The organism is Mycoplasma sp. 1890 (assembly GCF_053851615.1).
Genome location: NZ_JBSQAZ010000003.1, coordinates 1 through 52,534, shown reverse-complemented (window position 1 = coordinate 52,534; position 52,534 = coordinate 1). Strand labels below are relative to the sequence as shown.

Below are 52,534 nucleotides of genomic sequence, written 5' to 3'. Positions count from 1 at the left end.
TAAAAATAACCCTCCTTACTGGTTTTTATTTGTCCAGTAAAGAGGGTACATATCAAAAATGGTCTATTTTTTTAAATATGTTAATAAATATTCTTAATTTAAAATGGTAAACATTCATTATTAAATAATTAGAAATCAAATCAATCAATCATGAATATCGTATTTTATTATAGATATTCATTTTTTAATTTTTTATTTACTATTTAAAAACACTATTTTATTAATATAATTCTATATTATGAAACATAATAATATTATTATTAAAAATGCAAGAGAAAATAATTTAAAAAATGTTAATCTTGAAATACCAAGAAATAAATTTGTCGTTTTCACCGGGCTTTCAGGGTCTGGAAAGAGTTCGCTAGCATTCAACACCATCTATGAAGAGGGGAGAAGAAGGTATGTTGATAGCTTATCAAATTATGCTAAACAATTTTTAGGTGGAACAAAAAAACCTGATGTGGATAGTATTGAAGGATTGAGCCCTGCCATTTCTATTGAACAAAAAACGGTCCACAATAATCCTCGTAGTATTGTTGGCACAGTAACGGAAATTTATGATTTTTTGAGATTGTTATACGCAAGAATAGCAAAACCTTATTGTCCAAATCATAAAATTGAAATTACAGCGCAAAAAAGCCGAGATATTATTAATTATGTTTTGTCGCAAAATGAGGGCTCTAAAATATTTATATTATCTCCAATAATTAATAATCAAAAGGGCTCTTTTGCTACCACGTTAGCAAAACTAAAAAAGGACGGTTTTCTCAGAATAAAAGCTAATGGTACTATTTTGGAACTAGAAAAAGACCCAATTTTGGATAAGAATAAAAGGTGAAACATCGACTTAATCATTGACCGCTTTAGTTTATCAAATGATAAAGAAACAATGTCACGTGTTGCTGAGGCTGTCGAGATTGCTTTATCTTATTCTAATGGATTGGTGACTATTGAGGTTGTTGGAGGACAAACAAACACATATTCAACAACACATAGCTGTAAATACGGCGATTTTAATATGCCAAAAATTGAACCACGACTTTTTTCATTTAACTCACCAAATGGAATGTGTTATAAATGCAAGGGACTTGGTGTCTTGCAAAAAGCATCATGAGATTTAATATGTCCAGATAAAACAATGTCAATAAATGAAGGTGCAATATTAATTTATAAAAATATCATTAATTCTCGCAATCTTGAGTGGCAGGAATTTGATAGAATGTTAGGCTACTACGGTATTCCAAAAGACGTGCCAATAGGTGATTTATCTAAGGAACATATAAATATTTTAAAATATGGCTCGATGGAGGAAATTTCCTATACTATTATTTCTGAAAATGGAATTAAATATGAACGTAACAAAAGGATTGAAGGTGTTTGTGAAAAAATTGAGCGTAAATACCTTGATACTTCATCAAATGAAATGCGAATGTATTATTCTCGTTATTTGTCTGATACTCAATGTGATGAATGCTACGGAAAAAGATTGAATAAATTTGCCCTTGCTACTAAAATTAATGGTTTGGATATATATGAATTATGCAATATGTCCATTGAAGAACTTAAAGAATTTATTAATAATATAATAATGACTGACCTCGAAAAAGAAATAACTAATCTTATTTTGCAAGAAATAAACCATAGAATAGATTTTCTTATCAATGTTGGATTACAATATTTAACCCTAAATAGAAAAGCAGAAACGCTTTCTGGCGGTGAAGCTCAAAGAATTAGGTTAGCAACACAGATTGGCGCTAATTTAACAGGCGTTTTATATGTTTTGGACGAACCCTCAATTGGTTTGCACCAAAAAGACAATGAAAAATTACTGAATTCATTGCGAAAAATGGTTAATTTAGGTAATTCCTTGATTGTTGTTGAACATGATGAAGATACAATAAGACATGCTGATTTTATAGTTGATATTGGTCCAAAAGCCGGTGAACACGGTGGAGAAATTGTTGCTAGTGGCAATATTCAAAAAATAATGAGTACAAATGAGAGCATTACTGGCCAATATCTTGCAAAAAAACTTGAAATTAAGGTGCCAAAATCAAGGCGTTCTGGTAATGGTAAAGTATTAACATTAAAAAAAGCTACTGCTAATAATCTAAAAAATATAACGCTAAAATTTCCGTTAGGTAAATTTATTGCAATTACTGGTGTTTCTGGGTCTGGTAAATCTTCCTTAATTAATCAAGAATTGGTTAAGGAATTGGAAAATGCGTTGAATAGAAAGACTTATTATAGCCTTGTTAAAAACGAAAAAATTAATGGATTTTTAGAAGTCGATAAGTTAATTAAAATTGATCAAAGTGCCATTGGGAGAACACCAAGATCTAATCCTGCTACATATACTGGTGTATTTGATGATATTAGAGAAATATTTGCTAATTTAGAAGAATCAAAAATTAGAGGATTTACTAAATCAAGATTTTCATTTAATATACCTGGAGGTAGATGCGATAAATGTGAGGGTGATGGAGTTATTAAAATTGAAATGCATTTTTTACCCGATGTATATGTGACATGTGATCACTGTGATGGTCAAAGATATAATTATGAAACTCTTGAAGTAAAATATCATGGAAAGTCAATAAATGATGTGCTAAATATGACTATCGAAAAAGCATATACATTCTTTATTCAAAAATCTAAAATTAGAGATCAATTGCAAACCTTAATTGATGTGGGTTTAGGATACATAAAACTTGGACAAAATGCAACAACATTATCTGGTGGCGAAGCACAACGAGTTAAATTAGCAACTTATTTGCAAAAGAAACCTACTGGTAAATCGTTATATATTTTAGATGAACCAACAACTGGCCTTCATTCTTATGACGTACAAAATTTATTGAATGTTTTGAATAGAATTGTCGATAATGGCGATACAGTTATAGTTATTGAGCATAACCTCGATGTAATTAAGAGTGCCGACTATATTATTGATTTAGGTCCTGATGGAGGTAAGTATGGAGGCAATATCGTTGCAACCGGAACACCTGAACAAGTTGCTGATGTTAGCTACTCATATACTGGTCAGTATTTAAGTAAGATATTAAAATCATCATAAAAATTTATTAAATTAAAATATAATTTTATATAAATTATATATAAGTAATTCTTTATTATTTTTTATTATGAAGGGAGAAAGTATGAAGGATTATGCAGGCGTTAGTCTTCAAGTTGGCCCTTTTCACGTATATTCTTTAACTTTAATGTTAGGTATGATATGTGCAATATTGACAGTTGCTTATTTCTGAAGAAGAGAAAAATATTCCTTTGAACAATTAGCAATTCTGATTTTTATTGCTTTGCCTACCGCTATTGTTGGTGCGAGATTTATCTTTGTCGTTCAACAACTAATCGAACATAGAGGATGACCAAATGGGCCTTGATATACAATATTTTATGTATGGCAAGGAGGTTTATCTATTCATGGTGGGGTTATTACTGCTACAATTTGTTGTGTATTATACATTGTATTTTCAAAAAATCCAAAGAGGATAAATTTAAGAAAAGCATTTTCTATTATTTTACCTGCCGTTTTCATTGGTCAAGCTATCGGTCGTTGAGGAAACTTTGCTAATCATGAAGTTTATGGACAAATTATGTCTGAAACATCGTTTGCATTTAAGATATTACCTAAGTTGATTAGAGACCATATGTTTATTAATGGACACTATCGTCTTCCATTATTCCTATATGAATCAATTGCTAACTTATTTGCTTATATCTTGCTTGTTTGAATTTTAAACAATTACAACTGATTAAGACCTGGAACCACTGGGGCATTATATATTATTTTTTATGGAATTCTACGTTTTGGAATGGAACCATTACGTCAAGATAATTATGGTATCTATAAGGTAATTTCAGCTTTATATATGGTCGTTGGTACGGTTTTATTAATTCTATTTGAATTTGTAATTAAGCTAAACTTTAATGTTTATAAGGTGTATAAATATAAGAAAGAATGAACTCATAAAATATTCTACTTTATTGTTTATGAACCTAAAAATGACAACAAAGGTCTATTAAGAAGAGATCTATTAAGTCGTAAAGAAGCAGAGGATCAAAAAATAACGTTAGCCTAAAAAACTAATGTTTATTTTTTTAAAAAAGGAGAAAAATGAAAAAAGTATTTGATGTTTTAATTATTGGTGCAGGTCCAGCTGGTTTAACAGCAGCTTTATATTTATCTAGAAATGAGTATAATGTAGCTTTTATTGAATCATCTGTTCCCGGCGGTAAAATCGCTCAACAATCTAAGATTGAAAACTATCCTGGTTTTGATTTTATAAGTGGTTTTGAATTAGCAACAAGTATGTTAAATCAAGCAAGAAAAAATGGAGCCAAATATATTTATGGAAAAGTTGTAGAAATTAGGAACATTAGCGATAATGAAAAATTAGTTATTTTAGAAAACGGCGATGAGTATTATGCACAAGTTGTTGTTATTGCTAGTGGAATGACTAATTTAGTACCAATATCAATTGAAAATATTGAGAAGTTTAGGGGACGTGGAGTTTCTTATTGTGCTGTATGTGATGGCGCCTTATATAAAAATGAACCATGTGCAATTATTGGTGGTGGAAACTCAGCATTTGAAGAATCGACTTTTTTAGCAGCAACCGCATCAGAGGTGCACATTTTTGTAAGAGACATAGTTAGAGCTGAAGCAAAAATTATTAACGATGCAAAAAAGCATGCAAATATTTATATTCATTATAACTCTGAAATATTAAAACTTCAAGGTGAAGATAAATTAGAAAGTATTATTGTCAAAATTGATGGAAATATTCAAGAAATGAATATTAAGGCAGTTTTTCCTTATATTGGTTTTAAGGCTGCGACATCGTTTATTTCTAACAAAGAAATGTTAGATGAGCGTGGTTTTATAATAGTTGATAAAAATATGGAGACACAATTCAAAAATATCTTTGCTGTCGGTGATGTTGTAGCTAAGGATATTAGACAAATTACAACTGCAACTAATGACGGCACTATTGCGGCAAGAGTTATTTCCTCACGTATTATCAAATAATAAGTATGTCAAAGAAAACAATTTTTAAAATTATTCCTACGATTTTTTCGCCACTTAGCGTGGCTTTTTGTAATTCTTGTCAAGTCAGCGAAGATGATAATGTTAATTTAATGGTTCCGTTTGTAGAAACCCATGAAAAAAAAGCATTTGCCGCTATTGTAGAGTTAGTTAATAAATTCAATGATACTCTTGATTCAAAATATGCTAATCACAAAATTAGAATTCGCAACTCATTTGACAAAAAAAACATTAATAATAAAGTTATTTTAGAGCTAAATATCAAAGATAGTAGAACACCTTCCTTAATTCTTTCCTACCCTTCTATTGTTTCGGCTATTCATTATAATAACCGATTAGTTGAACTAACCGATATTGCAAAAAAGAGCAATATTGAGAAAAAGATTTTAGATTATAATAATCGTCTTGGTTTTGATAATCAAAATGAAATTTTTAGCCTACCTGTTGGCATCAGTTCAGAGATGCTTATTGTCAATAAGAGATTATTAATTAATTATTTTTATTCAATTTATGACAAAATCAAAGAATCACCAGAACCTTTTTTAGCTAGATTTAAAAATTTTAAAATTATTAATACAATAAGAAGTTTTATACCAACTAGTGCAGATAAAAAAAATGAGGAATTAATTAATTATTTAAGTAATAAAATACTTTGCTATGATGATATGTTTAATGAGTTTGTTGATCTTATAAAAAAAATGGAAATTAATGAGGATAATACAAGTATTTTATTTGTTAAACATATCGAAAATTATATTTTTGAGACCTTATTTAAAAAAGCTGAATCTGACTTTAATAATTATTTTCTTAAATACAATCAAGATTTTAAAATAGATTATGCCAATATTTTTAAAATAAATAGGAATGAGTATGAGGAATTTAGAGAAACTCTTATGAGTTTCTATACTGCCCTAAAATCAAAAAAAATTGATATTGATGTTACAAAAAAAATAACTATTGAAGGGCTACAAGACCAACTTTTTACGTTCATAACAACTAGAGCATATAAGTATAATTTAAAATATTTCTTAAATCATCAGGATGATTTTTTGATTTTAGATGTGCCTCATCGTAAAACTAAAGAAGATAAAAAAGGCTCATTTTTTATCCAAGGTTTATTTCTCTCTGCAATAAAATCGGCTGTAGGCGCGAAAAATGAGGTCATAAATCTTTTTTTAGATTGAATGTATAATCAAAATAATAAGCATGAGCAAATTGTTGATGGGAGGCCTCTTTATTTAACGCCAATTGAATATTTGAGCTATCAACTTGATTATATTTTTCCTACAAAAAATTTTAAAAATGAGATAAAAAAACACAACTATTCAAATATTGCGAATGATTTAGTTTTAAAAAATATCTTTGATAATGACCTGATCCCCTTTAGTGATCTCATCGATATAAAAGAATCTAAATTTAGGGAATATATTAAAATATTAGTTGAGAATAACCTTATTGAAAAAATAAGAAGGGATATATCACCAAAACAAGCAATAGATGAATTTCTTGTTAAGCTAGAAGAACTTATAAAATAAAGGATAAAAAATATGAAGCTGAAATTATTTCCTAATTTCTATGAATCTACAAATAATAAAATAAATAGTAATTTCGTTAGTAGAAACAATCACATTATTGCTAAAATTAAGGCAGGATATGATAACTTTAATGAGGTTACTATTAAATTATTAGGATTTGCTATTAAGAATGTTTTATCTAATGTTAGCAAGGATAAAAAATCAATTTTAATTGCAAATGATGGCAGCCATAAATTTTTAGCTTTTTTTGAAAATGAATTAATTGATAAAATCAATGGTGATTATATAGACTCATATGGTTATGAGAAAAATGAACCTGTTAGTAGAGCATTTTGTTCATTTACAAACAGTGTTAGCGAAGCTTTTGTGGTTATCATATATCTTCATAAATATGATAATAATAATTTTGCTATTTCGTTATATGGTAAGAATAATGAACCATTAAATCATAAAATAATTGAATATATTCTAGACGAATATACAAAAGTATCAATAGACTTAGTTAAGGATAGCAATACGCAAATGCGTAATTTAAATTTTAGAAAAATATTAAAGGAATACACTGATTTTCTTTTAAGTAAAAACTTTACTAAAAACGCTAATCATATTCTCAAAATAGGTGTAATTTCTAGCGCACTACAAGATTCATTTGTTAAGAAAATTCTTGGAAAAAATGATATTGCTTATACAGTTTTAAAAGATACATTTAAGCTTGATAAGCCTAATTATTTGAAATTTTCAATTTTTAAACTTGCATTGCTTAAAAATGTGGATTATATTTTTAAATTTTCATTTGACTATGAAAAGGTCTATTTATATAGAAGAAATAATAAACAAAAATATTTTATTCAATATGATTTGGTTGATATCTCTGACCTTGTGATAAATTATTTATCCTTTACTAATAATTACACAAATACAAACAATGACTTTAAAAATCTAAAAAGCATTGCTACATCAAATCTTTGCAAGAAGGAGAATATTACAAACATAGCTAATAAATATAAAATTAATCTTGGTTTTAGTTGAAAATTTGATTCAAAAAATATAGAAAAACCCGATTTTATGTTTTTTAATGAAGATTATCAGGTTTATTTTAGTAATGATAAAAAAATCAAGTATGATGCATTTTTATTTTTTAATATTTTAGTTGATATGTTAAATTATTATCAAACTCAAGAAATGAGATATGATGATATATGTGACCAAAATTTGGACCTATCAAATAAATTGATTATTAGTGAATTTGTTTATGATTGTCATCCATCAAATGTTGTTGACTTTGAGACTAAATTATATATGCAGGATTCAATTGCCCAATTAAAAGTTAGCACAATTGAAGATGTTAGAAAAAATTTTAAGGATAGTGATACAAAGTATGTTGCAAAGTTTAATTTTGAGCAAAGAGAATGAATGGCTATTAAATATGATGCTAAATACGAAAAATTAATTTTTGTGATTCAAGAAAAAAATAATACTAGAGGTAATATTGCAAAAAAAATCAAGAAGTTTATGTATAAATTTACAATTAAATATGATAAACCATTGATTAATTTGGCTGAATAAATATTTCTGCGAAAATAATTAGTTATTGACAATAAAAATAAGGTATAATTGTAAAGCATTGACAACAGCATAAATAATATTATTTAAAAGTTTTTTCTTTGTTTTATAAATTTGATAGTAAGGAAGCTGTTTAACCGAAATCATTAGAGAAAAAAATATAAATTAAGAATTATTTAATTGTCTTTGCATATTGAAAGGAAAAAAATATGTCAAGATTCTTAGGATCAATTTTTAAAAAATCTAGAAGATATGGGACATCGCTTCTAGAAAATAATAAAGAATTCACAAAGGGTAAGAAGAGAATGACTGCGCCTGGTCAACATGGTGCCAAAAGATCAAAACCTTCTGATTACCAATTGCATATGTATGAAAAGCAAAAAGTTAGATTTATGTATGGTTTAAATGAAAGACAATTCAAAAATCTATTTACTGTTGCCGCTAGAAAAGATGGTGTTACAGGTATTAATTTATTGCAACTAGTCGAATCTAGACTAGACAATCTAGTATTTAGAGCAGGATTTGCTCGTACTAGAGCTCAGGCTAGACAATTTGTAAACCATAATCACGTAGTTGTTGATGGACATAAGGCAAACATACCTTCAATGATTATTAAACCAGGTTCTGTAATCGAACTTAAATCTTCATTAGAAAATAATGCAAATGTTAAAGACGCTCTTGAAGTTATGACAACTGCTGCATGATTAACTCGTGATGGGAATAAGTTTACATATACAAGAATGCCAGAAAGAAATGAGTTTGCAAAAGAAATTGATGAATCATTAATTGTTGAATATTACAACAGACGTTAAAATTTGCGCTTCGGCGCATTTTATAATTCATTTTGGGACATTTGTTAATGTTGCAAATAATGTAGTTTATTCGAAGCGTTTTTTTGGATTAATTTAATATAATAAAATGCTTGCAAATATAGTATAATAATAAAGCCATGAGAACGGTAACCTTGTAAATTGGTCAGGATAGAGATATAGCAGCCATATCGAGAAGTGCAGTGTCTTGTGGTTTTTATTTTAAGGAGAAAGAAATGATTTGCACACGTTTATTAAGTCCTATAAAAAATCAAGAAGATTATGATATATTACCAATTCTTGATTTAGGTGATTTTGTTATTTATAAAAAAATTGCAAAATCTCCGTTTTATAATTCTATTGATTATGAATCATACATAAGTAACGAAGAAACTCAATATAATTTCTACTTTGAGGAAAGTTTATATTTCATTTGTTCTTATGAATTGTTTTATAGTCAGTTTAATAAAGATGCTGTTTTTATTAAAAATATCACTGCCAATAAAAAAATTTCTTATTTTAAATTAAAGCAGTTAAAAAAAATTCGTGAAATAATAAACAATGATGGAAAAGGCGGAACATTAATTACGTTTAAATATAAAGAAAATAATTTTTGACCATTTTATGTTTTTTGCGATCAAGAAATTGCTGAGAAAGAATTTAAATATCTATTAGAAACAGTATATAAATGTGACGTTAATGCAAATATTCAGCTTCATGAAAATTATTTTATTAAAATAAAAACCGCAAATGATGCTTTTTTAAACAAAGAATCATCAGTTTATCATTATGTCCATAATATTATTGGGATTAATATTGAAAAAGCCATTTATGACTTGGAATCAATAAATTAAAAAGTCCAAAAGGACTTTTTAATTTATTATTTTTGGTACCTTATTCCTAATTGAGGGTCTGTTTTTAATCAGTTACAATTTTTTTGAAAAAGAAGATTAAATAATTAAAACATCCAAACAACATATTTGGAAGAAAATTTATCCAAATTTGTCATGTTGTTTGGTTGTTTTTGCATAATAAATTTAGATTTGTGCAATTGCTATACTCAAATATCTTACTAAAGGTAAGCCTGAGATTAATTTACACAAAATTTTGTATACTACTGAAAAAATTCTTTTATTTTAACTTAATAAACTCCATAAAAATGGAATATTTATTTTTTTTATACTTAAAGTGGGAAACACGGGAATTGTTCATCTATATATAAATCTTTAAAAATTTTAGTTATTGCCAAATATTGCCCGGTATAAGCAACGAATGATATTTTTTTATCATCTTCTAATAATATACATATTTATTATCACCTTTTCTAATAATTTTGACATTTTTAGGCATTTGAACTCTTTGGCCTTTTAGTATCATTTTTACCTCATTTTTCTTTAGTGTATTTATAACTAAATTATTATATATTTGAGGTCAAAAAAAGTAAAAAATGCTGATTTTTTTAATAAATCAGCATTTTCCCCTTATTTTAGTTATAAAAAATGTTAAAAGTTTAAGTTATTAATTTATGAAAATCATTAATTAATGTTGCAATAAAATATTTTATTCAAAGAACGGTGCATGTCTTTGAGGAAATCCGTCTTTATCTAATAGAACGTCTTTTAGTAGCGTATCCTTATATTTTGTTTTAAACTCATCTCATAGTTTTTTAGCAACTTCTTTTCTTTCATCAATAGTTAGAGCAATTTTATCAATTCATATATATTTGTTTTCTTGACTAATTATATTTTCTGATGCTTCAGCAACCATTGAAACTCAATATTCAACAAAATCAATTTGTGAACTTGATCTTCAGAAATCCTTTGTATTAGTTCTTTTTCCAATCAAGCTAGGATCAATATCAAGAGCTACTATTGCTTTGCTGTTTATATCAGGAGCTTTCTTAAATTTGTCAAATTGCGCATCAAGTCTTGATTTTTCATTTTCATCCAAGAATGGATTTAATTTTAAGTCTTTAATAAATTGTAGATATTCATAATCAAGCTTCTTTAATCTTCTTGCATTAAAGAATATATGTTTTAAATAATCATTTTCTGCTTTTATGGCTTGTTCACGTGTTGTTTCTTGTTTTGCAAATATTGATTTAATATGATTAATATGTTCGCTCGCAACATTTACTGGGAATGGACCGGCTTCAGGCGGACTTTGTGTAGAATGTTTTTCAACTCTTTCAATAAAGAAGAATGTTCAATTCTTAGTTTTGCTATCATCTTCTCAACGTTTAGCAAAATTTTCAACTTCCTGTTTTACTCTTTTATATTCTTCTAATGTATTTGTTTGGTAAAGTATTTTATTTTGCAATTGTGTTCCATTATTAAAGAATTGCTGTTGTGCGCCGGAATTTTGTAGTCCTTTTATTATTTTTATATTCGAAATAATAGAGAATAATGATTTCTTCATTTCGCTATAATCATTAAAGGTTGATTCTCCTGTATAAAGGTTTGTTTCAAAACCACCGTTAGCTCGCTGTAATTTTAAATCATTAAGCTCGGCTTGTTTCTGTCTTTCTATATCTGCCTTAATAGTTTGCAGTTCGCGGTCAGTTGTTGCATCAGAAATTCTTTTGTTAAGCATTGATAACTGTGAGCTGTTCAAACCTCCTCTGCCGGTTTGGCCGTTTTTATTTGGGTGCTTTGATAAATCAAATAACACAAGTTTTGAAACTTCATCTTTTAGTTTATCTTTTTCCTTAATTAAGTTAAGTTGTTGCTTAACCATATCAAGGTCTTTTTCGCTCTCGATATGTTTTAGTTGGTTTATTAAATCTTTTTTGTCTGGTGAATCTTTTTGCTTTTCTATTTCTTTTTGAATATTACCTTTTTTCTTTTCTAATGCTTCACGATGCTTCATAATAGCCTTACCGGTAATATGCTTAATACCACTATTTTGACCATCAATGCTTATAGTACTATCAAGCTCTTTTTTTAATCTTTCTTTTTCATTATTATCTGTTAATTTATCAATAGCGTCAAGCGCCCTCTTAACAGCATCTTTTATCTTCTTATTATTTTCATTTAATCTATTAATTTCATCAATTGATTGTGCTTGATCAATTTGATGTTTTAGAGTTTCTATGGCGTGTGATTTGCTTCCACCAGGATAATTAATTTGATCAATGATTTTCTTTGCATCTTCCTTAGCTTTTTGAAGTTTCTCAGACTTTTGCATAACTTCTTTTTCTTTTTGCTTTTCTGCTTCAGTTTTAATAGCATCAAAGTTTTGGATACTATTTGTTGAGTTATTTAGTCTATCTTGCAGTTTTTTCTTTTCATTTTGATCAGTAATTTGCGAAATAACTTCTTGAGCTAAACGTTTCTTATTTTCATATTCTTGTTTATATAATCTAACATTTTGTAATAATGTTGAAATTTTAGTATGATCAGCCTTAGAAAATTCTGTTAAGAATTCACTTTTCTTTGCTTCTGGTTTAATTTTATCTATTTCTTTTTTTAATGCATCAATATTTGTTTTTAGCATATTTAGAGTCGTTTCTACAGAATTTTTGTTTGAATAATCAATTTTAGATGTTAGAGCCTGCTTAATTTTTTCTTTTGTATTTAGCGAATCAGTTCTTAATTGCGATGTATCTTCTGGATATGCTAATTTATTAATAAATAAGTTGAAGTTTTGTCTTGTAGCATTTGTCACAAGTGACTTAATGTCATCGATGGTTTTAGATAAATTTGTATGATCGCTAGGAACTTGTATGTTATCGATATTACTCTTTATATTATTTTTATTATTTTGAGGAATATTGCTTAAAGTGCCAATCTTGTCTTTTGCAAGACGTTTATAGTTTTGTATTATTTCATTTTTTAAATGATTTTCATTATAAATGTCATTGCCAGTTATTGTTGTAGGAACAGTTTGGTTTAATCTTGTTATTAAATTGTTCTTATCAGCGCCATTATCAAACGAAGAATTAATTACATTTTTGTATGTTTCAATCTTATTAGCTCAACCATCTGGTAGGGCGTTATTAGCTTGATTTATATTTTGTGCTGAATTTAGCTTTTGTTTTATTTTTTGAACTGCTTGTGCATTATTTTCTGAATATTTTAGATTTCCGCCGTTAGCACTTAACTGATTTTTCTTTGTTTGCATATGGCTGCTAAACTTAGTTATCTCAGTTTGTTTTTGATCTAAACTTTGGATATTATTTAATTGTTTAACACTATTTTTTAATGCGGTTTTGGCTTGGGTTGCTTCAGGTGAATCAGGATCTGGATAAGGAATTTTATCAATTAATTTGTTAATTTCTGTTTTCTTATTAGCAATGCTTGTATCACTATCTTGCTTTTCTTTCTTTTGTTTAGCCTTATTTAACTCATCTTCTAAATTTTTAGATATTTCCTCTAATTGTGCTTTTGTTTTTGTAGTTAGATTAGGTTTATTTTCTGAATTGTATGTATTAAGAATATCTTGCAGTTCTTGCTTAATTTTTTTGTATTCATTTTTATTTAAGATTGAATTTATATAATCTTTAATTGCATCTGCTTTTTGTTGAGTTTGCGCTCTTAGTGTTTCTTTTTGGGTATTAATAGCATCAAGAGCTTTTTTGGCAACATCCTCAGCTGCCGTTAATTTTTTATTAGCATCAATAATTTTGGCATCAGTCAGCTTAGTAGTTTTATTAGCTGCTGGTTGTGCTGAACTAATCGCATTTGTAAGTGCAGTTGTTGAACTTTTTAATGCCGGTTCCTTAGCCATCTCGGTTTTTGTAGCATTCGCTTTGGTAAGAGTCGCTTCTAATTTAGCAATTTCAGCATCAGTCTTCTTATTTGCGGCCGCCCTTTGTGTCTCGGCATTTGTTGTTGCTTGCTCTAAGGCATTAGCCTTATCTGAAATGCTTTTAATTGGGTCAGTATTTGCTTTGGATTTATTTGTATTAATTTTTTGTTGCAATTGATTAATTATGGTGACTAAATTTGCATGGTTTGGATCTTGTTTTAATGATTCTAATTTTGCTTGTGCATCCCTGAGTTTTTTGTCATGTTGAGCTTGCGCAGCATGAAGTCTATTATTAAAATCATTTATTGCGCGGTTTGCTTCATTTTTTAAGTTATCAATTACTTGTTTTTGCTGAATATATTTACTTTGATCATTAGTATTAATAATTCTTTCTGCCTCTTTAATAGCTTCATTTAAGCGTTTTTTAAGTGCAACCATTTCAGTGTCATGAGTAATAATGCGCGTTACAACGCCATTTATTTGATTTTTAGCATTTATTAGATTTTGTCTATTTCTTGCTACAATCTGGGTATCTTTTTGAGTTTTATCACTTTTGGCTTTTTCAAGTGCATCATGAAGTTTTGACTTAAGTTGTTCTAAATCGCGTTTTGTTTTAGAATTAATATTTGCTTTATCATTCTTATTATAAGCATTTAAAACTCGTTCTAAATCAGTCATAATTTGATTATAATCACTATTATTGGATAAATTTTGGGTTATATATTGTTGAACATTATTAGCGTTTGTCTGAATTTCACTTATCAATTTTGATTTTTGAACATTGATATTATCAAGTGCAGCTTTTGCAACTTTTTCAGCATCAGCAAGCGCCTTATTAGCTTCTTTTATTTGGGCATCAGTTGCGTTTTTACTTGCGTTTTTAATACCATTAGCTGTATTAATTGCTTGTTGCAAGGTTTGTTTTTGACTATTTAATTCTGGCTCATTATCCATCGCGGTTTTAGTTGCATCAGCATTTTGGATTGTTTTTTCAAACTTAGCAAGTTCGCTATTGGTTTTTTGATTTGCAGTGGTTTTTTCTGTTTCAGCAGTTTGAATAGCATTTTGCAATGTTTTTGTTTTATTGTCTATATTTACAATGCTATCATTATCATTAATGCTTTTATTGTTATCAATAACTGATTGTAATTTTTTAATTACATTAGTCAAGTTTGCAGAGTTCTTGTCTTGATTTAATTGGCTTTTTTTAGCTTCTGCTTCTTTAACTTTATTATTATGTTCAGTTTTTGCGTGTTGTAATTTAGCTTCAAATTGCTTCTTCTTTTGTTCAGCTTCGGTTTTTAAATCTTCTAATTTTTGTTTTTGAGTGACATAATTACTTGCTTGATTACTATCAAGAATTTTTTTTGTTTCTTTTATTGCTTCATCAAGTTTGACTTTAAGTGTTGTCATTTCATTATCATGACTAGTAATTGAATTTGAAATACCTTGCAATGTATCTCTAGTTTGTTCAAGAGCGTGTCTATTTCCTTGTGTAATATCATTATCTTTTTTAATTTTATTCTGTTTTGCTTCGTCTAATGCATTTATTAATTCAGTTAATGTGATTTGAAGTTCATTTTTAGCCTTTGAATTTAACGCATTTTTATCTTTGTATTTATTATGAGTTGCATCTAATTTATCTTTGATTTCTTTGTATTCATTATGTTTTTTTAATGTATTTAAAAAGTTTGAAACATCATCAATTTTTTGTGAAATTTGATTTATTAAAGTTGTTTTTTCACTATTTATATTTTTGAGAGCTTCTTTTGCCACATTATCAGCCTGAGTTAATGTTTGAATTGCACTTTCTATTTGAGTATCGGCTAATTTTTGATTATTATCTTTTGCTTGTTGAGCAACTCTTATAGCTTCACTTAATGTATCCTTAGCACTATTTAGTGCAGATTCATTTGCCATCATATCTTTTGTTTTATTTGCGGCAGTTATTGCATCATTTAATTTATTTAAAGCTGCTTGTGTCTTTTGATCTGCCTGAGTCTTGGCTTGATCTGCATTTTGAATTGCGTGTTGTAGAGAATCTTTTTTGTTGTTAATATCCTTAATTGCATCATTAATATTAGCGTTTTGATTATTGTTAATTTGTTGTTGCAAAGTATTAATTACATCAGTTAGGTTCGCTACATTTGAATCTCTTCTTAGATTATTTAATTTTTCTTGAGCTTCTCTTAATTTTTGGTCATAGTCATCTTTTGCTTGTTTTGCTCTGGCGTCAAATGATGTTTTTTCTTTTTCAGATTTTTCTTTTAAATCATCAAGTTTCTTCTTTTGTTCAACAAATTTATCTGTTTGATCTTGGGAAATTGTACTTTCAGCTTCCTTAATTGCGTCATTTATTTTTTTCTTAAGGTCTAACATTTTTTTATCATTGCTTGTTATTGAATCGACAAATGTCTTTAAATTATCTTTTGCGGTTGTTAATTGTTGTTTATTAAGAGCATTTGTGTCATTATCTTTTTTAGCTTTGTCTACCTTAGCATCGGATAATTTTTTATTTAGATCTTCTAATATTTCATCTAATTCAGCTTTTGTTTTAGAACCAAGATTATTCTTATTATTTTTATTGAAATTATTTAATTCTGTAGTTAATTTATTTTTAATTTCATCATATTGATTTCCATTTAGGTTATTTTTGTAATCCTCAATTTCCTTGGCTTTTTGGTTTATTTGCGTCTTGATTGAGTCTTTTTGGTTATTTATGTTTGTTATAGCTTGTTCTGCTGCTGTTTTTGCTTCTAATAAGGTTTTATTTGCATTTTCTATATCTTTATCAGCTAGTTTTTTAGGTGTGTGATTTTTTATACCCTCAGCTGTTTTTATTGCTTCATTTAATTTATTTTTGGCATCCGATAATAAAGGTTCAGAATTCATTGAAGTTAGCGTAGTTTTCGATGTATCAATTGTATTTTCTAATTTTGCTAAATTTGCTTCAGTTTTCTGATTTGCAACAGCTTTTTCTCTTTCGGCTGTTTTTATTGCTTGGTCTAAATTATCCTTTTTAGTAGTAAATGATGAAATCGGGTCTCTGTCTTGGACATTGTTATTTTGATTTATTGTGTTTTGCAAATTTTGAATTACAGTATTTAGATTTGCTGAGTTAGCATCATTTTGTAATTCAGATACTTTATTATTGGCTTCTTGTAGCTTGTGTCTATATGCTTCTCTTTCGGCATTTAATTTTTTAGTAAAGTCACTTATCTTTTTATCTGCTTCAGTTTTTAAACTTTCGATTTTTGAAATTTGCGATATATATTTATTAAATTCGTTTTTGTTAATTATGCCCTCAGTCTCAGCCACGGTTGTATTAATGTCTTGTTTTAGTTTTGTCATTTCAGGATCACGACTTGTGATGCTATTACCAACGCTTTTAAGGGCTTCTTTTATTTTTGTTAGCTTTTGCTTATTTTGTTCTCTAATTTCTAAGTCTTTTTGTTGTTTTTTATTCTTAATGTCTTGTAGTTGTGAATCTAATTTAGATAGTAAATCAGCAAGTTGTTGTTTTGTTTTATTTGATAAGCTATTTTTTTCATTATTCACATAATCATTTAAGTGTTTTTCTAATTCGCTTTTTATATTTGCAAAATCATTTCCTGCTAAATCGGTATTTATATAATCACGAATTTCTGTTTCTTTTTGATTAATTTGATTTTTAATTTGGTCTTTTTGATCATTTATCTTTTTAATTTCTTGTTTGGCAATATTTTCTGCTTGTAGTAATGTTTTTTTGGCTTCATCGATTTCGTTATTTGCTAATTTTGGAGTTTGATTTTTTGCTGTTTGTGCTATTGCGATTGCTTGCTCTAAGTTAGTTTGGGCACTACTTAATAATGGCTCAGAAGTCATTGAGTCTTTTGTAGCACTAACATCTGTTATTGCTTTTTGTAGTTGTGCTAAATGCTCGCTAGTTTTTTGTACCTCAGCATTTTTTTTGTTTTCTGCAGTTTCTATTGCTTTTTGTAATTGATCTTTTTTATTATTAATTTCTGATAGTGGTAGATTATCATCGATTGTTTGATTATCCGCAATTGCTTGTTGCAGTTCTTGAATGACATCATTTAAGTTAGCAGCATTTTCATCTGCTTGAAGCTGTGAGATTTTATTTCTTACTTCAAGAATTTTTTGTGCATGAGCTTCTTTGGTGTTTTGTAATTCCTTAGCAAATTCTGTTTTTGTGGTTTCTGCTTTTTTACTTAGGTTTTCTAGTTTTTCTTTTTGACTAACGTATTTATCTGATTCTTCATTTGTAATGATTGCTTCTGATTCGCTGATTGCTTGGTTAAGTTCGTCTCTTAAAGCAGTCATTTTTGGATCTTTGCTTGTTATTGAATTTGAAACATTTGCTAATGCTTCTTTTGCTTCTGCTAGAGCTTGCTTATTTTTAGCTCTTATTTCTGCATCTTTTTCGTCCTTCTTTTGTTTAGCAGAATCAAGATGCATATTCATTTGCATTACTAAATCATCTAGTTGCTGTCTAGTTTTTTGCCCTAGAAGATTTTTATCATTTGCCTCATAAGATTTTAAAAAGGTATCTAGATCATTTTTGATAGCTTCGTATTCAGGTTTCATTAAAACATTGTTAATATAATTTTGAATTTCAACTTCTTTTTGAGCAATATTTGTTCTGATACCATCTTTTTGCTTATTTGCTTTATTGATGGCGTCATTTGCTACATCCTCTGCTTGCTTTAGTGTATCTTGAGCTTGTTTTATAGCGTTATTAGTTAACTTTGGATTTTGCATATGTGAAGTTCTAGCAACTTCAATTGCTTTTTCTAACACTGTTTTTTGTGTATCTAAATCTGGTTCTTGCTCCATTGTGTTTTTAATTTGTTCAGCATTTTCGATTTCTTGATTTAGTTTGTCAAGAGCAGCTTGTGTAATAGCATCAGCTTTTTCTTTTTCTGCATTATAAAAACTTGCTAAACCATTAAGTTCAGCTGTTGCAGCATCAATATTTTTTAAAGGACCGTTTTCATCAATAACATCATTTTGACTAATCTTTTCTTTGATTTTAGTAATGATGTCAGCATAGTTAGCGCTATTAGGATCACTTTTTGCTTGTTCTAGAACGCTATTAGCACTTTCTTTAGCCTGGTTAAATCTACTTTTTGCTTCTGTTAATTTTTGTTCAAAATCAATAATTTGTTGTTCTGCGCTTTGCTTTAGATTATCAATAGTTTGTTTTTCTTGAGTATATTTATCCGTTTGTTCTTTTGCGATTATTTCACGTGCTTTTTGGATTTCAACATCTAAGTTGTGCTTTAGTTGCATCATTTCGTCATCATTACTTTTGATGCTATCTTTTATAGCCTCAAGTTGGTTTGTTGATAATGAAAGCTGTTCTTTATTTTGTGTATTTGAAAGCAGTTGTTTTGCATTATCTAGTGCGCTTGTGATATTAGATAATTTTTGTTGTAATTCTTGGATAGTATTGTTATAGCTTGGATAATTATTGTCTTTGACTAATTTTAGCGATTCTAATAATGGGGTTGCTATTTGAGGATATTCATCTTTATTTGCATTAGCAAAATCGGTTATTTCAGCAATCTTGTTATTAATTTTTTCGATTTCTTCATCTTTATTAGAATTAATTTGGATAATTTTTGTTTCCGCTTTTCGATTTTTATCCTTAAAATCTTCAACTAATTGTTTTAATTCATCAATAGCATCCCTATTGGTTGGATCTTGCGTTTTGGTTATTAAATCTTTTAGATCTTGTTTTTCAGGATTATATTCATCGGTTGGCATTTGCGATACAAAGTCATTTGCTTTTTTAACTAATTCATCCAATTTGGTATTTAATTCGCTAAATTTTTTATTGATTTCTTCTTTTTCCTTAGGTATTTTATCAACTATTTTTTTTAGATTAACTTTAACATCATCTAATCTCGCGACACCAAAATCGCTAACATTTGGCTCAATGTTAGTATTATAATCTTCTAAAACTTTGTCTAATTCCTTGATTAATGTCTTATATTTTTCGGAATTTTCATTTTTTAGCCCATCTTGAGCACCAATTAGTTCATTCTTTTTGCTAATAATGTCTTTTTTTAATTCGATAATTTCTTCAATTATTTTCTTGCGTTCATTTTCATCAGCATCACGGAATCTTTTAGCCTCTTTAATTGCTTTATTTAGCTCGTTAAGTTTTTCAAGAACATTGTAACTATTTGAGTTAGCATTGCTATTTGTTTCTTCGGCCGAATTTATTCTTGATTGTAGATCCTTTTTAGAAACATGATAAGTTCCGTTGTCCTTAAATTTTTCTTGTTCTAGTTCAGTGTTAAGTTTTTTAGCTTCAACTAGTGTGCTTATAGATGCTTCCTTAGATTTTTTAAGGTAGCTATCTTTTAAAGTTTTAGCACCGTTGTTATATTCAACTTCAATTTCATCTACGGATTTTTGTTCATTATCTAATGTTTCTAGCGTTTTTTCAGCATCTTGTATGAATTTTTCAAATTCATTAGTTGAACTAATAATATTGTTTTCTTTGGTATATTTAAGATTTTGTTTTGCGATGGCAATTTCTCTGGTCAGATTATCTCTTGCAACTTGCTTTTTAGTTTTTGCTAATAAACTATCAAGTATATTTTTATTTGTAACTAGATCGCCTAACAAAGTATTAGTATTATTGCTTCGCTGTGCTTTTTCAATGGCATCGCTAATTTGGTCTCTATTATTTTCATATTCATCAGAAGATTTAATTTTATCTAATTGTTGATGTCCTCTTTCAATTAAGTTAGTTATTTCACTAATTAATTTGTCTTTTTGTTTTGTAATTAAATCACTTGCTTGTTCTGATTTGTTGTTTAGATTAGCTAAAGCTTCTGTAATACTATTTTTGTCAAGTTTTTTTAGAGCTTCATTACCTACATTTATTGCATTTTTTAATTCGTCCTCAATTTTTTGAGAACTAAATAAATCACTAGCTGATTCGATTTCTTTTAATAATTTTTGTGAAGAAGGTAATTCTTGGATTAAACCATCAATAGCTTCTTTAATTTGTTGTGCATCACTTTTTAGTGGTTTAGTCTTTTCTAGAATATCTCTTAGTGTAGCAATTTCATTATCTTTGCTCATTTTGTTTTTTATGTTGGTTATTTCAGCGTCTAATTTTTTGGCTAAATTTTTATATTTGTCATAATCTAGGGTTGTGTTCTTATAATTTTCGGCATCTTTTACTAAGTCATTAATTTGCTTTATTAGGTTTTGTTTTTCTAATGATAGAGTCTTTTGGAATTCTGAAATTTTTTCATGTAAAGAATTTAGTGCTTTTTGTCTTTCTTCTAGGGTTGCATTTGGATTATTAAGAATTTTTTCAGCTTCTTTGATTGCTTTTTCAAATATACCTTTATTTTTGATATCAGAAGGAAATTTTGAATCAATGTTTTTTGCATTTAAAATTTCATCTGTCAGGTTAAACAACACTTGGAGATTGTTTTTTAATTCTATAGCTTTGACTTTTACTTTTGCAAGTCCATCTTCATTGGTTGCATTATTGTATTGATTTTCCAAATTTGTTTTTTCTTGATTGTAAATAGTTATATATTTGGTAGCAAAAGGTTTATTATTGTACTTAGATTCATAGTTTGCAAGAAGATCACTAAATGACGATTTTTCAGAAATTGCTTCACCATTAAGTAATTCAAGATTATCATATTGACTTTTATAATTCTTGAAATTAATTTTAGATGATTGTAATTTAGTTAATATTTCATCTACTTTTTTGATGTCTTTTATATTCAATAATTGTTCTAGCTCATTTAGTTCTTTTTCAAAGGTTGCATAAAGATCGTGAGTATATGTTTTTTTATCAATTTCATTTTGTTTCTTCCACTCATTCATTTTTTTTATTAATGCTTGCAATTTTGCCATTGTGTGATTTCATTTTATTGTTTCATTTAAAAGAACATAGCCTGTTCCAATTGTTGCCCCAATTGAAACACCAGTTATTATTCCGGCTACAACTTTTTTTCTTCTATTTGTTTTTTTCATAAACACCTCAATAAAATATTTTTTGTATAGTTTTTTATATTAATTTAATATTTTAGATAAAAAAAAAAAAAAAAAAAGAAAGAGGCTCAAAATTAGGAAATTTTTAAATATTACAAGCTAAAATGGGCTTAAAAAAATAATATTAAATATAATTAATAATATCTACCTAAAATTTGTTTATGTTTAAGGAGTAAAAATGGAAAAAGACAACAAAATTTATTTATTTTCATATGGAACTATTCAAGATGAATTATTCTATAAAAATTTATTGTCGCCTGATTGCGTAAGAAGACCCGCTTTATTAAATGGCTATGCTAAGTGTGTTGATGAAACTGCATATTTTTTATTAAAAAAAGATATTGCCCATCAAGTTAAAGGCACTCTTTTTGAAATAACAAAGGATGAATTATTTATGATTGATAGATGAGAAATGTTTCCGCAATATCAAAGATTTCAGGCCAATGTTATTGCCACTGATACAAACGAAATTATCGAAAACGTATATGTGTATACTAAATTAGAATTTGGTAAATATTATCTAGCAACCGATGACATGGGATTTTCAACTTCGCCTAATGAAAATGAGCAAAATTTAAAAGCTTTTATCACGTTAGAACAACAAACAGAATTATTTCCGTTGGTTGATAATGCTATTTTATATGAAATTTCCGATGAAGAATTTGAAAAAATAATTCATCTTTCGCATCCGTATGTTGCATTGATATTGGATGACCAAAAATTTAAGAATTATTTGGTTGACCCTTATGCAGTTTTAGGTATTAAAATTCATGATAAAAAATATGCTTTGTTAATTTCGTTTGGTAGAAAAAATTCATTAAATAGTATTTTTTATTATCATGCTATAGAAAATAAAATTGAAGGGGTAGAAATTATTAAAGATATTAAACCACTTTATAAATTTAATATTGATTTCTTATTAGATAAAAAGCCAATTAAGTACATTAATTTGAAGTTAGATAAAACAATCGAAAAACCTAAGTTTGGTGTATTTGAAGATATTGCCTATGAAATAACTCTTAATGATTTTGATATCGATCCATTTAGAAGATTAGATATTATTATTCATACTCTTGAAGAAAATATGAAATAACTAATGATTGATAAAGAATTAATTAAAGACGTTTCAACAAAACCTGGTGTTTATTTTTGAAAAGATAAAGATGGCAATGTTATTTATGTGGGCAAAGCCAAAAACCTAAAATCACGGATGTCACAATATTTTGACAAAAATGTTCATAATTCATTTAAAACTAGTGCAATGTTAAAACAAATTGCTTCTTTTGATACAACCGTTTTTGATAAGGAATCGGAAGCCTTGATGTTTGAACGAGCTAGTATTAATAGATATAAACCTAAATATAATGTAATGCTCCCCTCTCATAATAATTATCCTTATATTTGTATTATAAAAAAAGCCAATAGTATTGATATACAACTTAAAAATGAATATAAAAAACGTGATGATATTATTTATTATGGTCCGGTTGTAGATGGTGAAAAAACACGTCTATTAATTAAATATTTAGTCCATTTATTAAAAACGCAAGAAGGATTAATTATTAAAAAAATGACTCCGGTAGAGGTAGATAAAAGATTCGCAAAAGCAAAGGAAATAATAAAATTTAATAAAGAATTTAAACAAGAATTAATTAGTAAAATTAGAAGCGCCTCCTTACAACTTGATTTTAGAAGGGCGGAAGAACTTAAAAAAATTCTTGATTTTATAAACGAAAAGAATAATATCCAAAACATTAGATTAAAGACAAAAAAATCTATTGATGTATGGGGCATATATTTATATGATAATATTTTGTTTGCTTCTATTTTACAATATCGTTATTCATTGTTAAATAATCGCCAAGACTTTCAATTTTGTTTTGAAAAAAATGAAGAAGAATTGGTATTTGAATTTATAGAAAATTTTTATAAAAACAATCCTATTCCTGATCAAATAATTATTGATGATAAATATAAAAATCAGCCTTTTAATAAAGAAATTAGAAATTCGATTATTAAAAAGAATTATAGTATAAATTCTAAATTACTTGATTTAGCTAATGCTAATGCTAAGAATGATTTAAGCAATAAAATAAAGAAAATAAAAGATAAAACAAAAAGCAATGATATTCTCCAATCTTTAAAAAATATATTAAATATTGATTGTTCAAGGTTTGCAATATTCGATAATTCATTTCAATCAGCAACTAAAGAAGTCGTTGGTAGAGGGATGATTTTTGTTGATGGAATTAATGTTAAGAAATTTAATCGTTCTTATATACTTTGCAAAAATGAAGATGCTAATTCTGATTACCATTATATGTATCAAAATATTAGTAAGTTTTTTTGTGATCATTCAATTGATGAAGATATTAATTTGATTTTTGTTGATGGCGGTGAGATTCAAATTAATGCTGCAATTAAGGCCTTGAAAAAATTTCATAAAAATGTGCCTATTTTCGGACTTGTAAAAAATAATCACCACGAGTTTGCGAGATTAATTAATGATAGTGGCGTAGAAATTAAAATTTCAGATGCTAAGGTGTTTAATTTTTTATCGCAAATTCAATATGATGTCGATAAGAGTGCTAAGGCCGTTTATAATAAAAGACACAATAAAATAATTACAGATAGTCTCTTAACAAAAATAAAAGGTATTGGGCCTAAGATAGAACAAAAATTATTGGAAAAGTTTGGCTCATATCAGGCAATAATTGACGCAGATATTTTAGAATTATCTAAAATTATTAGTACAAAAATCGCTAGTGAAATTAAGAAAATAAAAATCTAAAAGTAGGAATTTTAAATTCCTACTTTATTGTTTAAAGAAAAAAATTCAATTTAAATTTAGATTTATTTAGGCAAAATTTTAGTTAGATAGTCTATATCATAAAAGTTGTTATATGGAATTTCAATGTCCAGTTTTACACCATCTTCTAGATTTATTTCTGATCCGTGATGTTTATATAAATAATTTAATGGTGAACTAGTTGATATTGATGTTCCATCATTCAAAACCAAGGGCAATACAGGCGCGGTCCCTCCTCCAGATTTTTGACCTATAATTTTGGCTACTTTTAGTTCCTTTATGATTCCTGAAAATGTGTTAGCAGCACTAAAAGTATTTTTGCTAGTTAATATATAGTAATTAAAGTTTTCAAATGCATCATTATCATAATAATTGCCGTCCTTGTTAGCATCGATTTTATATTTTTGTGTTTCTATAATACCAGAAAGTAGTGATTTACTATGCACAACAATGTCCTTATTTGTTAATAAACCAACAGCACGATACATTGCTCCAATATTTCCACCACCATTTCTAGAAATATCAATCACAACATTTTTAATATTTTTTTGTTTTAATATTCTTTGCAATGTATTTCTTAAAAATTCAAATGTGTCACTTTTGATATTTTTTGCATAAATTTCATTATTAGATGCTGTTTCAAAATTATCGATAATAATATATGCTAAGTTACCATTTATAATAAAGCCATCTTGTTTAATTTTTTGCTCAAGTATGGCTCTTTTTTGCTCAAGGTATTCATTAACTTTGGCATATTCACTTCGTTCAGTTCCATATAATTTAGATGCATAATCATTGATTTTTTTACTATTGTTTGTGAATATATTTAACATATTAATTCTAGTATGCAAGTCATTTAATTTGTTAAAGAATAATTTTGCATATGCCTTGTTATATATATCGGGATTATTGCTTAATAATTCTTTTTTTATATCGCTGGTATACTGTTGAAAGTTTGATATATTTTTATATGATTTAAGTCCATAAAAATTATCAAGGGTAAATAAGAGATTATCAAGGTTATAAATTCGATCCTGTGTTGTTTCTTTATCCGCCGACCATGAACCTTGTTGATATGAGTAAGCGTCATTTTCATCTTCCATTAGTGAAAAAAATTTACCATAAACCGCATCGCCATTATAGTAGAGATTGTAATAGTTTTGACTACAAAATAAGGTATTAAAAATACTTAAAGGAATAAAAGTTCTTCTCCCCTCTTTAAAAATATCGATGTGATAACTTCTTAAATCAAATTTGATAGGTCCGCTTAAATCATTAATATTTTCAATTTTTGAGCCTTCATAACTTATGAAGCGTGAGTAATTAGTTGAATTGCTTTGCTTAACAAAATTAAAAAATGCTTCGTTGCTAACACTAATAATATCACGATCTGCGTCAATATACATTAATTGATTATTTGAAACTAGTTGTGTTGCATTGATGTCATAAGTCGGTATTTTTCTAATTAGCGAAGTATCAACGAAGCCATTTAAAACACCTAACATTTCCTCAATAGCAACATATGGTTGATGAATTTTATTGTCAAGAAAATATAAGTTTAGATTTTTATTTTTTATTGAATAATCTTTTGATGATAAATTTATAAATTTTGTTTTCTTGATATTAAAAATTTTAGAAGGACCATTGTCTAAATAATCAAAATCACTATAACATGAAACAGCACTCAATGATATTAGTGGTAATGGTGTACCTAATAGAAATAAGAACTTTTTCTTCATATTTTAATTCCCTCTTAATTCCTTATAATATTGAAATTTTACGCTTTTATTAAGGTTCATTATCAAAATTATTTATTTACTTATGCAATGATGTGAAATAGATTAATTTAATTAGTTTCTTTATAAAAACTTATTGATTTTGAAAAATTTATAAGTTTGTGTTGCTCTATACAAAAACAAAATTTTTTGATATTTGAAATTAAATATTTATTTTCCCAATTTTATGATTTAAAAATACAAACTCAACTTAAATTAAGATAGATTTATGATTTTATTTAATTGTTTAACTACAATTTTATCAAAATTTTGCATCTTTTATTATAGGATAATAGCCTATATAAAAAGCTCATATTTTGATATCAAAATTCATTTTATATGTATTGTGATAATTAATGCAAAAATAAATTTTATAAAAAGCGTTCTTAAATTTATTTTAGTGCTAAAATATTATATGCAACGGTCGTGTAGCTCAGGGGATAGAGTACGTGCCTTCTAAGCATGTGGTCGCAGGTTCGAATCCTGCTACGATCGCCATTTTTTTTATTCTTTTTTTATATTAAATTATTAATAAAACTTAATTTAATTGTTTTTAATACAAAACAAGAAAAGACCCAAATCTTTTTATTTAAATTTGAGTCTGATGTTTTTTTCTGATATTTTTATTTTTTAGTTATTAGTATGGGTTTGTGGTTTATTGATTAGTTGTTCAAGTTTCTTTGATTTTTCAACTAATTCTTGACTTGTTTTTTCTAATTCTTTTTTAGCATTTGTATTTGCTAAATTTGCTTCTTCTTTTTCCTTTGTTTTACTTACTAAAGTTTGGTTTAGGTTTGTGATATCTTTATTTATAGTTTCTAGTTTTTCTTCTTGTTCACTTATATCTTGTGTTGTTTCCTTTAAGACACTTTGAGATTCGCTAAGTTGTTGTTTGGTTTTTTGCAACTCGTTATCTTTATTTTTTAATTGCTCAATTGTGTTATCTAGATTTTGTTGTGCAATATCTAAAAATGATATTGTATTCTCTTTATTATTTTGAGTTTTTTGTTGCTCTAATTTTGCAAATTCTAATGCTTGGTTCTTATTGTTTAGTTCTTTTTGTTTTTTGTCTATTGTTTGTATTGCAGTTTGAAGTTGAGTTTCAAGATTATTTTTATTTTTCAAAGCTTCTTTTAAATCGGCATTATTTTTTTGTTTAGTCAATGTTATTTTGCTTTTATTTGTTTTAATTTCCTTAATTTTCGCGTTCGCTTCTTTTAATTTAGTATTAGCTAATTCAAGATCACTAGTTTTTTGTGTTACATCTTGATTGGCTTGATTTAATTTACTTTCGGCCTCGTTATTTGCTGTTTGCAATGCTTGGTTTGAAATATTTAGTGGTGTTAATGATTGGTTGGTTTTATCAATTTCTATATCTATTTGACTTATTTTTGCTATAACTTCATTTATTTTCTGATTTATTAAACTTTTATTTGTTTCTACATTCCGCAATGCATTAATGGAGTTTTGTTCACCTATTGTTTTTGCATTTAAGTTTTTTATATTACTTTCATATTCTTTTTTAGCTTCTTGTAATTCTGCTATATTTGATTGTTTTGTAACATTAGCATCCTGAAGTTCTTGCTTCGCAGCATTTAACTCTCTTTTTATCCTATCTATCTCGTTATTTTTTGCTTGAATAGAAGATTTTGTTTGCTCAAGTTCACGCGTTGCGTTATTTTTTTCACGTTCAGCATTGTTGTATTCTTGTTGAACATTATCTTTTTCTTTAGTTTTTTCGGCAAGTATTTTTGTTTTTTCTTCTAAATTATTTTCGATTTTATTATATTTTTTTCAACTTCATATAATTTACTTAACGCTGATTTTATATCATTTAGATCATTATTGATAAGTTTTTTTTCATCATTTATATCGCGGTTTATTATTTCTAAAATTTCTTCTAATCTTATTCTAACAAGATGTCTAAGATTTGAAAATTTATTAATTACTTTTTTTAGATCAATAATATTATTTATTTGATTAAAATCTACATTACCATCAAATTTATCCCGAGAAGATTCTTCAAATATTTCTTGTAATAATTCATTTTTTTTAGTATTGCGTTGCTCAACAAAATCATTACCATCTTCAAGGGATTCAAAACTATCTTGTATTTTTTTAATAATTTCATTTTTATTTTTTTATATTCATTTTTAAAGGAGTCTAATGTTTGCTGCTCGATTTTGTATTGTTCTAAAGCTTCATTATATTTTTGCATAGCTTCATTTAAAATATTATTGATTTTTTTAACTCATCTTGCTTTTCCCGCAACACTTGCTCACTGTGGTGTTTTAGTAATTGAAGATTTGATAAATTAGTTTCTTCTATTTCTAATTCTTTTTCTTTCTTAGATAGAGCAACTGATTTATCTTTAATTGAGTTGTTAGTTTCATCTAATTTATTTTCAGTTTCTGTGACTTTTTGCTTACTTGTATCTAATGCAATTGAAGCTTCGCTTTTTTCTTGCGATTTGGTTGTTTTGGCGGCGGTTTTTTTCTTTATTTCTTCTGTATATTTTTGTAGTTCTTGTTCTAGCTTTGTTTTTTCTTTTTGCAGTGAAATCTTTAGGTTATTTTGCTGTTGTAATTCTTTATTTTTTAGAGCAATATCATTTTGATTCTGTGAAAGTTTTTGCTTAGCTTGTTTTGCTTTTTCTATTGCACTCTTTTGAGACTCATTTGCCTTTTTTAATGCATCAATCGCACTTTGTAAATCATTTGCTAATTGCAAAATTTTGATTGATTCCTCTTGTAAATTATTGTTGATATTTAAAAGGTTTGTATCAGCCTCTTCTTTTTTAGTTTCTAGTTCTTTTATTTGTCTGTTTGTGTTTTCTAGGCCTTGCTTTGTTATTTTTTGCGTTTCCTGAGCTTGCGCTAGTTCTTTATTTGCCTCTATTAATTCATTGTTTTTAGTTGAAATTTCACTTTGTTTTTGTGTTAAAAGATGATCGATTTGTTTGATCTTTTCTTGTAGTTTATTGATTTTCTCTTGATTGTCATTTTTTTGTGCTTCTAGTTGATTTCTAACATCAGTTTGTGCCTGAATTTCAGATTCTTTTTGGCTAATTATGTTGTTAATTCTTTCTAGATTTTTATCAGCATTTTGTTTTTGGTTATTTATTAGTTCTTTTTTATTTTTTGTTTCTTCAAGCTCTTTGTTTATTAAAGAAATTTCGTTTTGTTTTTGGACTAAATTTTGGTTAGCCTCATATGATTTTTGTGTTGCATTTTTTTGGTTATGGTCAGCTTGCTTTAATTCAATAATTGCCATTTGAAGTTCTTTGATTATTGCACTTAGTTTTTTTGAATCAATAGAAGGATTTGTTTTGGGTGAGTCTTTATCTTTTTTTAGATTTTCATTCTGTTTTTTTAATTCCTGGTTTTTTGTAAGTGAATCTAAGAGTTTTCTTTCTAAATCTTCTTTAATTTTTTGCGCTTCTTTTAATAGTTTATTTGTTTTTTCTTGTTCTATTGCTTTCTTATTAAGTTCAGTTATATTGTTTAATGTCTTGAATTTATGACTTAAAATAGGTTTATTTTTAAAAATTATTTGAAATTCATAATCAGTGCTAGATTCTAAAGGAGCTTCGTTTCTTTTCTCGCCCCAAGAAATAGTTTCATTATTTTTGTTTATAATGTATTTCTTTTCAAGAAAAGCTTTTGGATTATTTTCGGGAAAGATTCTTGCTGTAAATTCGGTGTTTTCATAATTTTTATAGTTTTTTAGTATAAATGAAGCTGAGTTACTAGTTATTTTTTGTTTGTTTATTTCTAACTTATTTTGGTTATTGCTAACTAGGTATGCTGTTATTATGGCACCAGTTGCTAATGTTGCTGCTATTGCTAGTTCTGCTCCTAGTAAAACTCTAGGTGTTTTTTTCTTTTTTGTTTTAATTTCATGTTTGTTTTCAGTCATATTTAAACCTTTTCTTATGTTTTGGTATTTAATTTTTTTTACTAATATAATAATGTTTTTTTTTTTTTTTTGAATTTCGGGTTATGAACATTGGGCAGGGTTATAAATTGGACATCAAATTTGAACTTATTTTGCTATTGAAATGCGAAATTTACTAGCCTTTTGAAACTTTGGCCTAGTTAATTTTGCTTTTTTTTTTTAAAAAAAAAAAAAAAAATAGAGTTTTAATAATTGCGTAACAATTTCTTATTAAAAACTCTATTTTGAATTAGATTATTGACATTACAATAGAAAGAACAAGAACAAACAAGATTATGCTGATTACTGAAATTGAAAGTTTTTTTAATTTTATAGTACCGAGTTTTTTGCTTTTTATAGCAATAAAGGTAATTGCAATTATTGTTAATAATGCACTAATTGCAAATATTGCATAACCAGCTTGGTTTAAAGCTTTTTTTCCTTCTAGATTATTATCTTTAATTTGAATTTCTGCTTTTAGATATGAATTTGTAAATTTTTCTTTGTCCTCTTTTTTATCTGGCTTTTTATTATCGATTAAAGCAGCAAGAATATCAAATCTTTCAATAATGTTTTTGACTTGCTTAGTGTAATTATCATATCAGCTAAAAATATTAATAGTTCTTGAACCAGTTGAAGAAATTAAACGAGATATTTGTTTATTTATAAGGTCATAATATTGATTTATTAAATTTAAATCAAATCCATTTTGAGCAAAGTTTTTCTTAATAATGTCTTTATTTATCTTAATTATTTCTTCAAATTGTATTAAAACAGCTTTAAGAGAGTTAGCAAGACTACTAAAATAATCTACACCATTGATTGTTGAAGAAAATAAACTAGTTAATAATAGATAATTTGAGTTTTTAATGTCGGCTTCGATAACAGATTTGTTATTTTCGTTTTTTAAGAGATTTTCAGCAGCTTTTGTGATTATATCGTTAGCAGCATTTACATACGATTCTTTATTAGTGATTAAAACCCCTGTACCAACCATATTATATAAAACGCTACGTAGCGTATCATTTCTTAAATCATTATAGTTTATTTTGTCATCAATTCCCAAAGCGGTAAATATTTTGCTAAATAGTTGTTTATTTTCTTTAATTATTTCTTCATATGCGTAATTAAGTGATTCTTGTTCCGGAGAAGTATCAATATTTATTTTAATTACATAATCACGACTCTTTTTAGGATCTACTCTATCACTAATTCTCACTGTTGCTGATAATGAATTTCCACCTTCACTTTTTAGATTAATTACGCTATATTTAAATCTAGTGTTAATGGCATTATCAAAAAAGAATATCTTTTCTTTTTCTTCTGTTTTTGAACTATCAAAAAACGTTTTTAGATTGTTTGCTGTTTTAGATGTGTAAATTGAAGAAACATTAGGTATTAGCGAAGGAAGAGCTTGAATTTGCTCTTGGGTATCAATTTCTTTTTGTTGTTTATCCCCAGGAATTATTGGCGGTTTTCTTATTGGTTCATCTTCTTTTTTATTTTTTTGTTCATCAAGAATGAATTTTTTATTCTGATCAAGATCAAATTTAACAAATTTCTTATGCAATTTCGAAACAATGTAATCTTCTCATGATGCAAAGTCTTTGGGCTGAGTAAAACTAAAACCATTAATTGTATTTTCTTTTTCTTTGAAGGTGCCGAATTTAATATTAATTTGTTCTCCTATTTTAGGAATGTCTACCTTGTCAAAAAGCATGTTTGGAAGTTGCTTTTGCAACGCACCAAAGTAATCCTTTATTAATTTATCAAGTCTTTGTTTGGTAATTGTATTAAGTTGTTCTTTATCTTTTGTAATTTTTCCATTTGGCTTAATTTGTTCTTCATAGTTAGTTTCTTTAGTTTTTCCGACCTTTATGTTATCAAATTTTTGCCCTTCGTATTCAATTACAGATGGAATGTAATTTTTATTAGTTGACATTACATATGGAAAAACAATTGTGAAACCAAGGTTATTCATATGCTTAGTTTTTAATGTATCTTTGTTTTTTTCAAGATACTGTTGTAGGACTTGGATGTAGATAAGTTTTTCTAAATTAGGTTTAAAATCCTTGTCTAAATCTTTCAACAATTTTCCTTTTTCATTATCAAGATATTTAATGGTAAAGTCAATTATTTTTTCAACATTTTTTTCCACATTATCTTTTGTAAATTTGGCAAAGGTATCAAAGTCGAGAGCTAGGCTAGGTTTTTCTGGAGCTTTTGGTTTTTGCTTGTTTGGATCGGCAGGTTTTTGAGGCGCATCTTGTTTGAGTTCTTTTGTTTCATCTTGACGATTGTAGGCAGAAATAAGAGCTAACGAGGGAAGCGGGATCACACTGATTAAACTTAAAGAGAATAACTTATTTTTTAATTTCATAATTTTCCTCCTTGACTAATTTTAGTTTTTGCTCCATTTTTAGCATATATAGCCTTTGCTTTAAATGTTTTTCTTCAAGAAATTGGTCAAGACTTAGTCCAATTTTTTGCAATGATTCATAGTAATTAATTTTAGTTGTTATTTCTTTGATTTGCAAATTATCAAATTTTATCTTATTGTTTTGTTTGTATAATTCTAACTTACTAAATGAATTAATGTTAATTTCGTTTTCTTTGATGATTATATTTGCGTTAATTAAAAATAAAAATAATTCTTTTTCTTGATCAAGGTCTCTAATTTTAATAACTGTGTTTTCAAATGCCATCATTGAATTTGAATTAGCAAGACCCCACTCATCCTCTTCATCAATATTGATAAATAATATGGCATTTCTGATTGATAGATGTTTATTACCAATGAAGTGAATATTAATTTTAAATGAATTATTATTAATCATTATTTAATACCCCCAAAACCTTCGTTTGCTTTTGTTAATAAAACAATTTCTTCAATTTCCTTTTCGCGTTTAGTACGGATTATTTTTTTCTTAACCTTTGCAATATCTTCTTCAATTTGATTAATAATTTTATTGGTTGTAACAAGGTCATTTTTGGCATTGTAGAAAAATGACTCAATTAACAATGAATATATAGCATTTTCTAAAATGATGTTTATTTCATTTTCAACAAAATCCTCAATACCGGGATAAATTTTGTAACCAGAAATATCACCAACTGAATTTTGTTTATCAACTTCATTTACTAGTTTATTAATGTTGAATTCATCGATAGGAAGAACTGTAAAGTGCCCGTTATAATTTTTATTGGTATTAAGAACAAAATTAACTTTTGAATAGTTATTATCTATATATAAGGTCTTAACTAATTGACTAACTCTTCAAGCAAGATTGGTAGCCTGTTTTTCTTCTTCACTAAAGGATTTTATTACGTTAAACTTGTTTTGATTACAAAATTCACTAGCTCTTTGGCCAATTGTTATAAAATCATCGTGTTTAGGATTTACATTTGTAAGTAGCTTTTTTTCATATCTACTATATGAATCTGTTGAGTATTTTTGGTTCTCGGTCAAATAAATCCAAAGTACTGATCGTTTTTTAAATATATTACGTAATTTTTGAATAGTTTTATTATTATTTTCAGAATCATTAATTAACTTATTTTTTATTGTGTATTTTTCCTTAATAGCATTGATTAAGTTGATATTTAGCAATGCATTAGAAATATTGAATTTTAGCTTTCTCGTAAGCTTCATTATCTCAATCAAAAGAATATTTTTGGAATTATTTACCTTTGTCAATATTCCTTCAAGGTTTTGTAATTTTTCTTCTCATTTTTTTAAATGCATACTATCATCCTATAATACTTTTTTCGTTGTAAAATATGTTTAATAAATTAGATTCATTATCTGTTTTAACAATAATATTTTCAATAATTTCAACAAAGAAATTCTTATTTAATAATTGCTTTATCTCTTCATTGAAGTAAAGCGCTATTTTTGATTTAAATAGGTTAGTTTCAGTTCTTAGATTAATTGATTCAATATTTGTTGATGGAAATTGCTTTATAAATGGTACTAGGTAGTAATTATTCAATCTTTCATCCAATTTATAAGATAAAACAAATTCATCCAAAATAATTTCATATTTTTTATTTTGAGCCTGTTTTAGATAATTAAACAATTTTTTAACATCCATATCCTTTGATTTTGTTTGAGCTTTTAATTGAATTGTTGACATTAATTTATCGAAGGAGATAAAGTTAGGTTGTTTCTTTAGTTGCATGAAATCATAATTAAATACTTCTAAATCATTTTGTACGGCTTTTAAAATATTTTGCTCTTTCCTACTTAACTTCATTTGAAACTCCTTGGTTTATGACATTATTTTTCTTTGTAATTACTGTTAGAGTTCAAATTAGATTTATAACAGTTGATATGTTAAATAAAACAGCAAAACTTAAAGTAGTGATTACAAAAATTTGGTCCAGCGAAAGTTTTGAAGGAATATTATAGAATGATTGGTTATTATTTGAAAGTAGTAATGCATTTAAACCATTAATTATTAGGGTAAATATTACTAATAAAACCAAACTCTTCAATATTATTGAAACATATATAGGTTCATTTGAAGTTTTGTATTTATAAAGCATTAATATTAAAATGCTGAATATTGAAGAAAATAAAAGAGTAATATTTGTGACAATAATTTCTTGATTTTTTAAACTTACAATTGCGGTTATTATTCAAATTAGTGTAAAAATAAAGCCGGTAAAAATTGTATTTAATAAAACCCCTTTAATTTTTAGTGGTTTTAGAAAACTTACTAGGACATAACTAATAAAAAATAGGACAATAAATATTAAGCCAATAAGATAAATATAATTTCTTGATGGTTTTTCAGCATCAATGACATTTGAACTTGTTTTATAAAATAGTGCACGAATAAATCAAATTACAGTAGTAAAGGCAAAACCAATATAAAGAAGTAGTCTTTCTCTAGATTCATTATTTTTTTGTTGCTTTGATGCGGTTCATAAAATTCTTTCGATATTAATTCCAAATATTAGCACTCCTAATGTGACAAAAATTAGAATTAAGTAAAATAGATTAATTCCACTTTTTTGTGAAAATAAACTTATAAAGAATTGATGTACAGGGTTATTATCTAGAAAATCAAATTTTTGCTCATCTTTTTCGATGGTGAATATTCATGCTGATATCGTAGCCATAAATCCTATGACTAAAATTGATCGAGAAATAATTGAAATAATAAGAGTTTTTTTGTTTTTATAAAATAAAGGATTTGTTTTTTTCTTTAATTTGTATGTATAAATTGCATAGGCAACATCGACAATTAATAATATAACTGATAAGAATGATAAATAGTAGTAACTTAGTGTTTTTTCATTAAACATCGTAAATAACAATATTACAGAAATAATTGATAGGGTTGAATATATGACAAATCAAGGTATATATTTTTTAGCCGATTCTTTATGGGTGAAGATATTAGAAAAGTTTTTGCTAATTGTGTATAAAAAGATACTAATTAATAGTGAAATTCTGAATATAGCGAGGTAATTAATACGTTCCAATGATAAACTTGAAAAGTTTAGGAAGTATTCAGGGGTATTTGTAAAAGGGGCGAAAAGTTTTGTTGAAAAAATTGTTATAGGGGCAAAAAATAAAATTAATCCTGATAAAAAAATAAACAAGGAAATGATAGTAATTTTCAAGATTGATACTAACAGATTTTTTCGCTTATTATTGAATAATGACTCAAAGTCATCATATATGCGATTTTCTTTGACTGTGGAATTTTGCATTATCTTGTGGTTCCTTTCTTGAATTTAAATTGCTCTGGAATATTCTCATCACCTAATCCGTTTGTAAATAGGTTGGTTTTTTGTAGATTTGGATAAAGATTTTTTAGAGCTTGTCTATATGATTTTGTTTGATCCTTGCCACCACCATAAATTAAGTCATATTCTGGAAGATTATATTTTCCGAATAAACCTTGATAATTAAAACCTTCTGATCTAAACGCAAGAGCAAGCCCAGTTCTTGCAAATTGATTGGTTGTATGGTGAATAGCGACTAATTCATTATTTTGGTTTCTAATTGATGAACCAGATGATCCGCCAGCTGGTGCTCATCTTCTTGGTAGATAGTTAAGGCTCATGCTGATATATTTCTTATTTTCATATTCAAATAATTTATCACCATTGATTGGCGCACTAATAAAAGAATCTAGAACCCCAGGTTTGTCAGCGAATGAACGATAACCAATTTGATATGATAAATAATTTCCTCTATTTAGCACATCACTAGGGAATGAAGATGGCCCGTTTTCAGAATTGGTTAATTTTGCATCATAAAAGTCATAATTAGCATTAAATCATAAACTAAATGAATAACCAAACTTTGCTCTTTCTCTTTGATCATCATCGATGTATGCTTTTAAATAGAAATCTTCACGGGCGCTTGGCCATCCAACGGCAAATAAATGATCAAGACTAGGTGGAATCTTTCCACTTAACGGATAATCTATTGCTTGATAATCCGCAAGATATGATTTGCTTCTAAATTTGATATGAGATTTTTTATCATTGGCATAATCATTTGTAACTTCTTTAGCTAGATTGAAATCTTTTTTAGCCTTTAAAGCTTCAGTTAAGGTTGCTGAATTAGAGGATGCTGAAAAATCTTTAATTTTTTCAAAGTCAATTTCAATAACAGCAAAATCAGCAAATTCTTCAACACCTTCATAAATTTTCTTTTGACGTTCTGATAAAAAATCAGTTGGATGAGTGCTTAGGTAGTCAGTTGCATTAAAAATGGTTCTAATTGCATCTTTATTTTGAGTTCCAAAAGTTGTGATATTGTCATCCATATCCGATATTCTTAGTTTTGCTCCGCTATGAATGTCTTTATTAATTCTTGTTAATGAGAATCCGCTTAAATCCTTAGTTATAGCCCTTGCAACGTGGGCATTTGTTCCAAAATATCATTTAGTTGGATATTTTCCTGTGCTATCTGGTTGAAAGTCTAGAATTCACATAGTACCAGATTCAACATTATTTTCCTTCTTTGATTCAGCACGTTTTTTGTATTCATTAATTTTTTGCTCTAATTCCTTAATTTCTGCCGGTCTTGTATGTTTTTCGAAATGAGTTATTCTATCATCATATTCTTTAAGACTTTGTGTTTTTTGTTTGTTAAGACTTTCCACAAGATGTTCATCAGTATTTTCTTTTATTTTTTTATCTCAATCTGCTTCAACTTGTTTTTTATCTTCTTTTAGCTGAGCAATTTTTTCTTGAATTTTTTTCTTGAAGGTTTCTTCATTTTTTTCATCTTTTCAGAATTTAATTAAATCATTAGATTCAGAAATTTCTTTTTCATAAGTTTTGTAATTACTTATTGAAATTGAAAATGTTTGTTTAGCTATTTTTAGATACTGTTCGTTAATGATTGTTCTTGCGACACCGATGGTTTTAAAGATATCTGGTTTTCCTAATGAATCAATTAAACTAGGTTGCTTACCAACCTCAACACCATTTAATTCCAATCCATCTAATGTGCCATCTTGTTTGTATGTAGGGACACTGAAACCTTTGTAGGCGGAATTTTCATAGGTATCTAATTTTAATTCTTGCGCTTTTTGATCAAATTCTTTTTTCTTTGCATCGCTTATATTTAGGAAAGCTCTGAAATCTTTTAAATTATTAATACCGTTTTTCTCATAATTATCTTTCAGTCTTTCTACATATTCATTGTTATCTTTTTTATAACGATCATATTGACTTAATTTTTGATATTTTTGAATTTCACTTTCTTCAATTTTTTCATCAGAAACTCTTCCATTAGGTCTATTACCTTCACTATCAACGTTGAAATTATTTTTGTTTAAACCTGATAGTTTAAATTTGTAATTTTTTTGCGTGTTAGTTGCTTTGTTTCTAAATACAAGTCTAATTTCAGCTTCGCCAGTGGTGTTGGCCTTATCTGCCAAATCAATATTAAAGACACTAAATTCAATTTTTTTGTTTATCGAATCATCTTTGGCTTTTATAAGCAGTGATGCATATTGTTTTTGAAGTTGACTAGGAAAGATTTGCTTTTTTTCATGATAAGGGAAGAGATTTTTAAAAGATAAAACAAAATTAGTCTCAATATCTTGGGAACTAGTTAATCTATTAAAATCAGCTAAAAATTGTTCATCAGAATATTTAAGAGTGCTATCAATTTTTGGTTTACCATCGTTTTCTTCGTTAATTTTGCGAATATTTTCTAGTTCACTAGAAATTTGATTGTTTAGTTGAGATAATTTAGTTTTTGCTTTTTTTAGTTCAATGTTACTAATGTTATTATCTTCAAGCAATTCATTAATTTTTTTAATTTCATTTTTTGATTCGATATAGGCCTTGCTTTTGAAATTTGTTTTATTTTCATTTTCAACATTTTTTAATAAACCTTCTAATTTAGTAAGGGCTTCCTTAACTAAACGCTTTTCTTTATCTTGCTCATTTTCACATGAAATTAAGCCTAGAGTAGGCAGAAAACTTAATACCGATGATGCTATTAAAATATTTAGCAAAGTGCGTTTTTTCTTTGTATTCATAATCTTTCCTTTCAAATGCTATATTTTTATAATTTATAGTTTAAGGTTTTAATTTATAAATTAAACTTGTATTCAATTATTAGGAATTATATACTACTTTTATTTAAAAAACGAGTTTTTTACTCGTTGTTTAAACCTAATTATTTTTTTAGTAATGAGTCGAATTTTTTTTGGGTTTCATTATCTATAGAAACTATTGAAACTGCTACGGCCCCAATTCCTGTATGAATAGAAACATCGGCTGGTAACTTGTATGTATAAATTGGAATCTGATCATTTATGATGTTTTTAAATTTTGTCAAAAGCTCCTCAATCATTTCATTATCTGAATGAAGAACAAAAAGCACTTTTCCATCAGGAGTGTCTTTGTTTTTATTTCACATATCTGTAACAGTTTTTTCAAGTGATTTAGTAAATACGCGCCCAATTGAATCCTTTTCTAATACACCATTGTCAAAAGCGATTAGTGGAACTATTTTTAATAATTTAGCTATTGCAGCAGCACCTTTTGAAAGCCTTCCACCTTTGACAAGAGCGTCGTTAAATTGTGGAATTAAGATTAATCTTTCATTATTTATTTCAAAATGTTTTATAGCATCTTTAAAAGAAACACCTGAATTAATTTGAGATTCAAATTTAAATAAATCTTTTAGAATCAAGAAGGAAATTCTTTTTGATTCAACAATATATACTTTGTTGTTATCTTGAAATTGTGTTTTAAGAAATGATGTTTGTGATGATAAAAATTTAGAGATAGGATAAACTAAAATTAAATCATACTCATTTAAGTATTTGTTTATCTCGATATCATTAATCGCTGGCGAAGAAGCTGCAGTGGTGGCATTAATTTTTTTATTTTCTCTTCACATTTTAGCATAATCATCAACAACAATGTCTCTTCCGATTTGATATGTTTTACCGTCTATTTCGCATTGCAATGGTATAAATCCTCAACCAAGCTCATTAGCCTGCTTTTCCGTTAATCCAGATGAAGAATCAACAATAATTTTTATTTTCATACATTCCTCCTAAAAAAATGGTTGTAGCAAAATAATTTAGTATTATATATAAATAATTTAAAAAAAAATTATAAAAACCCACAAAATAAGTTGATTTATTAAATTTTTTATATTTATATTTATGTTTGCCATTAGTACTTTTTCGTTTTTTAATTAGTATAAAAAGTTTTAAAAATTAAAAGTTAGCTATAATTTTAAAAATATTAAACAATAGAGTTTTAAAATAATCATAACCAAACTAGTTGGTCTTAACTTAAGGAGTTATTTACATTATGAATTTTTTAGAAGAGCTTAAAAACAGAAAAATACTAAATAATATTTCTAACGAAGAAAAGTTTTCTCAAATTTCTCATGATTCAGGAATTTATATTGGTTTTGACCCCACCGCCAAAAGTCTTCATTTAGGAAATTATTTGCAAATTGCTACCTTATTAAGATTTAAGAAACAAGGATATAAGGCTTATGCAATTCTAGGGGGGATTACTGGGATGATTGGTGATCCAAGTTTTAGAAAGAGTGAAAGAAGCTTCCTTGATCAAAAAACCCTTATCAGCAATAAGGAATCAATAAAAAAACAACTAGAAAATTTTGGTTTATCAGTGATTGATAATATCGAATTTTATAAAGATATGACGTTATTTGATTTTCTTTCACAAATAGGAAAAATGATAAATGTAAATTATTTATTAGAAAAAGAAAGTATTGCAACTCGATTGGATAATGGATTAACATTTACTGAATTTAGTTATCAGCTTATTCAAGGTTGAGACTTTAAGAACATGTTCGAAAAGTATGATGTGAAGATTCAGGCTGGTGGTTCAGATCAATGGGGTAATATTACAACTGGTCTTGAGTTTATTAGAAAAATTTATGGAGAAGCTGCTTGTGCGATTGCTTTAACAATTAATTTATTAACTGATGAAAATGGAAATAAATTTGGTAAGTCAACTGGCGGCGGCTCCTTGTGGTTAGATAAAAATATGACAACTCCTTATTCTCTATACCAATTTTTATTAAATCAATCAGATTCCAAAGTGGATGAATATTTAAAGACATTAACTTTTCTTAAATTAGATGAAATTCAAAATATTATGAGAGAGCATGAGCAAGCTAAATTTAAAAGAGTAGCGCAAAGAATTTTAGCATTTGAAGTGGTTAAGGATATTCATGGAATACAATATGCAAATCAGGCAAAAAAAATAAGTGAAATTTTATTTGCAAATAGTAAAGAGGAATTATTAATTAGCGATATTGAAATAATTAAAGAATCCCTTAAAACTTTTAGTGTTAAACACGGTACTAAATTTATTGATTTTATAAAGGAAAATAAAATCACTTCTTCAAATAGGGAAACTCGAGAATTTATAGCTAAAAAATCCTTTATGCTTGATAACGAGATTGTTGAAAATGAAAATATCGTAATTAATTTTGATAGATATGATAATAAGTATGCAGTCCTTAAAAAAGGAAAAAAAGAGTTTTTTATTTTAATAAATGCAAATTAGAAGAAAAAATATTCTACCCTTAAATTTAATTAATAAAATAAAATTTAATTTATTTGATTTGTTTTAGGCAGAATAGCAAAAGTACAATTGATATTTGCAAAAGATGGAAATTACTATTAAAGATTTTGCAGAAATAAAATAGAGGATGATTATAACATAAGATATTTTGGAGATAAAAGACTAGATAATTTTGAAAAATACAAAGAAATCTCGAACCTTAATTTTTTGTTGTTAACAAAGCCAAGAGTATATGCTGATTTTAGCTGTGAATAATTTTTTTGGATAATTTAAATATGAAGACAACTGATGTATGCGAGGCAATAATTTTCCAAACTTATATTAAGGTTTGCAAAAAATAGAATGCCTAGCAAAAATTTAGTAATTGCTTTTGTAATAATTTTTAGATTAAGAATATGTATTGCACAAGTTAAATAGCAATCCTTAGAAGCAAAATAGAAGTATTGATACTTATTTTAAATTGCTATTTTTTTAATACTTTTGGTAATAAAGCTCCTTGTTTTGAAAATATTGATATTAATAAAATTATTTTAGCTATTGAAAAACTGTAGATACGATGTTTTGCAATTAATTTACTAAGACAGCAAGATTAATTATTTTAAGGGTGATTGCTGAAAAAATTATTTTTGTTATAAAAAAGCATGTTAGGTGAAACATGCTTTTTTAAGATACAAGAATAACTATTTTTTAATTTCTTTCAATCTTGCGCTTTTTCCTTTAAGACCTCTCATGTAGTAAAGTTTAGCTCTTCTAACCTTATTTTTTCTAGTTACTTGAATAGCAGAAATTAAAGGAGAGTTAATTTTAAATACACGTTCAACGCCAATACCATATGAATCTTTTCTAACAGTGATAGATTTATTGATACCTTCACCATATGCAGCAATAACTAGCCCTTCAAATACTTGAATTCTTTCTTTATCGCCTTCTTTAATTCTAACGTGAACTCTAACTATGTACCCTTCTCTTATTTCGGGAAGATCTGTTCTAATTTGGTCTTTTTCTACAAGTTCTAATAAGCTACTTCTCATTTTTTATCCTTTCGATAATATCTTTACGATTTTTTAGTGTTTTTAAATAAGCATGTTTCTCACGTCATTCTTTTATTAGTTTATGATTACCAGAAAGTAATATTTCAGGAACTTTTAGTCCTTTATATTCTGCTGGTCTAGTGTATTGGGGATAGTCAAGTAGCCCTTCGTTTTCAAAACTTTCATTTTGATGGCTCCCCTTGCGCAAAACTCCGGGAACTAATCTAGCAACAGCTTCACAAACAACCATAGCTGCAGTTTCTCCACCTGTTAGAATATAATCTCCAATTGATAATTCTTCATCCACAAAATTTAAAACGCGTTCATCAAAACCTTCATAATGGCCACACACGAGTGTTATTTCATTATGCTTAGCAAGTTCGTGTGCTTTCATTTGGTTGAATTTTTGTCCTTGTGGACTAATTAGGATTTTATAACTATTGGGTAGTGTTTCAAGAGCGAGATCGATAGGCTCGACTTGTAGAAGCATTCCATCACCCCCGCCGTATATAGAATCATCAACCTTATTTCTTTTTTCTTTTGAAAATTTTCTAAAATCAATAATATTTAATTCTAGGTGCCCAAGACGTATTGCTTTGCCTATAACACTATAGGTTTTAAATGCTTCAAAATGTTCTGGGAATATTGTGAGAATGTTTATTTTCATAACTATTTGTTTTTTGATTCGATGTATTTTTTGTAGAAATCGTTCTTCTTTAAAAGAGTTCTAACTGTCTCAGTAGGCTTTGCTCCGTTGTTTAAGTATACAGTTGTTAATTCTTCATTTAGATATAAATTTTTTGTATGAGGATCATAGTATCCTAATTCATCAATAAATTTTCCATCACGTGGTGCTCTAGCATCAGAAGCAACAACTTTATATGTAGCATGGAATTTTTTTCCGGTTCTTTTTAGTCTTAATTTAACCATAAGTATTCCTCCTTGAAGTTTTTATATATTTTTAGTATATTTAAATTTTAATAAAAAAATTTTAACATAAAAAAATAAATGTTAAGTAAAAATGCTTAACACTTTAATTTGATTTTTATATTTGATATAAGCAAAGATGATTTGTATTATTTAGTTTTATAGTTTTAAAAACTATAAATAGTATAATTATTATTATGAACAAAGAATTATTAAAAGAAAAATTAAACTATTCATTTGCACCATATTCAAAGGTTAAAGTGGCAGCTTTAGCTATTGATAAGTTGGGCAACGAATATTATGGAGTCAATTGTGAAAATGCTGCGTATCCTAGTGGGCTTTGCGCTGAAAGATCTGCACTTTTTGGTTCGGTAGCATATGGCGCAGAAGTGGGGACATTTAAGGAAATACATATAATTAGCAATTTGAATAAAATATTATTCCCATGCGGTGCCTGTCTACAAGTAATGTCTCAATTTTTAGATAAAGATTCCAAGGTAGTATTGCATTCTACTGATCTAACTGAGGAAAGACAATTTTCGATGAATCAATTAATACCTAGCGCAGTAAAAAATGAAGACATTATCCACGCTGCAAAATAAAATGGGGATTTTATGGAAACTGAACATGTTTGCGATTTAAAACATCTTGATTTGCATGGAAATAATTTTGGAGAAGAAATTTCTTATTATTTAGAAAAATTTTCAATATCACAAAAAGAATTGGCACAACGTTTGGGGCTTAGTGCTCAATATGTCTACATAATTATTAATAGCAAAACGAATGTTAATTTAAGTATTGCGATTATTGAAGGCTTGGAAAATGTTTTTAATTTGGAATTAGGTACGCTATCTGAGGTTTATTCAATATATGCTAATAAGGAAAAATCTAATCTACAAGATGCTGAAAAACTTTTGGTGCAATATGGAGAGGACTTTATCATTAAGAATCCAAGTTTGCCACTGGTAAGTAATATTAAATTAACAAAGGATATGCCTATTAGCAAAAAATTGATGATTATGAATAGGTTTTATGGCGTTGCTAATTTAGATAATTATACCCAATATTTGCGTGAAAATGCACTAGCAGATGAAAGTATTTATGCCAACCCTAATAGTAAGGTTTGAATTAGATTTTGTGAGTTATCAGTTTTGGAAACAATTAGTACTAAAAAAATTGGTGTTTTTAGAAAAAATAATTTTGAAGTTGTGTATAAAAGAGTTGTTAAATTAATATGCGCTAAAAATTTAAACTTTAAAAATAAAATTGATGAAATACAAAATTATTTATTGACTAAAGGAATTATTTTGATTACAATGCCTTTTATCGAGAATAGCGATATTGCGGCCATTACTTTTCAAAAAGGAGCTAGAAGACTTATATTTGTTTCGGATATTTTCAATTGTGAAGCATTTATTTTTAACTATATTTTGCATGAATTAACACATTGTTTTTTTGTTAATAAAAGCGAAAATGAAATTGATGATATTTATATTGAGGCATATCATAAAATTAAGTCTGAATATAATTTTAAATATGAGGGTATTGATGATGCTCTATTGGCTTTTGACAAGTGTAGTGCAGTGCAACATGATGATCGCAAGGGTGAGGTTTGCGATATAACTAAGAAAGTTTTTTATAAATACGAAAAAGTTTCTTTTAGTTAATATTTCTTGTGAAATATTCATTAAATGAAATAATTAAGAAATAAAAATAGGATCTGACTTAATAGATCCTATTTTTATTTAATTGTCTAAATCCAAATAAATATACTCAGTGGCCTCAGTGTTCATTTTCCCATTAACAATTATATCTAGGCATTTTACAGAATATCTGATAGCAGGTTGCTTCTTTTCAAGACCTTCAAGCACAAATTCCATTTCTATAACATGACCAGAAAGATATTTTAAGTTTCCTAATGTTGATGTAAAAGATAAATATTTTTTAAAATTTTCATTTGCTTTAACATTTTCGAACGTTCTTGAAGGGTCATTAGCAGCTTTTGATGTAATTCCCCTATCAATTGGATAGGAATCAGCTCTAATTTTTTGCAATATTTTCATTAATTCTTCACGAGGTAACTTTTTACCTTCATTTGTTAGGGTATATGAAAATGAGTTTTTTATTTCGCCTAATTGTGAAGTCGTTAGAAGCTTTGCTTTAGGACGTTTTAAAGGGTTTATTTTGCCTGTTGCATTATTTTGACTTTTGTCAGGCAAAAGCTGATTGTTTTGGCTATTTGTCGGTCCTCCACACGAAACAGCTATTAGCGGAAATACGATTCCACTAAATGAACTAAATATTAGAAATTTTTTTATCTTTTTCATATCTATATTATACCACTCCATTTTTTAATGTTTTAAATTAATCAGTTTGCAATTTGACTATTCCATTAGCTTCTTCTTGATAATTTCTATCGACACATTTTATAGTGTATTTAATTATTGGTGTTTGTCCATCAAATGCCAGTTTGAATTCATATATATGTGCTGAACCTAAACCATTTAATTTATGATATTTAAATGAAAAGTTTTTTTTAAATTCAGCATCTCAATTAATGATTTGAAAAGTATTTATTTTAGTATTATATTTTGATTTTGTAAACTTATCTCATAAGGCATATAATTTTCCTTCTTCATTTAATTTTTTGCCCTCGGGTTTTAATGTGAATTCAAATTTGTCTTTTATTTCTTGGATTTGTGAGTCGGTTAATAATTGTACTTTTGGTTTATTTGGATTTTTTTTATCAAAATTACATGACAATGTAACAATTGGCAGTGCGAGGATAGAACTAGTAGCAATTATTGATAAGAATATTTTCTTCTTATTTTTAATCATTTTTTTCTCCTTATTTAATTTTTATATCTTGTAAATAATTTAAGTTATTTCAACCAAGTGGTTTAATGATGTTATTTTGATAAATAATTTTAGAAAAGCTATTGATGTTAATTTGATTTATAAGATTTATTGAATAACTAATTAGATTATTAATTTCATTAATAAGTTTTAATTGGTTTTCTACTTCTAAATTACTTAGATAAGTGATAAATAATGTTTCTTGTGTTTTGCTCAAACTATTTTTGAGATTTATATTATTATTCACTAAAAAATTATGCAATGAAATAATCTGTTCAAAACTAGTTAAATAATCTTTCTTATTTTTAGATATAAGGTCAATTAATTTATTTAAATTATTTTCAAAATTTGTTAATTGTTTGTATAAATATTCTGGTGTTGTTCCCTGGAATAGTTTAAATGTAGATTTTTTGTATATTGATTTATTTCTCTCAAAAAATTCTTGATATTTTTCAAAGTTATCAATTTTAGTTATATCTATGTTTAGCCGGCGGTCGATAGAATTAAAAATCTTTTTAATCAGCAGTATCCTTTTGTTAATAAATTGATTATCCTTGGTGATCATTATAGGAATATTTACATAAATATTTTCATTTGAATTAGATGTTTTATAAAAATTATCAATTATATTTCTTAGGTTAGTTTCAATAAATTTAAATCAATTTGATTTAATCTTGTCTTCAACAAAAACAATTAATGGATCATTTAGTCTATTTTTATTTTGGTATTGGAATGTATCACTTAATTTTTTATTATTCGCTCCAAAAATAATAGGCTTCGATATTTGATTATATGCATCCTTTAGTTCACTTATTCCAATAGCTTCATTAGAAGCTAAAATATCAAGATTTTCTGGTGCTTGACTTAATCATAGATTTTTGTCATCCTCAATTAGGCCATACTGGTTTATTAGGTTGTTAAATAATGATTGAAATGTCAAATTATTTTTGCTAAGTTCTAGTGAGTTATTATCTTTTAATCCATAATATAGTTTCATAAAGTTTTTATTCATATATTTCGTTTTTATATCAGGATTTTGGTTGATGATAATATTGTTGTTAATTGAATATCTATTATAATTTTTTTGATATGAAAAATTATATTTCTTATAGTTTTCAAGAATATAGTTTTTTTCATCTAAATTAAGGTCTTCATATTCTATTTTTGAAATAATATTTTGCTTAAAAGCATTTAATGATTGGAGTGAAAACGTAGATTGCGATAAGGGCAACGAGTTGTATTGAATGATTATTTCTTTAAGATTATCATCTTCATTTTTTTGATAGTTTTTATTTATTTTTAAGGTAGTTTCATTGGCATTCATATGCGAAATAAAATAATTACTTGCATAAAATCTGTTTTGGTAGGTTTCACCATAATTAAAAAATCAATCAAGATTTTTTAAGGGATCTTTGTAACTTGATTCTATTATTTCATAAGGAATTGCATCTAGATAATTTTGAATAATAAGGATATTATCAAATATTTGTTTTAGATTTTTAAATGATCCGTCCCTTGTTTTAATAGTAATTTTATTATTATCAAAATTAAGTAGTGCATCAACATCAATATCATTTTGAATTAGGTAGTTATATAAATCGAAACCATCATTTTTTTGTAGTTTTTTATTGTTATATTTTGAAAGATCAATCTTATGCTTTGCAGCAAAAGAGTGGCGATATTCTTTGTTTCGTAACAATTTTGATAATAACCCCAGTTTAAATGATTTGTGGTTAATATGGTTATTGGTATTTATAATATTGCCTAGGTAATTAATCCAAACATTGTCTCTATTTTTAATTTCTATTATAACTTTATTTGTGTTATTCAAATCTTTAGCAAAGTTTGGGTTATTTATTGATTTGATATCGCTCGAAGGAACAAATAGGAAGGGTGAGTTAAAACCATTACCCTTATCCTTTTTAGGCTTAAAAATACCATTTTCTGGTTTGTTTGATTCATTTTCATAATCTACAATATCAGTATTATCATTGCTATATTCATTAGTGCCTATTGGTGTTGTGATATTAATTTTGTTGGCCCATTCTAATTTATAATGAAGTTCTGAGGGAGCTAAAACAATATTGTCTCTAAAATCAATTAAGGGCTGTTGGCTTGATTTTATTCGTATTAGTTTTGCTGCTGTTGCTAGGTTAATTTTGTGAATATTTTTACTAGTATAGTTATCATCAAGGTAGCTAAAGCTAGCATAATCATTACCATAATTATTTTTTTCAATGAAACGATATTTATTGGTGTTGAAATTATTTTTTACACATGATATTGTAATAATGGGCATTAAACTGATTAACGGTGTTAATAAAATCATTTTTTTGTTCATTTTATTTCCTCCCTTAGTTTGTTTAAACATGACTATGAAAACTTAAAAGCATTATTGTTGTGACAATAGAAGCAGCAAAAATTATTAATGTTCGATATAAAGTTTTAGTATCTTTGTTTCTTATATGAATAAATTCAGGGACTAGTTCAAAGATAGCGGTAAATATGATAATTGCGCCTCCAAAAATCAATAATGAGGATTGTATTCATTTTAAATCATCGTTTATGAATCGCCCAGTAAATGCTCCTAAAAAAATGAAGGGGATTATAAGTAAAAAAGTTATGAAATTATATAAAACTGCCTTTCCTTTTTTTTCTCCATATTGAATTTGACGGAAGTATATGATTGTGACTTCAATAAGGATGTGGATGGTAAATGTTATTAGTAGAGTAAGTGAACTTGAAAAAGTATTTTGAGTAAATATTATTTTAAATATTGAATATCCAATAAAAAAACCATCAATTATTCTGTGACTTAATAACATAACAATTGCTAATCAAGCTGCTTTGGGGTTATCAATATCTTTAAATGAAATTAGGTGATCTGAGTGGTTATGTTCTTCATGACTTTTATGAGGATCTATTTTAGATTTTCTAATAAATAAATACCTTCCTGCAATAACAACACTAAAGCCTATTAATGCACTTATCCCGAGAATACCGACAGTTACTAGTGTCCTGTTTATTTCTGAACCAAACTTATTTGGGCCATCATGTGTAAAATCGATAGCAATTTTATATCCTTCTCGCAAAAAACCGAATGCTCCAATCATTAAAAACATTCCAGTTGAAAAAGCGTACATATAAATAATTGCATTACCTTTTTTTGCTTTTTCAGATGGCTTTATAAACGAAAGGAGACCTAATAATATGAGTGGTAAAATCATTAATATCGGGATATAAACTAGTATATTTATGAATATGGTTAATTCTATATTGTTTTCAAATGCAGTTCCCACGTTATTTATTATCATATATTTACCTCCTTTCACAATGTTTATTAATTCGTAATTTTGTAATAATTATACAATATTTTTATAACTATAATATAAAAAAAAGTGATAAAATTTGTATTATGAAAATAAGAAAAAAGCTATTAAATTTGTTATTAATTTCTCCTATTGTGGCAATTCCTTTTGCAGTTTTAAGTTGTAGTCAAAATATTAAAAAAGAAGTATATTTAGATATTGATAAGGTATCGAGAGTATTTTTGAATAGATTAACTCTTAGCCAAATAGCCTCAATAGAAAAAGATGAACATATATTTTATTGATTCGATAAGAATGGCCGCCATAATTTTGATGCAGTAAAGATAGAAAACAAAAAAATGTACCTACTTAATAAAAATGAATGGGTTGAATATAAACCGGATTTTCCATATAGAAATAATTGAAAGCAGTTTACTACTGGTAATAATAATATTCGTATATTCGATTCAGATGAAAAGAGTGATATTAATAGCTTTTTGAATGAATATTCGTTTGATGATGTTGACTCAGCAGGTTCTTTTAATGACGAATGATTTACAACTTTATCATTGATATTTGGGAAAGATTTTAATAGAAATAGGGACCCCTATTTTGAGGACATACAGACAGTAATTTTTAGATTGAACCAAGATATTGATTTGAATTATTCTATAATGAATCGTAAATATCTTATTAATGCTAAAAAACATAGGGTATTGTTTTCAAATTGAATTCAACCTCAATATATACAAGCAAAATCTTTTTTGTCAAATGAACATAATGAGATGAGATCAACATTTGTAAAACTATTAAAACTTTATTTAAATAAGTTTAACGTTGATGTGGCATCAATCGATATTGATTGAAGCAATAGCGAAATAAAACATTCATACTCTGGAGCTACAGATTATATTTCCTTTGAGGTAAGTAGTATTAAGGATTGAAACGGTCAAGAATTAATAAAATCTAAAAATAAGAATAAAAAGTATTATTTAAATGGCTTCAGAAATTATGCCACAAATGGAAAATTTGGGGTCGGAACTAAAGGAATAAAAGAAGAATATCCATTATTTACTGATTACGTCGAAAATCCCCTTTTATTCATGGATGGAAAGAGATATCTAACAATTATTGATAATATTAATCACTTCATAAAGTCATCAGGTTCAAAAGATTATTGAAATGCCAAAGGTTTGATGAATTTATTTTGAAATCTAAAAGATGAGATCTTTGTAATAAAGATTCCAGAATATAGAAAAAAAGAAGATCTTGAATATAAAATAGTTGATTTTGAATTTACTGATTATTTTGACACTAATCAGGTTTTTAGAGCAATTGTTCAGGTTACTAAGAAAGATGGCACAAAAAAGAAATATTCCTGGTTAAGTTCTAACTTTGATGATCATGGACACAGATTAAAGGGGTTGATTACTAAAAATAAAAATAACGCAAATATTTTACCTGAGGATATTTATTCATTTAAACCAAGTAATAATGGGATAAAAGCTGGCATAAAACTTTCGGATTTTGTTAACAGTAACAAGGATTCAGCGTTTATTGAAGGGCTTAATGAAGCATCAAATAAGATGGATAAATTGTTTAATTATTGAAATAACGATAGTAGACAAAATTTTGATGTTTCGCTTTTAGATAATAATTCATATCAAGTCAAGGTGCTTGAAGCATATATTAATAACTATTTATTAGCTTATGCTCTAGAAAATAAACAAGGCAAAACATTAGATGGTATAAAGAGAATTGAACTTAATTTAAAACCAGAAAAAAATAAATTAGGTCAATTATATATTGAATTAAATTTTATTTCATTTAATAATCCGTCTGATTTTAAGTATAAATCAAAAAATGATAAAGTTATAGCAAAGGCTTCTGTTTATTGAAATTATTTTAAGGGCTATGATGTTCAAAAATCTAATGATATATTTACACTTATTAATTTTGAAAGGTTGGTATAACTAATGAGGATCAAAAAAATTTTGACTAGTTTTTTGGGATTATCTTTATTTGGATTGCCTGCTATTTCAATCTCATGTATAAGATATCCAAATGATTCAGAAAATGTATCATTAAATGAATCGATAGAAAATAAGAGTAACATTGTTGAGATAAAACTTGAAAATAAACCAACACTTGAAATAAAAAAAATATACGATAATGAACTCTTGAAATTATTTTTAGAAGTTAAACAGACGTATCGAAATTATCGTAAGCGATATATTAGAATTATAAGAAGAATAGATGCTTTTAGAAACAAGGTTGCTGCATTAATTATCGACCAAGGAAAACCTGAGAATTCAAAAAAAATTAATGATTTTTTTGTTAAATGATTAGAAGAAGCAGGTAAACAAAAAACAAGTTTAGCTAAACTTTTAGATAAATATCAACTAATTTTTCAAGATGTTGATGCCGTTTTGAACGATGTTAATTTAGTTTTTGATAATCAACAGTTTATTAAATTTATCGAAATTATTGATAAGAGATTGAGTGGAAAGGATATTAATCTTGGTGAGCTGCAAAAGTCCATTATCGATGCCTGAGATTTTTTAAGAAAGAATGTATTTAATGAAAAAAAAGTTTCGAAAATAGAAGATCTTGACAAGATAAATATCGAGAGTGACAAAAATTCTCATACTCATTCACATGCCATTGTTAATCTTACCTTTGAAATGGGGTTATGGCATTTATTGTTAAAAAAGAGTGTAAAGGATCAAAAAATAATAGGTGAATTAAAAAAAGATTTTAAAGTTTTAAAAGAAAATGTTATTGACAACATTGGCCAAAAAAACTATGAATCAGATTATAATTTTTTAATTAAACTATTTAGTGAAAATATGGATTTTAACAAATCTAATAATCTAATTAATGATGAATATCAAGCCAAAGCTAAACAAATTATGGAAAGTATTAAGAAAATATTGATTGATGTTGCTAAAAAGGAAGGTATATCTGATAAATTAAATCTTAATTAATTGAATTTTTTAAAAAAATAGGCCTAAGTGATATGTACCCTCTTTACTGGACAAATAAAAACCAGTAAGGAGGGTTATTTTTA

At 27.0% G+C, this 52,534-nt stretch carries 32 protein-coding genes, 1 tRNA gene and 1 other RNA gene; 16 read left to right on the top strand and 18 right to left on the bottom strand.

What is annotated here, in order from left to right:
• The first annotated feature begins 238 nt into the window (after positions 1 to 238).
• The 8 genes from uvrA (at position 239) to ACWXVO_RS01135 (ending at position 9,829) form a co-directional block, all read left to right on the top strand.
• Positions 239 to 3,076: an excinuclease ABC subunit UvrA gene (gene uvrA / locus ACWXVO_RS01170; protein WP_456002051.1), complete on the top strand. Its 2,838-nt coding sequence runs from the start codon at positions 239 to 241 to the stop codon at positions 3,074 to 3,076.
• Between the two features lie 67 nt (positions 3,077 to 3,143).
• Positions 3,144 to 4,100, top strand: a complete 957-nt coding sequence (gene lgt, locus ACWXVO_RS01165; protein WP_438340740.1) for a prolipoprotein diacylglyceryl transferase — start codon at positions 3,144 to 3,146, stop codon at positions 4,098 to 4,100.
• 35 nt (positions 4,101 to 4,135) lie between these two features.
• Positions 4,136 to 5,050: an NAD(P)/FAD-dependent oxidoreductase gene (locus ACWXVO_RS01160; protein WP_455994265.1), complete on the top strand. Its 915-nt coding sequence runs from the start codon at positions 4,136 to 4,138 to the stop codon at positions 5,048 to 5,050.
• A 5-nt stretch (positions 5,051 to 5,055) separates the two neighbouring features.
• Complete coding sequence (locus ACWXVO_RS01155; protein ID WP_456002048.1) at positions 5,056 to 6,603, top strand: hypothetical protein; 1,548 nt, start codon at positions 5,056 to 5,058, stop codon at positions 6,601 to 6,603.
• A gap of 12 nt (positions 6,604 to 6,615) precedes the next feature.
• Positions 6,616 to 8,169: a hypothetical protein gene (locus ACWXVO_RS01150; RefSeq protein ID WP_456002045.1), complete on the top strand. Its 1,554-nt coding sequence runs from the start codon at positions 6,616 to 6,618 to the stop codon at positions 8,167 to 8,169.
• A 206-nt stretch (positions 8,170 to 8,375) separates the two neighbouring features.
• Positions 8,376 to 8,978 (top strand): 30S ribosomal protein S4, encoded by a 603-nt coding sequence (gene rpsD / locus ACWXVO_RS01145; RefSeq protein WP_444705070.1) that lies wholly within the window; start codon positions 8,376 to 8,378, stop codon positions 8,976 to 8,978.
• A 127-nt stretch (positions 8,979 to 9,105) separates the two neighbouring features.
• Positions 9,106 to 9,201, top strand: an RNA gene (gene ffs, locus ACWXVO_RS01140) — signal recognition particle sRNA small type.
• Positions 9,202 to 9,211: 10 nt separating this feature from the next.
• Complete coding sequence (locus tag ACWXVO_RS01135) at positions 9,212 to 9,829, top strand: hypothetical protein (RefSeq protein ID WP_438340745.1); 618 nt, start codon at positions 9,212 to 9,214, stop codon at positions 9,827 to 9,829.
• Positions 9,830 to 10,535: 706 nt separating this feature from the next.
• Here ACWXVO_RS01135 and ACWXVO_RS01130 read toward each other — a convergent pair.
• Entirely contained in the window at positions 10,536 to 21,740 is an 11,205-nt protein-coding gene (locus ACWXVO_RS01130; protein ID WP_456002041.1) for a hypothetical protein, read from the bottom strand.
• A 196-nt stretch (positions 21,741 to 21,936) separates the two neighbouring features.
• Between ACWXVO_RS01130 and ACWXVO_RS01125 the strand changes: the two genes are divergently transcribed.
• Together ACWXVO_RS01125 and uvrC are read left to right on the top strand one after the other, a co-directional pair.
• On the top strand, positions 21,937 to 22,851 hold the full coding sequence (locus ACWXVO_RS01125; RefSeq protein ID WP_438340751.1) for a gamma-glutamylcyclotransferase: 915 nt from the start codon (positions 21,937 to 21,939) through the stop codon (positions 22,849 to 22,851).
• Between the two features lie 3 nt (positions 22,852 to 22,854).
• Positions 22,855 to 24,549, top strand: a complete 1,695-nt coding sequence (gene uvrC / locus ACWXVO_RS01120) for an excinuclease ABC subunit UvrC (protein WP_456002038.1) — start codon at positions 22,855 to 22,857, stop codon at positions 24,547 to 24,549.
• Positions 24,550 to 24,611: 62 nt separating this feature from the next.
• On the opposite strand, the gene ACWXVO_RS01115 is transcribed toward uvrC, so the two are convergent.
• The gene (locus tag ACWXVO_RS01115) at positions 24,612 to 26,306 is read right to left on the bottom strand and encodes a S41 family peptidase (RefSeq protein ID WP_456002035.1); all 1,695 of its coding nucleotides are present in this window, start codon (positions 26,304 to 26,306) and stop codon (positions 24,612 to 24,614) included.
• Between the two features lie 458 nt (positions 26,307 to 26,764).
• Here ACWXVO_RS01115 and ACWXVO_RS01110 point away from each other — a divergent pair.
• Positions 26,765 to 26,840, top strand: a tRNA-Arg gene (locus ACWXVO_RS01110).
• Between the two features lie 132 nt (positions 26,841 to 26,972).
• Here the strand turns inward: ACWXVO_RS01110 and ACWXVO_RS01105 are convergent.
• From ACWXVO_RS01105 to ACWXVO_RS01065, 9 genes are all read right to left on the bottom strand, one after another.
• Positions 26,973 to 27,794 (bottom strand): hypothetical protein, encoded by an 822-nt coding sequence (locus tag ACWXVO_RS01105; protein WP_456002032.1) that lies wholly within the window; start codon positions 27,792 to 27,794, stop codon positions 26,973 to 26,975.
• A gap of 774 nt (positions 27,795 to 28,568) precedes the next feature.
• Positions 28,569 to 30,260, bottom strand: coding sequence for a hypothetical protein (locus tag ACWXVO_RS01100; protein ID WP_456002029.1), 1,692 nt, complete (start codon positions 30,258 to 30,260; stop codon positions 28,569 to 28,571).
• A 268-nt stretch (positions 30,261 to 30,528) separates the two neighbouring features.
• Positions 30,529 to 32,658 carry an MSC_0620 family F1-like ATPase-associated subunit gene (locus ACWXVO_RS01095; RefSeq protein ID WP_456002026.1) on the bottom strand — a complete coding sequence of 710 codons (2,130 nt, stop codon included), beginning with the start codon at positions 32,656 to 32,658 and terminating at the stop codon, positions 30,529 to 30,531.
• The gene (locus ACWXVO_RS01090) at positions 32,642 to 33,115 is read right to left on the bottom strand and encodes an MSC_0621 family F1-like ATPase epsilon subunit (RefSeq protein WP_438340756.1); all 474 of its coding nucleotides are present in this window, start codon (positions 33,113 to 33,115) and stop codon (positions 32,642 to 32,644) included. Before ACWXVO_RS01090 ends, ACWXVO_RS01095 begins: the two co-directional genes overlap by 17 nt.
• Complete coding sequence (locus ACWXVO_RS01085; protein ID WP_455993965.1) at positions 33,115 to 34,023, bottom strand: MSC_0622 family F1-like ATPase gamma subunit; 909 nt, start codon at positions 34,021 to 34,023, stop codon at positions 33,115 to 33,117. Before ACWXVO_RS01085 ends, ACWXVO_RS01090 begins: the two co-directional genes overlap by 1 nt.
• Position 34,024: 1 nt before the next feature.
• Positions 34,025 to 34,534, bottom strand: a complete 510-nt coding sequence (locus tag ACWXVO_RS01080; protein ID WP_455966326.1) for an MSC_0623 family F1-like ATPase-associated protein — start codon at positions 34,532 to 34,534, stop codon at positions 34,025 to 34,027.
• The gene (locus ACWXVO_RS01075; protein WP_456002023.1) at positions 34,521 to 36,002 is read right to left on the bottom strand and encodes an MSC_0624 family F1-like ATPase-associated membrane protein; all 1,482 of its coding nucleotides are present in this window, start codon (positions 36,000 to 36,002) and stop codon (positions 34,521 to 34,523) included. The genes ACWXVO_RS01080 and ACWXVO_RS01075 overlap by 14 nt, the downstream gene beginning before the upstream one ends.
• Positions 36,002 to 38,800 (bottom strand): Ig-specific serine endopeptidase MIP, encoded by a 2,799-nt coding sequence (gene mip, locus ACWXVO_RS01070; protein WP_456002020.1) that lies wholly within the window; start codon positions 38,798 to 38,800, stop codon positions 36,002 to 36,004. The genes ACWXVO_RS01075 and mip overlap by 1 nt, the downstream gene beginning before the upstream one ends.
• A 140-nt stretch (positions 38,801 to 38,940) precedes the next feature.
• Positions 38,941 to 39,819 carry a DegV family protein gene (locus tag ACWXVO_RS01065; protein ID WP_438340761.1) on the bottom strand — a complete coding sequence of 293 codons (879 nt, stop codon included), beginning with the start codon at positions 39,817 to 39,819 and terminating at the stop codon, positions 38,941 to 38,943.
• Positions 39,820 to 40,091: 272 nt separating this feature from the next.
• On the opposite strand from ACWXVO_RS01065, the gene tyrS reads away from it, so the two are divergent.
• Positions 40,092 to 41,324, top strand: a complete 1,233-nt coding sequence (gene tyrS / locus ACWXVO_RS01060; RefSeq protein ID WP_456002017.1) for a tyrosine--tRNA ligase — start codon at positions 40,092 to 40,094, stop codon at positions 41,322 to 41,324.
• Between the two features lie 698 nt (positions 41,325 to 42,022).
• Here the strand turns inward: tyrS and rplS are convergent.
• From rplS to rpsP, 3 genes are read right to left on the bottom strand one after another with little or no spacing between them, the layout of a single operon-like run.
• On the bottom strand, positions 42,023 to 42,373 hold the full coding sequence (rplS, locus tag ACWXVO_RS01055; RefSeq protein ID WP_438340763.1) for a 50S ribosomal protein L19: 351 nt from the start codon (positions 42,371 to 42,373) through the stop codon (positions 42,023 to 42,025).
• On the bottom strand, positions 42,363 to 43,040 hold the full coding sequence (gene trmD / locus ACWXVO_RS01050) for a tRNA (guanosine(37)-N1)-methyltransferase TrmD (protein WP_438340764.1): 678 nt from the start codon (positions 43,038 to 43,040) through the stop codon (positions 42,363 to 42,365). Before trmD ends, rplS begins: the two co-directional genes overlap by 11 nt.
• Positions 43,041 to 43,042: 2 nt before the next feature.
• Complete coding sequence (gene rpsP, locus ACWXVO_RS01045) at positions 43,043 to 43,303, bottom strand: 30S ribosomal protein S16 (RefSeq protein ID WP_438340765.1); 261 nt, start codon at positions 43,301 to 43,303, stop codon at positions 43,043 to 43,045.
• 194 nt (positions 43,304 to 43,497) lie between these two features.
• On the opposite strand from rpsP, the gene ACWXVO_RS01040 reads away from it, so the two are divergent.
• The gene (locus tag ACWXVO_RS01040; protein WP_438340766.1) at positions 43,498 to 43,902 is read left to right on the top strand and encodes a cytidine deaminase; all 405 of its coding nucleotides are present in this window, start codon (positions 43,498 to 43,500) and stop codon (positions 43,900 to 43,902) included.
• 12 nt (positions 43,903 to 43,914) lie between these two features.
• The gene (locus ACWXVO_RS01035) at positions 43,915 to 44,967 is read left to right on the top strand and encodes a helix-turn-helix transcriptional regulator (RefSeq protein WP_456002014.1); all 1,053 of its coding nucleotides are present in this window, start codon (positions 43,915 to 43,917) and stop codon (positions 44,965 to 44,967) included.
• Between the two features lie 78 nt (positions 44,968 to 45,045).
• Here ACWXVO_RS01035 and ACWXVO_RS01030 read toward each other — a convergent pair whose 3' ends face one another.
• From ACWXVO_RS01030 to ACWXVO_RS01015, 4 genes are read right to left on the bottom strand one after another with little or no spacing between them, the layout of a single operon-like run.
• Positions 45,046 to 45,627: a hypothetical protein gene (locus ACWXVO_RS01030; RefSeq protein WP_455994546.1), complete on the bottom strand. Its 582-nt coding sequence runs from the start codon at positions 45,625 to 45,627 to the stop codon at positions 45,046 to 45,048.
• Between the two features lie 37 nt (positions 45,628 to 45,664).
• A complete protein-coding gene (locus ACWXVO_RS01025; RefSeq protein ID WP_444705090.1) occupies positions 45,665 to 46,138 on the bottom strand; it encodes a hypothetical protein in 474 nt (157 codons plus the stop codon).
• 10 nt (positions 46,139 to 46,148) lie between these two features.
• A complete protein-coding gene (locus tag ACWXVO_RS01020) occupies positions 46,149 to 48,497 on the bottom strand; it encodes an OppA family ABC transporter substrate-binding lipoprotein (RefSeq protein ID WP_456002011.1) in 2,349 nt (782 codons plus the stop codon).
• A 22-nt stretch (positions 48,498 to 48,519) separates the two neighbouring features.
• On the bottom strand, positions 48,520 to 49,470 hold the full coding sequence (locus ACWXVO_RS01015) for a hypothetical protein (RefSeq protein ID WP_444705092.1): 951 nt from the start codon (positions 49,468 to 49,470) through the stop codon (positions 48,520 to 48,522).
• Between the two features lie 101 nt (positions 49,471 to 49,571).
• On the opposite strand from ACWXVO_RS01015, the gene ACWXVO_RS01010 reads away from it, so the two are divergent.
• Together ACWXVO_RS01010 and ACWXVO_RS01005 are read left to right on the top strand one after the other, a co-directional pair.
• A complete protein-coding gene (locus tag ACWXVO_RS01010) occupies positions 49,572 to 51,437 on the top strand; it encodes an MAG3240 family lipoprotein (RefSeq protein ID WP_456002008.1) in 1,866 nt (621 codons plus the stop codon).
• Between the two features lie 3 nt (positions 51,438 to 51,440).
• The gene (locus ACWXVO_RS01005) at positions 51,441 to 52,451 is read left to right on the top strand and encodes an HxHSH motif-containing lipoprotein (protein ID WP_438340773.1); all 1,011 of its coding nucleotides are present in this window, start codon (positions 51,441 to 51,443) and stop codon (positions 52,449 to 52,451) included.
• Positions 52,452 to 52,534 lie beyond the last annotated feature (83 nt).